The sequence below is a fragment of the Pseudomonas sp. A214 genome, from assembly GCF_900156295.1.
Lineage (GTDB): Bacteria > Pseudomonadota > Gammaproteobacteria > Pseudomonadales > Pseudomonadaceae > Aquipseudomonas > Aquipseudomonas rhizophila.
Genome location: NZ_LT707062.1, coordinates 3642918 through 3700073 on the forward strand (window position 1 = coordinate 3642918; position 57156 = coordinate 3700073).

Here is a 57156-nt window from a genome sequence, read left to right on the forward strand (position 1 = left end):
GCAGGCTGTTTCCACGCCGTGCATCACGGCAATTGAATAAGGGTTGCGGATATCGGCCACCAGCATGCCGATCAGGCGTGTGCGTCCGCGCTTGAGGCCGCGGGCCATCTGATTCGGACGGTAGCCCAGTTCGCTGATCGCTTGCTCGATGCGTTGAGCGATGGCCTCGGAAAGCAGGGCGCGATCCTCGCCAATGAAGCGCGAGACGCTGGCCTTGGAGACCCCCGCGCGTTCGGCGACATCAAGCATGGTCACGCGGCTGCGCTGGGCGGCGGAAAAAGGGTTCATCAATTGAAACCTGCTTATTTTTGTTAGTGGCTTTGAAACCGGTTTCAGAAGACCTCAGAACCCAGCGGGTCGTCAAGAGCGACGCGACATAAGAACGACCGACGGTGGTTTACCTCAGCCCAGGAAAGCGCAGGTATCGTTCCTGACGAGTATCTGGTCCATGACGCGGACGGCAATCTTGTGCCGGCGCAGGAATAAGTTAGGCGGGGTGCCTCCAAGTTCCTTGTGGCGAGCAAGCATGCTCGTCGCAGGGAGTCAGTCGCGCTTCAGGTTCAGAGCTGGCTTATATAGGTGCCCGTCCCCTTGAGGATGTTCTGCAACGTCAGTTCCACCTCCGCCAAATCCGCCGCATCGGTGTCGTGGGTAATCTCCAGCACATCATCCCCGTTCAGCACATCGGCGTCCGATGCGGCAATTTCGATTTTCAGCAGGGTCGGGCTGAGGGTCACTTTGACGCCTTCCAGTGTCGAAGGCTCACCCTCCAGGGCGATTTCCAGTTCGTCTTCGTCGGGGTAGCGGGTCATCAGGAACATTTCGCCCTGGGTGCTGTGGCAGCACAGCATGGCCATGTTGTCTTCTTCCTCGTCGCACGGGTTGGCGATCAGAAGGGCGGTGCTCATTTGCATGGTGGTGGCTCCTGGCTCGATGAGCCTTGCTGGGCGCAAATAAAGTGAATTTTGCCAGCCCGAACGACTTTCTGCTGGATTACTGCAGTCACACGCAGAATATGCGCGCAATTTCACAGCGCCAGGTGCCGTTTTGCTCGCCGGGCTGCTACGGTTGTTCGATGCAAACCGGCTGTTTAGCTTGCCGTTGACCGAATATGTCGCAGCGCTGCAAGCAGGCACATTGTCGCACTCGTTAAGCTGCACGGCGGATGTACACCTGCAAAGGGCACCACGAGGGCTTTTTGCAGGTGTCCATTACATGGAAATTACATGGAAAAGGATGTGACCTGCCGGTCTTGTCCAGCTTCACCCACCTGTCGTCCTGTTTCCTCTGCCCGAGAATCAGGAACAGGATGGCCGACAGCCCTGAAAAAGGGCTGCACGCGACGCTTCCATCAATAACAAGCCCAAGCGGAGTACCACAGATGGCGTTCTTCACCGCAGCCAGCAAAGCCGACTTCCAGCACCAACTGCAAGCGGCACTGGCGCAGCACATCAGTGAACAGGCACTGCCACAAGTGGCGCTGTTCGCTGAACAATTCTTCGGCATCATTTCCCTCGATGAACTTACCCAGCGCCGGTTGTCCGACCTCGCCGGCTGCACCCTGTCTGCCTGGCGCCTGCTTGAGCGCTTCGATCATGCGCAGCCGCAGGTCCGCGTCTACAACCCGGATTACGAACGCCACGGTTGGCAGTCGACCCATACGGCAGTGGAAGTGTTGCACCACGACCTGCCATTTCTGGTGGATTCGGTCCGCACCGAACTGAACCGTCGCGGTTACAGCATCCATACTCTGCAAACCACTGTGTTGAGCGTGCGTCGCGGCAACAAGGGCGAGTTGCTGGAGATCCTGCCCAAAGGCACCCAGGGCGATGGCATTCTCCAAGAATCCCTGATGTATCTTGAAATCGACCGCTGCGCCAACGCCGCCGAACTCAACGTCCTGAGCAAGGAACTTGAGCAGGTGCTGGGCGAAGTGCGCGTGGCGGTGGCTGATTTCGAGCCGATGAAAGCCAAGGTCCAGGATATTCTGTCCAGCCTGGACAACAGCGCCTATGCCATCGATGCCGACGAAAAAGGTGAAATCAAGAGTTTCCTGGAATGGCTGGTGGGTAACCACTTCACCTTCCTTGGCTATGAAGAGTTCGTGGTTCGTGATGACCCTGATGGCGGCCATATCGAATACGACGCCGATTCGTTCCTCGGCCTGACCAAACTGTTGCGTGCCGGCCTCACGGTCGATGACCTGCGCATTGAAGACTACGCCGTCAATTACCTGCGTGAACCGACCCCGCTGTCGTTCGCCAAGGCCGCACACCCGAGCCGTGTACACCGTCCGGCTTACCCGGACTACGTATCGATCCGTGAGATCGACGCCGATGGCAAGGTCATCAAGGAATGCCGCTTCATGGGCCTGTACACCTCGTCGGTGTATGGCGAAAGCGTGCGCGTCATCCCTTACATCCGTCGCAAGGTCGAGGAAATCGAACGTCGCTCGGGCTTCCAGGCCAAGGCGCACCTGGGCAAGGAACTGGCCCAGGTGGTCGAAGTGCTGCCCCGCGACGATCTGTTCCAGACCCCGGTGGACGAGCTGTTCAGCACCGTGATGTCCATCGTGCAGATCCAGGAACGCAACAAGATCCGCGTATTCCTGCGCAAAGACCCGTATGGCCGTTTCTGCTACTGCCTGGCCTACGTGCCGCGCGACATCTATTCCACCGAAGTGCGCCAGAAGATCCAGCAAGTGCTGATGGAGCGTCTGAAAGCCTCGGACTGCGAGTTCTGGACCTTCTTCTCCGAATCCGTGCTGGCCCGTGTACAGCTGATCCTGCGGGTAGACCCGAAGAACCGTCTCGACATCGACCCGGTCTTGCTGGAAAAGGAAGTGGTGCAGGCCTGCCGCAGCTGGAAGGACGACTACGCCAGTCTGGTGATCGAAAGCTTCGGCGAAGCCCATGGCACCAACGTGCTGTCCGATTTCCCGAAAGGCTTCCCGGCCGGCTACCGCGAGCGTTTTGCCGCGCACTCGGCCGTGGTCGACATGCAGCACCTGCTGAGCCTGAACGAAAAAAATCCGCTGGTCATGAGCTTCTACCAGCCGCTGGGCCAGGTGTCCGGCCAGCGCGAGCTGCACTGCAAGCTGTATCACGCCGACACGCCGCTGGCGCTGTCCGACGTCCTGCCGATCCTGGAAAACCTCGGCCTGCGCGTGCTGGGCGAGTTCCCGTACCGCCTGCGCCACACCAATGGCCGCGAGTTCTGGATTCATGATTTCGCGTTCACCGCCGCCGAAGGCCTGGACCTGGACATCCAGCAGCTCAACGACACCTTGCAGGACGCCTTCGTCCACATCGTGCGTGGCGATGCCGAGAACGATGCATTCAACCGCCTGGTGCTGACCGCCGGCCTGCCATGGCGCGACGTGGCGCTGTTGCGTGCCTACGCCCGTTACCTGAAGCAGATCCGCCTGGGCTTCGACCTGGGTTACATCGCCAGTACCCTGAACAACCACACCGACATCGCTCGTGAACTGACCCGGTTGTTCAAGACCCGCTTCTACCTGGCGCGCAAACTCAGCGGCGACGACCTGGAAGACAAGCAGTTGCGTCTGGAACAGGCGATCCTCACGGCACTGGACGACGTTCAGGTGCTCAACGAAGACCGCATCCTGCGTCGCTACCTGGACCTGATCAAGGCCACCCTGCGGACCAACTTCTACCAGACCGACGCCAACGGGCAGAACAAGTCCTACTTCAGCTTCAAGTTCAACCCGCACCTGATCCCGGAACTGCCGAAACCGGTGCCCAAGTTCGAGATCTTCGTGTATTCGCCTCGGGTCGAAGGCGTGCACCTGCGCTTCGGTAACGTTGCTCGCGGTGGCCTGCGCTGGTCCGACCGTGAAGAAGACTACCGCACCGAAGTGCTGGGTCTGGTCAAGGCCCAGCAAGTGAAGAACTCGGTGATCGTGCCAGTCGGCGCCAAAGGTGGTTTCCTGCCGCGACGCCTGCCGCTGGGTGGTGGCCGGGACGAGATCGCCGCCGAAGGCGTGGCGTGCTATCGCATCTTCATTTCCGGCCTGTTGGACATCACCGACAACCTCAAGGAAGGCGCACTGGTTCCGCCGACCAATGTTGTGCGTCATGACGACGATGACCCGTACCTGGTAGTGGCTGCGGACAAAGGCACTGCAACCTTCTCCGACATCGCCAACGGCATCGCCATCGACTACGGCTTCTGGCTCGGCGATGCGTTCGCTTCCGGCGGTTCTGCCGGCTACGACCACAAGAAAATGGGCATTACCGCCAAGGGCGCGTGGGTCGGCGTACAGCGTCACTTCCGTGAGCGCGGTATCAATGTCCAGGAAGACAGCATCACCGTGGTGGGCGTTGGCGACATGGCCGGCGACGTGTTCGGTAACGGTCTGTTGATGTCTGACAAGTTGCAACTGGTGGCAGCCTTCAACCACCTGCACATCTTCATCGACCCGAACCCGGAGCCTGCCAGCAGCTTCGCCGAGCGCAAGCGTCTGTTCGACCTGCCGCGTTCGGCCTGGACCGACTACGACACCAGCATCATGTCCGAAGGCGGCGGTATCTTCTCGCGTAGCGCCAAGAGCATCGCCATCTCGCCACAGATGAAAGAACGCTTCGACATCAAGGCCGACAAACTGACCCCGACCGAGCTGCTCAACGCCTTGCTCAAGGCGCCGGTGGATCTGTTGTGGAACGGCGGTATCGGCACTTACGTCAAGGCCAGCAGCGAAAGCCACGCCGATGTGGGCGACAAGGCCAACGATGCGCTGCGCGTGAACGGCAACGAACTGCGCTGCAAAGTGGTGGGCGAGGGTGGCAACCTGGGCATGACTCAACTGGGTCGTGTCGAGTTCGGCCTGCATGGCGGTGCCACCAACACCGACTTCATCGACAACGCCGGTGGTGTGGACTGCTCCGACCACGAAGTGAACATCAAGATCCTGCTCAACGAAGTGGTGCAGGCCGGCGACATGACCGAGAAGCAACGTAACCAGTTGCTTGGAAGCATGACCGACGAAGTCGGTGGCCTGGTGTTGGGCAACAACTACAAGCAGACCCAGGCCCTGTCCCTGGCGGCACGCCGGGCATTCGTGCGCATTGCCGAATACAAGCGCCTGATGAACGATCTGGAGGCACGAGGCAAGCTGGATCGCGCCATCGAGTTCCTGCCGGCCGAAGAGCAACTGGCTGAACGCGTCGCGGCGGGCCAAGGCCTGACCCGTGCCGAACTGTCGGTGCTGATCTCCTACAGCAAGATCGACCTCAAGGAAGCGCTGCTCAACTCCCAGGTGCCGGATGACGACTACCTGACCCGTGACATGGAGACCGCGTTCCCGCCGACACTGGTGAGCAAGTTCTCCGAAGCCATGCGTCGCCATCGCCTCAAGCGCGAGATCGTCAGCACCCAGATCGCCAACGACCTGGTCAACCACATGGGCATCACCTTCGTTCAACGGCTCAAAGAGTCCACCGGCATGAGCCCGGCGAACGTGGCTGGCGCTTACGTGATCGTGCGGGACATCTTCCATCTCCCGCACTGGTTCCGTCAGATTGAAGCCCTGGATCACCAGGTGTCGGCTGACGTGCAACTGGAGCTGATGGACGAGCTGATGCGCCTGGGTCGTCGTGCGACGCGCTGGTTCCTGCGCAGCCGCCGCAACGAGCAGAACGCTGCCCGTGACGTTGCTCACTTCGGTCCGCACCTGGCGGCGCTGGGCCTCAAGCTCGACGAACTGCTGGAAGGCCCGACCCGCGAAGGCTGGCAGACCCGCTACCAGGCCTACGTAGCAGCCGGCGTGCCGGAACTGCTGGCGCGCATGGTTGCAGGCACTACGCACCTGTACACCTTGCTGCCGATCATCGAAGCGTCCGATGTCACTGGCCAGAACGCCGCCGATGTGGCCAAGGCCTACTTCGCCGTGGGCAGTGCCCTGGACATCACCTGGTACTTGCAACAGATCAGCGCGCTGCCGGTGGAAAACAACTGGCAGGCCCTGGCCCGTGAAGCGTTCCGCGATGACGTCGACTGGCAGCAACGGGCGATCACCATTTCGGTCCTGCAGCAGGGCGACGGCACCCAGGAGGTGGAAACACGCCTGGCGCTGTGGCTGGAGCAGCATCACGACATGGTCGAGCGCTGGCGCGCCATGCTGGTGGACATCCGTGCCGCCAGTGGCACGGACTACGCCATGTACGCGGTCGCCAACCGCGAACTGCTGGACCTGGCGTTGAGTGGTCAACCGGTCCTGCCGGCCAACTGATCCGGCGTTGAATGAAAAAGCCCCGCATTGAGAGATGCGGGGCTTTTTTGCGTTTGTAATACGCGATTGGTTGGAGCGCAGAGCCCCTGTGGGAGCGAGCCTGCTCGCGATGGCGTTTGACCCGCGACATTGATGTTGACTGACACCCAGCTATCGCGAGCAGGCTCGCTCCCACAGGGGGCTCAAAGGTGTTAGTTCTTCAGCGGAATCAACACCGCCTCATCCTTGCCCATCACCATGAACACCAAAAGTTTCGCCGGCTCGGTCGAGCTGGCGTTTTTCGAAACCAGATGCTCGGAACCCGCGGCTTCGTACCAGAACTCCCCGGCCTTGTAGGTGGTCGCCGGCTCGCCTTTGACCTGGGAGGTGATGGCGCCTTCCAGCACATAGGCCATGGCCGTTCCTTCATGTTTGTGGGCTGCGGACGACTGGCCGGGAGCGTAGTCGACGGTCAGCATCATGGCTTTTTTACCGGGCAGGTTCTTCAGCATCTTCTCCTGCAGCACGTTGACCTTTTCCGAGGGGGCGGTTTCGTGGGCATAGACCGGGGCCAGAGGCAGCAGACTGAGGGTGGCGATCAGGCAGAGGGTTTTCATGGCAATGACCTTCGTGGGTTTGAGTGAGTTCGCGCTGTGGCAGCGATGGATTCACCCTAAGCCCCACGGAGGGGCAAACAAACGTCCAATCTTTCGGAAGGCGGGTAGACCAATGCCGCGATCCACCCCAAGACAAAGGTCAGCGGTTGAAGTCCACGCTTCGAGCCAGACGGTTGTCGATCAGGCCGATGAACCCTTGCACTTCAGGGCAGTTGAAATGGGCTTGCATCGCCGCTTCCGATTGCCAGCGGGCGCTGACGGTCCAGCGGTCACCGTCGTCCGGGCAACGGTCGACCATGTAGGCATCGCACCCCGGTTGTGCACGCAGGGTTTCGACGATTTGCTGCAACTGGCGGCCCAGTTCTTCCGAGCGCCCGGCGGCGGCTTGGACCTGTACGGTATTGATCACCTGGCGAGTCATGGTTCTGGCTCCTGAATCAAGTCGGACGGGATTGGCTCGACAATCAACGAGACCCCTGCAGGATAGGCCTGTATTTACGAGGCTAAAACAGCCAATGGGCGGATAAATGTCCAGTCCAATGGCTCAGGCGACCTGCTGCAAAATGTCCCGCAAACGGTCCAGGGCGGTGTCGATGTCGAGGATTTCGATGGCGCCAAAACCGAAGAACAGACCCGGCCGCACCGGGGCGTCGTTGAAAAAGCCATCGAGGCGGTACAGCCCGACTTCGGCTTTTTTCGCCAGTTCGATCACCAGTGCCAGATCGATGGGCACCTTGCACAGCACGGCCAGGTGGAAGCCTGCGGTGGTGGGAACCGCCTCGAACCAGGGCGACAGGTCCCCAGCCATGCGCGCCAGGATTCGCTCGCGGCGGCCGGCATACAGCGTGTGGCAGCGGCGGATGTGCTTGAGCAGGCAGCCCTCGGCGATGAACTTGGCCAGTGCCCACTGGGGCAGGGTGGAGGTGTGTTGATCGGTGAGGCGCTTGGCCAGGATCACCGCTTCGAGGATCGCCGGTGGCAGGATCGCGTAACCGAGGCGCAGCTCCGGCAACAGCGTTTTCGAGAAGGTGCCGACGTAGGCCACGATCCCGCGGTCGTCCATACTTTGCAGTGAGTCGGCCGGCCGGCCTTCGTAACGAAATTCGCTGTCGTAATCATCCTCGATGATGATTGCCCCCAACTCGTAGGCCCGCGCCAGCAAGGCCTCGCGGCGGGCCTGGCTCATGGGCATGCCCAAGGGAAACTGGTGGGACGGCGTCACATAAATCAGGCTTGTGCCGTCGGGAATGAGGTCCACCCGCATGCCCTGGTCATCCACCGGTATACCGACCACCGTGGCGCCGTGGGAGCCAAACAGCAGGCGTGCTGGTGGATAGCCCGGGTCCTCCATGGCCACCAGGCTGCCCGACCGGGTCAAGACCCGCGAGATCAGATCCAGGGCCTGTTGTGCGCCGTTGCACACCACCACGTCATCGTCCTGACAATTGACCCCGCGGGAAAACGCAATATGCCGGGCAATGGCATTGCGCAGCGCCGGCAAACCCTCGGGCTGGCTGTAGAAGCCCTTGGCGCTGGCGATCTGGCGCAAGGCGTGGGCGGTACAACGTCGCCAGTCGTCCAGGGGAAACTGGCCTTTGCCGGTGGCGCCGCCGATGAAGTCATAACGCAGCGCACCTTCAAGGGTGGGATGGCGCATCAGGTCCGGCATGTTGCGCCAGGTCTCGACGACATCGGCGCCGGCCAGCTCGCGGTGGCTTTGTTTGCGCACGATTGGGGCCGGGCGCGCATTGACATAGGTGCCCTTGCCAATGATGCCGGTGAGAAAGTTTTCGTAGGTCAGTTGGGCGTAGGTGTCGGACACGGTCTTGCGTGAGACGCCCAGTTGTTCAGCGAGCAAGCGGCTGGGCGGCAGTTGCGTGCCGGCGGCCAGGCGACCACTTTCGATGGCACTGCGCAGTTGTTGATACAACTGGCCCGCCAGGTCTTTGCGGCCGTTGATGACAACATGAAGTTCCATACCCGCGCGCTCCTGGGCGATTGTGTGGCGCTAGCCCGCAAAGGCGCAAGATTAACCGCATTGTGCGTATGCATAGAAGTTGCGTGGAGAAAATCGCGCTGATTGGTCTGCTATGAACTGGTCCGGTTTTTTTCGACACATTGGATCTGTCGCGCAGCGTGCTCACGGCCTACCGTGGAGATACCGATCAGCACGGAATTGCGCCATGAGCCAGCGTCTGGATTACTACAGTGCGTCCCCAGGGGCGATGAAAGCCATGATTGGCCTTGAGGCGCTAAGCAGTCGCCTGAGTATAGAGCCGGGATTGCTGCATCTGATCAAGATCCGTGCCTCGCAGCTTAACGGCTGTGCGTTTTGCACCGACATGCATTCGGTGGATGCGCGTCGCCTGGGTGAGAGCGAGCGGCGCCTGTTCGCCGTGGCGGTGTGGCGCGACAGTGGCTTTTTCACCCCCCGCGAACGCGCCGCCCTGGCTTGGACCGAGGCGGTAACGCTGTTGGCCGAAAGCCAGGTGCCGGATGAGGTCTTTGCCCAGGCCCGCGCCGTGTTCAGCGAGGAGGAACTGGTCGACCTCACGCTGGCGATCAGCACCATCAACAGCTGGAACCGGCTGGCGGTGAGTTTCCGCCAGAGCCCCGGTTCCTGATGGTTGATCGATCTGCCTGCTCCCGTCAGGCCGTGAAGTCGCTGGCATGCAGCTCCTTGACCCCCACCAGTTCGAATTCGAACTCGGCGCTGGCGTCGGCATTTACACTGCCGTAGAGGATGCCATCGGCAAAGCGCAGTTGACCGGTGGCATCGGCGCTAAAGGCATTGCTGCCAATGAACGTGAAGGTGTCGATCTCGGCGGTCAGCGGATTGGCGTCCAACCCGGTGAAGTCCAGTTGGTCGAACTCGGTGCTCTTGAAGCCGCTGATGACATCGCGTAGCGCCCCGATGCCCATGTCCGACAGTGCTTCGAATGCATATGTGTCTGCACCCGTACCGCCGCTCAGGCTGTCAGTGCCTGCGCCGCCGATCAACCGGTCATCGCCCGAGCCACCCACCAGCGTATCGTTGCCCGCCCCACCGTTGAGCACGTTGGCGCCGCTGTTACCCGTCAGGTTGTCGGCGTAGGCACTGCCGGTCAGGTTCTCGACATACTTGAAGGTGTCAAGGCCCGAACCCACGGTGTTCTGTTGCGCGGAGGTGGACAGGGTGGCCGTGACACCGGCCATGGCCCGTTCGAACGAGACCGTGTCATTGCCATCACGGCCGTCCAGCACGTTGTTGCCGGCCCCGGCAAACAGTATGTTGTCCAACGCATTACCGGTGCCATTAGCGGCGTCGGGGGTATCAATGTACAGGTTTTCGACGTTGTTGTTGAGCGTATAGGCCGTCAAGCTGCTGTGCACGCTGTCGATCCCGCCAGACACCGGGTTGCTGTTGGTCTCGATCACGGTATCGCCGGTGTTGTCGACATAGTAAGTGTCGTTGCCATCGCCCCCGCTCATGCTGTCGGCCCCGGCGGCGCCATCAAGCACGTTGTTGGCGGCGTTCCCGGTGATGAAATTGCGCCGTTCATTGCCGGTGCCGTTGATGTCCGATACGCCGGTGAGCACCAGATTCTCCAGGTTATCGCCCAACGTCCAACTCACCGAGGCCTGCACCGTGTCGATCTGTGCGGTCGAGGTGTTGCTTTCCACCACGCTGTCGAACGCGTTGTCGACCACATAGATGTCGTTGCCGTCGCCGCCGGTCAAGCTGTCGGCGCCCAGGTCTCCGTCCAGGGTGTCGTTGCCCGAGCTGCCCACCAGCGTATCTGCCTGGTCGGTACCGGAAATCATCCCGCCTTCGTTCTGGGCATCGTCGAATATGTCCTGCACAATGTTGTTGTCATCAGGATTGCCCTGGAAACCCAGGTCATCGGCGATGTAATCGGCCAGGCGCTGGCCGACGATTTCCGCCGATTCCTCGTGCAAGTGCCAGACGTCGTCGGGATACACCAGTGGGTCGACTTCGTAGCGCAAGGGCAGATCGGTGTAGTCCACGGCCAGTTTCACGTCCGCGCGCTCGGCGGCGATGGCCTCCTGGGTGGCGCGGACATAACCGACACCTTCGACAATGTCGGCGATCTTTTCTTCTGAATAGCCACGGGCACGCGCCGCGTCCTGTTGGTAGTGCCCGGTCTCCATAAGGTAGACGTTGAAACTGCCGAACTGGGCGTGCAGGTAATCAAACACGGCCAGCGTTGCGGTCTTGTAGGCCGCCGCCGCAGCTTCCTTGTCGGAGGCGCGGGCGATTTCCTGGGCCGCTTCCTCGCCTTGGCCCCAAACAATGCCCATGGTGACGTTGTCGATGGCCCTGAGCTCGGCAAGCTGATCCTGCAACAACGCCACGGCGCGCAACAGCGCAGGCCCCGGTTGGTTGGTGTCGGTCAGCCACCAGCACAACTTGAGCTCCTCGGCGCCCAGGGTCGACAGGCCATTGACCGTACTGCCACCCACCGCGATGTCGATGCCATTGCCGTCGGCATCCTCGAACTGACTGCGTACGTCATAAGAGGTGTACCTGTTCAGGTCATTGACCAGCATCGACGTACCGGACTGATCATCGTCCTCAGTCATGCGCAGCAGGCGCGCATTGGACTGGCCGAGGGTTGGCAGGTAGAGGATGTCCTGCTGGGCGCGCTCGCCGAACACGAAGTCATCGGCGGTCAGGGTGTTGAGGTAGTTACCGCTGAGGGCGATTTCGAAGCGATTGCCGTCGGCATCCGCTTCGCTGGATTTGACATAGGTCTTGTCGCCGGCCGAGTTGAGGGTCATGTACAGCGTGCCGTTGCTGCCATTGCCGAGGCCGAGATAGCCCAGGCCGGAGACGTCGATCTTGTCGACGCCCACGGTGAAGTCATAGATCGTGTCCGTGGCCGTGACCCCGCCGGTGTCGTAGTCGCGGTAGCTGTCGAGCACGTTGGTGTAGCGGAAGGTGTCGGCACCGTCGCCACCGTACAACGCGTCGCGACCGGCGCCACCATCGACAATGTCCGCGCCAGTGCCGGCCCTGATCGTGTCGTTGCCGCCCAGGCCGAGGATCAAGTCCGCGCCCGCGGTGCCAGTGAGGGATTCGGCGTTGTTGGTTCCGGTGATGGTATTGGCCGGCGCATCGGCCACTGCCAGGGCGAAGCTGTCGCTCACCGAGGCACCTGACGGATCGGTGGCCTTGACCAGTACGTTGTAGTTGCCTGCTGCCGTGCTGGTGGGTGTGCCAGCGAAAGTCAGATTGCTGGCATTGAAGCTCAGCCAGGCGGGCAGGGCACTGCCATCGGCCAAGGTGGCGGTGTAGGTCAGCACATCCTGATTGGCGTCGCTGAAGCTGTCGGAGGTCACGGTGTAGGTGAACGGCGTACTTTCGGTAGCGTTCTGGTCGAGCAGGGGGATAACCACCACGGGCGCCACATTGCTGGGGGTGTTCTCGTCGGCGAAGACGAAATGACTGGCGGTCAGGCTGCTGACCAGGTTACCCGCCAGCGACACTTCGAAACGGTTGCCGTTGGCATCGACCGTGAGGTCTTTGAGGTAGGTGCGGTTGGTCGAGCTGCTGTAGGTCACCAGCAGCGTGCCGCCCTGGCCATTGCCCAGACCGGTATAGCCGAGGGCCGATACATCGATCTTGTCGGCGGCCACGTCGAAATCGAGGATCTGGTCACTGGCGCTGGTGGAACTGGTGCGGTAGCTGTCGAGTTTGGAGGTATAGCGAAACACGTCGGCACCCGCGCCGCCGGTGAGTTTGTCCACGCCAGTGCCGCCCACCAGAATGTCGTTGCCAGCCCCGCCATTGAGGGTGTCGTTACCGGCGCCGCCATACAGTTGTTCGTTGGCCGCGGTACCGGTCAACGTGTCGTTGTTCGGCGTGCCATTGATCACGATGGGCGCGGCGGGCACGTCCTGCACCGCCAGGGTGAAGCTGTCGCTAACGGTGGCGTTGCTGCCGTCGGTCGCCGTGACCTGTATGGAATACGTGCCTGATGCTGTATCGGTTGGCGTGCCGCTGAATGTGCGGCTGGCGGCATCGAACACCAGCCAGCCGGGCAGGGCGCTGCCGTTGGCGAGGGTGGCGGTATAGCTGAGGCTGTCGTTGTCCGGGTCGGTAAAACTGGTGGCCGGCACCACGTAGCTGAACGGAGTGTTTTCGGTCGCATTCTGATCCAGCAACGGCGTGGCCAACACCGGTGCCTGATTGGTGGGCGAGGCGGTGGCGAAGATAAAATTGGCGCTGGTCAATGTGTCGAGGTAGTTACCCTCCAGCGCCACTTCGAAGCGGTTGCCATTGGCGTCGGCGGTCAGGGATTTGATGTAGGTCTTGGTCCCGGCGCTGTTGAGTACCACGTACACGGTGTCGTTCTTGCCGTCACCAAGGCCGGTGAAGCCCATGGCCGACAGATCGATCTTGTCGGCGCTGACATCGAAATCGGTGATCACATCGCCCAGGTTGACGCCGCCGGTGTTGTAGTTGCGGTAGCTGTCCAGACGGTTGGAAAACACAAAGGTATCGGCCCCGGTGCCACCGGTGAGGGTGTCCATGCCGGCCCCGCCGTCGAGCTTGTCGTCGCCCGCGCCACCACTGAGGCTGTCGTTGCCCGCCAGACCCAGCAGGGTGTCGGCCGAGTCACTGCCGATCAGCGAGTCACTGCCACTGGTGCCGGTGACCACCCGATTGAAGATGAAGTTGCTGGCGGTCAGGGTACTGGTCAGGTTGCCCGACAGAATCAGCTCGAAGCGATTGCCGCTGGCGTCGGCATCGTAATCCTTGATGTAGGTGCGGTCACTGCTGGCGCTGTAGCTGATCTGCAATGTGCCGCCACGGCCATTGCCCAGGCCGGTGAAGCCCAGGCCCGCGAGGTCGATCTTGTCCTGGGTAACGTCGAAATCAGTGATGGTGTCGTCGAAGCTGGTGGTGGCATTGCGGTAACTGTCGGACTGGCTGGCGAAGCGAAACGTATCGGCGCCGGTGCCGCCAGTCAGTCTGTCGATGCCCGCGCCACCCACCAGGATGTCGTCTCCCGCGCCGCCATTGATGGTGTCATTGCCGGCACCGCCGTAGAAAATCTCGTTGGCGGCGCTGCCCAGCAAGGTGTCGTTGCCGGCGGTACCTTGCACGGTGGTCACCGGTACCGTGGCGCTCACATAGCTGCCGTCGCCATAGACCAGCGTCGCGCCCTTGCTGGTGTGACTGATGGTGTTGGCGATGATCGCATTGCGGTCGGTGCCGTCTTCGTTGCGTTCGGCAACGCCGTAGGTCGACAGGTCGCTGCCACTGATGATGTTGCCCTGGATCAGGTTGTCGCTGCCGTTGAAGTAGCGACCGGACACGCCCAGGGTGTCGTCGTAGGACTGGATGATGATTTCCGGTACCGGATTGCCCAGGGAGTTGTTGTTGAGGGTGTTGTCGATGACTTCAACGTGGTTGCTGCCGTAGATGCGGATCCCGGCGCTGGCGTTGTCGTGGATGTCGACGCCGCTGACGGTGACGTCGCTGGACAGCTTGATCAGTACGCCTTCGCCGCCGTTGCCATACACCTCGCCGCCGGTGATGGTGATGTTGCTGGGGGAGGGGATGTCCTCGCTGCCGCGCTGCACCACGATACCGTTGCCGCCGTTGTTGTAGGCAACGTTATTGGTGAGGGTGAAGTCGTGGGTGCTGGTGACAACGTTGAAACCATGGCGGTCATTGTCGTAGGCGACGTTGTTTTCAAAGGTGCTGTCACTGAGGAAGTCAGCAACAAAACCGTCCAGGCCGTTGCCGTGGGACACGCTGTTCTTGATGACCATGTTGACGGTCTGCTCGTGGGGGTCGAAGCCGTACCCGGAGCAATCCATGATCTCGACGCTGTCGAGGGTGACGTTGGAGTCGTAGCCTTCTTCGCCGGGAATGTAGCCGTTGAACCAGCCGTCGATCTTGCCTGTGGTGTTGTCGCGGTTGCCGTCGATGGTGAGATGGCTGACGCCGAAATCGTGGGTTTCTTCACCGTAGGCCGAGCGGATGATGCCGGTGATCTTGGTGTCGGAGCCGTCGGCCACCTTGACGGTAGTTTCGCCCATGCCGTCGCCGTACAAATAGACGTTGCTCTTGAGCATCAGGCAACCGTCGGAGGGTTCCTCGCCGGCCGAAACGATGTAAGTCCCGGTCGGCATGTACACCTGCCCGCCGCCTGCGGCAGCCGCCGCATCAATGGCACTTTGTATTGCCGCCGTGTCGTCGGTGATGCCATCTCCTTTGGCGCCAAAATTTTGTACGTTGAAAATCATGAGCTTATCTCCGTATCGGGCTGGAACCACGGTAGAAGCCAATATTCCATCGGCGGCCACCGTGTTATGACCCGCAGGAGCGCAAAAGTTGTGACCGCATATCGGCAAAGCGTCAAAAAAACGAACGGGCTGATCAACGGTCGGAACGACTTCAGCAACAGATAACGTTCTGTTGACGCTTTTGGGTTCACACAACCCTTGTGGAAGCGAGCCTGCTCGCGATAGCGGTGTGTCAGTCGATGGGATGCAAGCCGAACGACGCTATCGCGAGCAGGCTCGCTCCCACAGGTGCGGTATCGGATTTCCTTGATTGGCATCAACCCCCAATCCGAAGCCGCGGGATAACCTCGACTAAACCATCGCCCGATGATTCAGGGGCGACCGAGGAGCCCATGAGCTATCCGCTATTCCTGACATTGCACCTGTTTGCCGCGCTGGTTTTCATTGGCACGGTGTTCTTCGAGGTGCTGTTCCTGGAGAGCATCCGCAAACAGCTGCCCGCCAAAGTCATGGTGCTGCTGGAACAGGGCATCAGCCGGCGTGCCCGGCAGTTGATGCCCTGGGTGTTGCTGACGCTGTTCGGTGCCGGCGCTGCCATGGTCTGGCTGCGGTACTGGCCGACGCTTTCCGCGCCATGGGAGTCTTCTTTCGGGTTGCTGCTGGGCCTGAAAATAGCCTTGGCGGGCAGCGTACTCGGGCATTTCCTCTGGGCCATGTGGCTGTTCAGAAGCGCCCGCATGAACGCCCGTTACGTGCAGATCATCCATACCAGCGTGTTCATTCATCTGCTGGCAATCGTGCTGTTGGCCAAGGGGATGTTTTACCTGACCTGGTGAGCGGTTGCGGGACGTATGCAAGGCGCTTGATACAGGTCAAGGCGACCCACCGGGACAAGTCCGACACTGTGCCTGCGCAGCCATTCGGAGATTGTCATGTTCGACCTGTTCCACACCCCCGGCGATCGAGCCCCGCGCCGTACCCCGGCGGTGGCTGATGTCGATTGCCCGGTCGGTACGCGCAAATTCCATACGGGGGTTGGCTCGCTCGATCTGCTTCGGGAGTTGCGCGACAGCCGCCATAAACGGCGGCCGCTGTCCCTGGCGGTGCATCTGCCTTCGCGCTTGCGTTTGTCATCGTGTTCGCCCCTGGCGAGCGTGTGCCGATGTGGCGAGATCGAGGGCTATCTGCAACACCTGAGCTATGAAATCGGATTGGTCGGTTGTCACTTGGGCGCAGGGCGTCGGGTCGAGGCGTTCTGCCTGACTGGCGGTACGCCGGTGATCGCCCATTTGCAGCGGCTGATGGATGACCTGCGCAAACGTTTCGAGTTCTGTGAATACGACAGCGCCGAACACAGCATCGAGGTCGACCTGCATCACACCGACTGGTCCACCATGGGGCTGATTCGCGACCAGGGATTCACCCACGTCAGCATCGGTGTACCGGACATTGGCCTGGACAGCGATTTGTCCGTGGATTGCTATCAGAACCCGGCACCGATTCATTCACTGATCGATGCCGCGCGAACCTTCGGTTTCCGTTCCATCAACATCGATCTCGGTTATGGCCATGCCTGGCAAACACCCCACAGCTTCGCGCGCAAACTGGCCACGCTGATCGAACTGGAGCCAGACCGGCTGCATGTGTTCGACTACGCCCATGCGCCGTATCGCTATCGTTCGAAAAAACACCAAGCGGCGGTTGCCTTCAGCAGCCAGGCCGATACCGACACCATGCGCCAAATCTGTTGCGAGCAACTGACCGGGGCGGGGTATCACTACATCGGGCTGGGGCAGTTCGTCAGGGCAGACGATGATCTGGCCGTCGCCCAAGAGCACGGGCGCCTGCATCGCAATTGCCAGGGTTTCACCCGACGCGGTTGCTGTGACCACCTGGGTTTCGGCCTGTCGGCCATCACCCAGATCGAACACTTGTACGTGCAGAACACCGATGACCTGCTGGAATACTGCCAGCAGCTGGACGCCGGGCAGTTGCCTGTGTGTCGCGGTTGGCGCTGTGAAGCGCAGGACCTGCTCAGGGCCGCGGTGACCGAGCAACTTGCCTGCGACCTGGAGCTGGATATCCCGGCCATGGAAGCGCGTTTCGGCGTGGTGTTGCGCGATTATTTCGCGTCCATCTGGCCGCAGCTGGAGGTATTGCGCAGCCAGGGTTTGATCGAATTGACCAGCCGTTTTATCGGCATCTTGCCCGCCGGGCGCCTGAGTGTGGACGCGATCTGCAATCTGTTCGATCCAGTTCCCGACGACGCAGGCACTTTGACCGGCCCCTTTGACAGGTTGACCCCATCATGAATGCTGTATCCGCTTTCAATCGCGCCCTGGTCGAGAAGTACGACCGTCCGGGGCCGCGCTACACCTCCTATCCGACGGCCCCGCAGTTCCATCAGGCCTTTGCCATGGATGAGTACCGCCAGGCCGCCGAGCTGAGCAACCAGGCCCCGGTGCCCAAACCCTTGTCGGTCTACATCCATATTCCGTTCTGCCAGAGCCTTTGCTACTACTGCGCGTGCAACAAAATCATTACTCGCAAAACTCATCGCGCCGCTGAATACCTGACTTACCTCAAGCGTGAGATCGGCCTGCAGGCGGCGTTGTTCGACCGTTCGCGCAAACTGACGCAACTGCACCTGGGCGGTGGCACGCCGACCTATCTGACCCATGAGCAACTGGCCGATCTGATGGAGTGCCTGCACCAGGCGTTCGACATGGACGACAGTGACGCCCATGAGTTTTCCATCGAGGTCGATCCGCGGACCATCGATGCCCAACAGATCCAGGGGCTGCGCCAGCTGGGGTTCAATCGCCTGAGCTTCGGCGTCCAGGATTTCGATGCCCAGGTGCAAGCCGCGGTCAATCGGGTGCAGAGCGAGGCCCAGGTCGTCGAGTTGGTGGAGGCGGCCCGGCTGGCGCGTTTCAAGTCCGTCAGTGTCGATCTGATCTATGGCTTGCCGCTGCAAACCATCGCCAGTTTCGATGTGACCCTGAGCAAGATCATCGCCCTGCGTCCCGACCGGATCGCCGCCTACAGCTATGCGCATCTGCCGCAACGGGTGCGGGCGCAACGGATGATCCGACCCGAAGACATGCCGCCGCCGGAGCGCAAGCTGGAGTTGCTGGAACTGACCATCAATCGTCTGACCGAAGCCGGTTATGTCTACATCGGCATGGACCATTTCGCTTTGCCGGACGACGAGTTGGTGCGCGCTCGGGTCCAGGGCACGCTGCAACGCAACTTCCAGGGGTATTCCACCCATGCCGATTGCGATTTGATCGGCCTGGGTGTGTCTTCGATCGGTAAGGTCGGTGACAGCTATGGTCAGAACGTCAAGGAGCTTTCCCAGTACTACGCTCGCCTGGATCAAGGCCTGCTGCCGGTGCAGCGCGGCTATCGCCTGAGCGACGATGACCGGTTGCGCCGCGAGGTCATCAGCGAGTTGATGTGCCATGGACGGATCGATTTCACCCGGGTCCAGATCAGTCACGGTGTGGGTTTCAACGAGTACTTTGCCGATGCCCTGGTTCGGCTTCAGGAACTGGTGCGCGACGGACTGCTGGAGATCCACCCCGACTCGCTGGTGCTGCTGCCCCAGGGGCAATTGATGATGCGCAACGTGGCCATGGCTTTCGACGCGTACTTGGGCGTGGACCAGACGGTCCAGTATTCGCGTACGGTTTGACGAACGCTCCCGCTGGCTGCGCAGCCAGCGGGGATACCCCCCCTCGCCACAGGGCGTGCGCCAGGCAGGTTGCCCTTCAACCTCCAGGCTGCAGCACCCTGCCCAGAAAGGCCGCCGTTCGACTTTCCTGGCATTTCGCGACCTTCGCCGGAGCCCCGCATGCCACGACTTTTCCGCCCTGGTTCCCAGCGCCCGGGCCGATGTCGATGACCCAATCACTCTGCGCCACCACGCGCATGTCATGCTCCACCACAACCACGCTGTGGCCTTCATCCACCAGGCGATTCAACTGCACCAGCAAGCGATCCACGTCCTGGGGATGCAAGCCGTTGGTTGGCTCATCCAGCACGTACAAAGTGGTGCCCCGGGCTTTGCGCTGCAGCTCGGTGGCCAGTTTGATGCGCTGGGCCTCGCCGCCGGACAGTTCCGTGGCCGGTTGACCCAGGCGCAGATAACCCAGCCCGATATCCTGCAGCACTTGCAGTGAGCGCTTCGCCGACGCCTGCTCGGCAAACACCTCAAGCGCCTGGTTCACGGTCAGTTGCAACACCTGAGCGATATTCAGCCCCTGCCAATTCACTTCAAGGGTCTGGGGGTTGTAGCGATCCCCGTGGCACGTGGGGCAGGGTGCATACACGCTGGGCATGAACAACAGCTCGACGCTGACGAAACCCTCGCCCTCGCAGGTTTCGCAACGGCCTTTGGCGACATTGAAGGAGAATTGTCCGGCATCGAAACCCAGTTCCTGCGCCTGAGGCGTGGCGGCGAACAATTTACGTACGTGATCGAACAGCCCGGTGTAGGTAGCGAGGTTGGAGCGCGGGGTGCGGCCGATGGGTTTCTGGTCCACCTGGACCAGCCGCTTGACCGACTCGAGTCCGGCGGTGACGTGGCCACCGCTGGTTTGCAGCGGTTCATCTTCCAGGCTTTGTTCGTCGGCTTCGGCGTTGTGGCTGGCCTGGCCCAGATGGCCACCCACCAGGTCCAGCAGGGCCTGGCTGACGAGGCTGGATTTACCCGAGCCGGAAATGCCGGTCACGGCGCTGAAGCAACCCAAGGGAAAGGCGGCGCTGAGGTTATCCAGATTGTTGCGGGTGATGCCTTCCAGGCGTAGCCAATCCTTGGGGGTTCGAGGCGTACGCCCCGCAGCGCTGTCCTGGGCAAACAGGTAGGCGCGGGTGCGTGACTCCGGCACCTGCCGCAGGCCCGCGGGTGGACCGCTGTAGAGGATTTTTCCGCCTTGTTCCCCCGCGTCGGGGCCGACGTCGATGAGCCAGTCGGCGCGGCGCATGGTGTCCAGGTCGTGTTCGACCACAAACACCGAATTACCCGAGGCCTTGAGGCGTTGCAGGGCCTGGAACAGCGCTTCGCTGTCGGCCGGGTGCAGGCCGGCGGAGGGTTCGTCCAGCACATAGATCACGCCGAACAACTGAGAGTTGAGCTGGGTTGCCAGGCGCAGGCGTTGCAGCTCGCCGGAGGACAGCGTCGGCGTGCTGCGTTCCAGGGCCAGGTAGCCGAGGCCCAGGTCGATCAGGGTGACGATGCGTTCCAGCAATTCAGTGGCGATGCGTTGGGCGGCCAGGCGTTTTTCCAGGGACAGATTGTGGGTATGGCGTGCATCAGGCCCACCGGCATGGGGATTCTCACCCCGAGCGGCGCGTTGCTCGCGGGCCTCGCGGGTTTGCTGGTGGGTGAGGGTTGTTCCCGGTTCCTCGGCTTGTGCCAGATAATCGGGGGCGGCAACGCCCTTGAGCACCTCGGCCAGTTCCAGCAACGGCAGGTGGGACAGTTCGGCGATGTCCAGGCCGGCAAAGGTCACCGTCAGTGCCTGGCGCTTGAGGCGTTTACCTTCGCACACCGGGCAAGGGCTGGCGCGCATGTATTGCGCCACGCGTTTGCGCATCTGGGCGCTTTGGGAGTGCATGAACGTGTGCAGCAGGTAGCGTCGGGCGCCGCTGAACGTGCCTTGATAGCTGGGCTCGAGTTTGCGCTTGAGGGCTGCGCGGGTCTGGGCCGGGGTGAGCCCGGCGTACACCGGGACAGTGGGGGTTTCTTCGGTGAAGAGAATCCAGTCACGCTGTTTTTTGGGCAGGTCGCGCCAAGGAACGTCGACGTCATAACCCAGGGTTACCAGGATGTCTCGCAGGTTCTGGCCCTGCCAGGCCATGGGCCAGGCCGCCACGGCGCGTTCGCGGATGGTCAACGAAGGGTCCGGCACCATGGACGCTTCGGTCACTTCATAGACCCGGCCCAGGCCGTGGCACTGCTGGCAGGCGCCCTGAGGCGTGTTGGGCGAGAAATCCTCGGCGTACAGCATCGGTTGGTCGGCCGGGTAGCTACCCGCTCGGGAGTAGAGCATGCGGATCAGGCTCGACAAGGTGGTGACGCTGCCCACCGAGGATCGCGCGCTGGGCGTGCCGCGCTGCTGTTGCAAGGCCACCGCTGGCGGCAGACCTTCGATACTGTCCACGTCCGGCACGCCCACCTGGTCGATCAGGCGCCGGGCATAAGGCGCGACTGACTCGAAATAACGGCGCTGGGCTTCGGCATACAGCGTGGAAAAGGCCAGCGACGACTTGCCCGACCCCGACACGCCAGTGAATACCACCAGGGCATCGCGAGGGATGTCGACGTCGACATTCTTGAGGTTGTGCTCGCGGGCGCCACGCACCCGGACGAAACCGGTGTCTTCAGGCAATGGCGAAGCGGAGGCGGGATCGGAGCGTGGGGGCATGGAGCGTTCCTTGTTTGCGTCTGTTCAACGCGTGGAGGCTTTCTGGCGAAACGGCGTCACTCGGAGAGTGGAACCTGAGTCACAGCACTGATATTTATGCGACCGGGTTCGTCGATTCTCGTGCAATAAAAATTTTCTCCGAAGCGAAGAGATGAGAAAAGCTTCGCAATTGTCATGGAAACGGACCCCGGATGCCTCGCTCAAAGCTGTTCACTACTCTGTTTGTTGCGCTGCTGTGGATGATAACCAGCGTGGCCCGCAGTGATAACCAGCGGCGTGTTCGCCATTTTCGCGTTCAGGATGGCGCCCCAGGCGTACCGTGTTTCCAATCTGCCGCGCCGATCAATCTTCCCCGGCCGCACCCGGCATCCCACCAGATGACCCGCAGCAAAGGCGCTTGCTGCGCGATCAGGATCGCTTGTGTCGGGTCGCTTTCAACGAAGTGCGTGCACCCCAACTGTACGCATGCCCGAGCTTTGTAGAGGGCAACCTGTTCTGGGCTGTCGTTGCACGAGCGGATATCTCTCATGATCAGCGGTGTCCCGCCATGGCCGTGCTGGCTTAGCCAGGCTTGAGTACGAACGCGATCCATCTCCGGGCGCCCGGTGATAATCGCCTTTACCCGCCCCAGAGGTGGCAGCTGCTTGAAGGGCTCGAGGCGGTCGCGTTCGCCAAGCGCCGCACTCAAGTCCGCCGCATAACGTTGGAGCGGGATATCTGGAAGCAGTATTCCGTCGAGGTCGATGGCGTACACGTCGTAATCATGGTCATGGGCCATCCTGCCGGTACGCCCGCCACCGGTGTCGATCCAGCGATCGCGATAGGCGCAGGTAAGGGCTTGGCGCTCCCAAGGGAACTGCAAGAAATACCCTCGCCCGTCCAGCCCGTAATCGGGGCGTATACCGCTTAGGTCGTCAAAGCCGACAGTGAAAACCCTCACGATCAATCCCCTGCGCTGCAAGAATGCCAGGCAGTCCTTCAGGGTGTGCCCGGTGCCAGCGATGTCTTCACAGAGCAACACCTTGCTGCCTGGTGGAGGAAGGGGGATCGACGAGTCCCAAATCACGCTCCGATCGACCCGGTAATAGCGCAAAAAGGCCGGTTCAACGCCCGTGGCATGCGAGACCATCAGCGCTAAGGGGCCTCCACCTCGCAATATACCGATGATGCTACTGAACGCTTCTTCGAGAAGCGTAGGCTGTATCGACGCGACCAAGCGATCCATCTGCTCATACGAGATAGGCAGCACGGGTTTGAGCACGTGCGATTTCTGGACAGACACTGTTTTATCCGGTGATGAAAGCGAGTGTTCGGTGGGTGCTTGATGGCCCTACGGAGCCGTGACAGGGCTATGGGGTTGGCACAGGGTTCGATGTCCAGTCGTTTGACTCACCACCGTCGGCGTCTATTAAGGAAAGTCTGAAGGACAGATCGCGATACTCGCCCTTTGCTTTCAACCAACGGCAGCAGAGAACGGACGGCATCGCTGCGCAGGTAAAGCGAAGCCCAGGCCGCAATGCCCAACATCCCACTGATGATCTGCGAGGCGGAGCCCAATTCACCCAGGCGCAAATGGGTGCAAATGGCACCACCCAGGAATCCTGTCACCAGTATTGCGCCCAACACGGCGGTTCTCGGAATCACATAGAGCACGGTGCAAACCAGGATGATGCTGCCAATGACAGAGGAGAGGTGATCGGGGAATCCGGTCACCTCCATGTTTTTTGCGAGGACTTGGGGCGCGAAAATATTCACACCGGCGTCGGCAAGTAATGCCAACACCACCAGAGCGCCCAGGACTCTGCCCGTCCAGTGCGCGACGCTGGTTTTTTTCTGCATATCTGAAATCATGATTAGGACCGTGGTAAAACTCATTGGGTGGGTTGACGCACAGGCGTTAATTCAAGCAAGGCCCGGTTCTCCCGCAGGGTTCGGCGCAGCCCTCGGCGAGTGGCCGGCTCGAACACAGTCACCGGCGCCTGCTGACGCTCAAAGCTCGTAAGCGGACCGTATAGCCTCAACGGCCCGCTCGCCGATCACGACGCACGGGGCCATCGTATTGCCGCTCGTGATATGCGGCATGATCGAGGCATCGGCAATGCGCAGGCCCTGGACGCCGTAGACGCGCAGTTGACTATCGACCACGGACATCGCGTCCTGGCCCATTTTTGCCGTACCGCATTGGTGCCAGTAAGTAACGGCAGCGTTGCGAGCGTAATGTTCGAGCGATTGGATGTTGAGTTTTCCAGGCAGGCTTTCACGTTTGACCAAGCCCTTGAATGGCGCCTGCGCGCCCAGTTCCTGGACAAATCGGATGTTTTCCAGCGCGTTGCGCCGGTCGGTGGGATGCGACAGGGTGTTGGGCTGGATGATCGGCGCATCGGTCACATTCGGGCCGCTGAGCTTGACCCGGCCGCGACTTTCCGGATGGGCAAGGCCTGCGAACATTGTCCAGCCATGTGCGGGAACGCCGAGTGAGGCGTTCTCTGCGCTGGGCACTGGAAATTCAACTTGGCAGTGGAACATATCGGGGAGATGCAAAGCGCTTTCGCTGCTCCAGTAGAGCGTCGCCTCCGAGCCGCCGTAACCCACCGGCTGTGGAGCCGCGTATTCGAAAATAACGGCAAAGGACACGTGGTCCTGATGATTGGCGCCAACGCCGGGGAGATGCTGGACGAGCGGAATACCATGGCGCTGCAGTTCCTCCTCCGGCCCCACGCCTGATTGCATCAGGACCTTGGGGGTGTTGACCGCCCCCAACGAAAGAATGACTTCGTGATCGGCGTAAAAGCACTCGATCTGCCCATCTTTTATGGTTTGTACGCCGATGGCGCGTTGGTCCCTGAAGAGCACGCGACTGACAAGCGTATCAGTCAGGACCGTGAGGTTGGGCTGACCACAGCGTGGAGCGACGTAGGCGCGGTAAATGGAATTACGCCGGCCGTCCTTGACGATGAGGTCGTTCAAGGCTGCACCTCCGCGGCCTTCCATCATGGCGCCGTTCGGGTTCTCGAAAGCCGGTATACCCATGCCGGCAGCCGCACTGATCATGGCGTTGGCAATCGGTTGGGCGTCTCGCACAGGCGCGACATGAACCGGTCCGCCCTTGCCGCGACGCACCGGATCGCAGGTGCCCTGATAGTCTTCCACGCGTTGATAAATTTTCAGGACCGACGCGTAGTTCCACGCCGGGTCGCCACTGAGTGCGGCGAAGTCTTCCCAGTCGTTTTTATGGCCGCGGGCCCACAGCATGACATTGACGCTGGACCCGCCCCCCAAGCCGCGGCCCATATTCAATGGGATTTTCCGGTCGTTGAGATGAGGGTTCGCGGCGCCCACGAAGTTCCAGTCGCGCTCGGTGCCCAGGTTCAGCGGCCAATTCCCCGGTTCCAGCACGTGGGGGTGGTCATCGCTGCCTCCCGCCTCGATGAGCAACACTTCCACCTCGGGATTCTCGGCCAGTCGTCCGGCCACGACGGAGCCGGCGGTTCCCGCGCCACAGACGATGAAATCGAAATGGTGTTTATTCCGTGCGCAATTCATAGGCATGAGCGAGGTTCCTTGGTCGGGGTGGTATCGCTCGCCAGGTTCAAGCGTAGATCGAGGTGCAAAATCATTGCTGGGGAGAACATGCGGTGAATCTCGCTAGGGTATTGATAGGGGAAGCCGGGCACGATGACGGGTCAATCGACTGCCGTTTTGTTTGCTGGGCAATGAGTGACGGCAGGGGGGCAAAAGGTTCCAACGGATGTTTGCCGGCGGCTGGGTAGCAGGAGGCGAAGCTCAATCTCGCCAGATGTGATGACTGCTGCGAGGGAAGTGCGTTGCGTCCGAGCTTCCGCCAACCTGTCCTGAGACCGGTTGCAATCCATCCTGACGCAGCACTTCCCTCGATCCCGGCGCAGAAGAGGCCTGAAATTATTGGCTCTTCTGAACAGCCTGGATGATGACTTTTGCAACATCTGCCGGGCGTGACTGTTGCGGCACGTGGCTGGCGTCGATTTCGGTGACCTTGGCACCGATCTTCTTGGCGAAAGCTCGCTGCAGATCAGGCTGGATCATCCGGTCTTCCTTGGCCACGACGTACCAGGATGGCTTGCCTTTCCAGGCGGCGGCGCTGGTTTTGTCATCGAATGCCGAGGCGCGGATCGGCCCTTGCGTCGCGGCCATTACCGCGGTTTGCTCTGCGGAAAGATCCTGGGCAAAACCGGTGGCCATGCCCTCGGCAGTCATGTACAAGAAACCGTTTTTGTCGGCGGCGATGTCTTTCACGCCGGACGGAGCAGGGTAGTCCTTGCCCAGGTCTTTACTGGCTTGACCGGCATCCGGAGCGAACGCGGCGACGTACACCAGGCTGCGTACTTTCTTGTCGGTGCCAGCCTCGCTGATGACGGTACCGCCCCAGGAGTGGCCGACCAATACGACATCGTTCTCCTGGTTGTTCAGCACACGTTGCGTGGCGGCGACATCGTCAGCCAGCGAGGTCAGCGGGTTTTGTACCACGGTGACCTTGATGCCTTCCGCCTGCAGCAGCGGGACGACCTTGCCCCAATCGGATCCGTCGGCGAAAGCGCCATGGACGATGACGACAGAAGGTTGCTGCGCCGCGGCATGGACCGCGCCGCCGAACAATGAACAGGTCATGGCGAGTGTGAGGGCAAGGGCCTTGGGTTTGAACATGATGCGATCTCCTGTATGGGGTGAGCGCAGTTTCAGCAATACTCGGCGGCTGAGGTATCGGTCATTTATCCGAGGCCGTGAATAATGTTCAATCGAATGCCCGGAGGAAACGACATGTCGGCAGGTGGCGCGGCTGCGCGGGGACCGGTGGCTCACTTGGACCAGCCGCCTGATTGCGTCGAGCCCGGCACTCGGAGGAGTTCATTTCCTCAACTTGATTTCAATCAAGGGCCGCGCAGGGGAGTGGGTCCTACCATGATCGCCAAGATCCTGTCCTTAAGCCCTGGCGTCCATGACCCCTCCCTTTGTGATGCTGCACCCATCCCGCTTCTGGCTCCATGGGCTGCTCGTTCTCCTGCTGTTGATCGCAAGCCTCGCCCAGGCCAAGGACTACGGTGATATCCAGCAACAGCGCATCCACCAGGTCCTGAGCCCGGTCGATTCGATCTCCGAGCCCGACGGCCCCTTCAAGGTTCGCAAACTGTCCGCTGCCGGCAAGGTCGTCGGCTATGTGTTCCAGAGCTTGGATGTGGTGGACATTCCCGCTTATTCAGGCAAGCCCATCAACGTCCAGGTGATCCTCGATCCGGCCGGTGTGATCCTCGATGCTTTTGTGCTTGAGCACCACGAACCGATCCTGCTGATCGGCATTGCCGAAGAAAAACTCCACGCGTTCAGTGCCCGCTACAGCGGCATCAAGGTCAATCAACGGGTGGTGGTGGGGCATTCCAGCGACCCCAACGCGGTGACAGTGGATGCAATTGCCGGCGCCACCGTGACGGCGATGGTGGTCAATGAAGTCATCATGCGCGCCGCTCACGATGTCGCGGTTTCCCTGGAGCTGGTCAAGGGGGACGCGGGGTTGGCGGTGGCGCCGGCACGCGTGCGCGATGACCTCTACGAACCCGCCGACTGGAAAACCTTGACCGGCAACGGCGCGGTGCGTCGCCTGCACCTGACGCGCGGCCAGGCCGATGCTTCCTTCAAGGGGACCGAGGCCGAGGGTGTTGAAGCCGCCAGCGCCGAGCAAGCAGACGACACCTTCATCGACCTGTATGTCACCCACCTGAACCCGCCCACCATCGGTCGCAACCTGCTGGGCGAGGCGCAATACCGCACGTTGATGGCCGAACTCAAACCCGGCGAGCAGGCCATCGCCGTGATGGGCAGCGGTCGCTATTCCTTCAAGGGCTCGGGGTATGTGCGCGGCGGCATTTTCGATCGGGTACAGGTGCGTCAGTTCGGCGACGCCATCAGCTTTCGCGACCTGGACTTCCAGCGTCTGGACGACGTGGCGCCGACGGACATGCCGGAGTTCGACGAAATGGCGATTTTCATCGTCCGCGCCTCCCACCGTTTCGACCCGGGTTCGCCCTGGAGCCTGGAGCTGCTGGTGCGTCGTCAGACCGGACCTGTCAGTGGCATCTTCAGCAGCTTTGAACTGGCTTATCAATTGCCCGAGCCCTATCTGGAAAGGCCATTGCCAACGGCTGAACAACTGGCAGCTGCCGAAGAAGCCAGCCGACCGATGTGGTTGACCCTCTGGTACCAGAAAAGCCTCGAGATCAGCGTACTGGGCGTGGCCCTGCTGGTGCTCACGGCGATCCTGTTCCTGCAGGATGCGCTGGCCCGGCGCCCGAAGCTGTTGCACTGGGTCCGCCGTGGCTACCTGATGTTCACCGTGGTGTTTCTCGGTGGTTATGCATTGGCCCAGCTGTCGGTGGTCAATGTGCTGACCTTCGTTCATGCCCTGTTCGAAGGCTTTCGCTGGGAACTGTTCCTCACCGATCCGCTGATTTTCATCCTTTGGGTGTTCACCGCCGCCAGCATTCTGTTGTGGGGGCGCGGGGTGTTCTGCGGGTGGCTGTGTCCGTTCGGTGCGTTGCAAGAGTTGCTCAACGAGCTGGCGCGCAAGTTGAAAGTGCCGCAGTACGAGCTGCCGTTCGCCGTCCACGAGCGACTCTGGGCAATCAAATACATCATTTTGCTGGTGCTGTTCGGCGTCTCGCTGGAGTCGATGTCCAGCGCCGAACGGTTGGCCGAAGTGGAGCCCTTCAAGACCGCCATCACCCTCAGGTTCGACCGTCAGTGGTGGTTCGTGGCGTATGCGCTGGGTCTGCTGGTGGTCAACCTGTTCACCCGCAAAGTCTATTGCCGCTACATCTGCCCGTTGGGGGCCGCCCTGGCGATGCCGACCCGGCTGCGATTGTTCGACTGGCTCAAGCGCCGCAAGGAATGTGGCAACCCCTGCCAGCTGTGCGCCAAGGAATGCGAGATCCAGGCGATTCACCCCGATGGCCGGATCAACGCCAACGAATGTCACTACTGCCTCGATTGCCAGATGACCTGGCACAACGAAAACAAATGCCCGCCACTGATCAACAAGCGCAAAAAGCGCAGCAAGGCGAGCGCGACCGAGACGCAACTGATTCCCGTGGTGCAGGTGACCCCGGCGCCTTAAGACACCCGAATGTCCTGTCCCTTGACCCTTTCATTCTTCATGGAGCACACAGCATGAGCGATAAAAAAACCGAAACCAGCGGCGCGGTCGAAGAACCCAGGGGCGTCAGCCGTCGAGGATTTCTAGGGACCAGTGCGGTGACCGGCGCCGTACTGGCCGGCGCCACGGCGCTGGGCGGCGCGGTGTTCACCCGTGAGTCCTGGGCTGCGGCGGCCAAGGAAGCCAAGTCCAAAGTCCACGTCGGCCCCGGAGAGCTGGACGACTATTACGGTTTCTGGAGCGGTGGCCATCAGGGCGAGGTGAGGGTGTTGGGCGTACCGTCCATGCGCGAGCTGATGCGTATTCCGGTGTTCAACGTCGACTCGGCCACCGGTTGGGGGCTGACCAACGAAAGCAAGCGCATCCTGGGTGACAGCGCCAAGTACCAGAACGGCGACTGCCATCACCCACACATCTCCATGACCGATGGCAAATACGACGGCAAATACCTGTTCATCAACGATAAGGCCAATTCCCGGGTCGCGCGCATTCGCCTGGATATCATGAAGTGCGACAAGATTCTCACCGTGCCCAACGTCCAGGCGATCCATGGCCTGCGCCTGCAAAAGGTGCCGTACACCAAGTACGTGTTCGCCAACGCCGAATTCGTCATCCCGCACCCCAATGACGGTCGCACGTTCGACCTGCAAGACAAGAACAGCTACACGATGTTCAACGCCATCGACGCCGAAAAAATGGAAATGGCCTTCCAGGTGATCGTCGACGGCAACCTGGACAACTCCGACGCCGACTACACCGGCAAGTACGCCGCCAGCACCTGCTACAACTCCGAGAAGGCCTACGACCTGGGCGGCATGATGCGCAACGAGCGCGACTGGGTGGTGGTGTTCAACATCCCGCGCATCGAAGCGGCGATCAAGGCCGGCAAGTTCATCACCCTGGACGGCTCCAAGGTGCCGGTGGTCGATGGTCGTAAAACCGATGGCAAGGACAGCGCGTTCACCCGCTACATCCCGGTGCCGAAGAATCCCCACGGGCTCAATACCTCGTCCGACGGCAAATACTTCATCGCCAACGGCAAGCTGTCGCCCACCGTCTCGATGATCGCCATCGACCGGCTGGATGATCTATTCGACGACCGCTACAAAGACCCGCGCGAGGTGATCGTCGCTGAGCCGGAACTGGGCCTGGGGCCGTTGCATACCACCTTCGACGGGCGCGGCAATGCCTACACCACCTTGTTCATCGACAGTCAGGTGGTGAAGTGGAACATGGACGAGGCCATCCGTGCCTACAAGGGCGAGAAGGTCAACTACATCAAGCAAAAGCTCGATGTGCAGTACCAACCCGGCCACAACCACGCGTCCCTGACCGAAACCAGCGAGGCGGACGGCAAATGGCTGGTGGTCTTGTGCAAGTTCTCCAAGGATCGCTTCCTGCCCACCGGTCCGCTGCACCCGGAAAACGACCAGTTGATCGACATTTCCGGCGAAGAGATGAAGCTGGTACACGATGGCCCGGCCTTTGCCGAACCCCATGACTGCATCCTTGCCCGGCGTGATCAGATCAAGACCCAGAAGATCTGGAGCCGCACCGATCCGTTCTTCGCCGAAACCGTGGCCTTGGCCAAGAAGGATGGCATCAACCTGGAGACCGACAACAAGGTCATCCGTGACGGTAACAAGGTGCGGGTCTACATGACTTCGATGGCGCCGGCCTATGGCCTGACGGAGTTCACCGTCAAGCAAGGCAACGAGGTGACGGTGACGATCACCAACATCGACCAGATCGAAGACGTCTCCCACGGCTTTGTCATGACCAACCACGGCGTGAGCATGGAGATCAGTCCGCAACAGACCTCGTCCATCACCTTCATCGCCGACAAGGCCGGGTTGCATTGGTACTACTGCAGCTGGTTCTGCCACGCCCTGCACATGGAAATGGTCGGGCGCATGCTGGTTGAAAAGGCCTGAGCAGGTTCAACGAGGAGACGGGTTCAATGACCGGTAACCAGCAACAGCCTGCGGGCTACGCTCGCGCACCGGTCATTGCCCTGGTGCTCCTGCTACTGTCGGGCGGCGCGCTTGCCGCGCCGCAGCCGATCACCGACTTGCCATTGCAGGCCGACGGTGAACGGCAATGGCGCCTGCCTGCAGGGCAATACCGCGGCTCGTTCAGCATCGACCAACCCATGACCCTCACGTGCGCGCCTGATGCGGTATTCCAGGGGCAGGGTGAGGGCAATGGGTTGATCATTCGCGCCCCGAACGTCCAGCTCCAGGGCTGTACCTTCCTGGACTGGGGCCACGACCTCACGGCCATGAATGCCGCGGTGTTCATCCAGCCTGTCGCCCAGGGTGCGGTGGTCCGTGCCAACCGCATGCAGGGCCAGGGTTTCGGTATCTGGGTCGATGGCGCGCGGGACGTCAGCCTGATCAACAACCGCATCCAGGGCGATCCCGGGCTGCGCTCCCAGGACCGGGGGAACGGCATTCACTTGTACGCGGTACACGGTGCCCGGGTCATCGGCAATCACGTACGCGAGACCCGCGACGGCATCTATATCGACACCTCCAACGGCAACCTGCTCGAGGGCAACATCCTTGAGGATTTGCGCTACGGCGTGCACTACATGTTCGCTAACGATAACCGTCTGTTGGGCAACGTCACCCGGCGCACCCGCACCGGTTATGCCTTGATGCAAAGCCGTCAACTGACGGTCATCGGCAACCGCTCCGAACAGGACCAGAACTACGGGATCCTGATGAACTACATCACCTATTCCACCCTGCGCGACAACGTGGTCACCGATGTTCGCGACGGGTCCACCGGCGACACCATGATCACCGGTGCCGAGGGCAAGGCCCTGTTCATTTACAACTCATTGTTCAACCGCATCGAAGGCAATCATTTCGAGCGCAGCGCGGTGGGCATCCACCTGACCGCCGGTTCGGAGGACAACCGCATCGCCGGCAACGTGTTCGCCGGCAACCAGCGCCAGGTCAAATACGTGGCCACGCGGTTGCAGGAGTGGTCGGTGGACGGGCGCGGCAATTACTGGAGTGATTACCTGGGTTGGGATCGCAATGGCGACGGACTGGGAGACGTGGCCTATGAACCCAACGACAACGTCGATCGCCTGCTGTGGCTGTACCCCCAGGTACGGCTGTTGATGAACAGTCCGGGTATCGAGCTGCTGCGCTGGGTACAGCGGGCGTTCCCGGTCATGAAATCCCCCGGGGTGATGGACAGCCATCCATTGATGCACGCGCCGCTCCAGCCCCCGCCACGCAACAGTGCTCAGGAGGACGCGTCTTGAACGTCGTCGAGATCGAAGGCGTCAGTCAGCGCTACGGCAATGCCGCTGTGCTGCGCGGGCTGAACCTGAACCTGGCCCAGGGCGAAGTGCTCGGCCTATTTGGGCACAACGGTGCGGGCAAGACCACGACCATGAAACTGATACTCGGTCTGCTGCGCGCCAGTGAGGGTCAGGTGCGGGTATTTGGCCGGGAGCCGAGTGATCCGGGCGTGCGCAGAATGCTCGGTTACCTGCCGGAGAACGTGATGTTCTATCCGCAGTTGAGCGGGCTGGAAACCTTGCGCCATTTCGCCCGCCTCAAGGGCGCGGCGCCAGACCAGGTCGAGCGCTTGCTGGAGGAGGTCGGGTTGGCGCAAGCGGCCCGGCGGCGTGTGCGCACGTACTCCAAGGGCATGCGCCAACGCCTGGGGCTGGCCCAGGCCTTGCTCGGCCAGCCGCGGCTGCTGTTGCTGGACGAACCCACCGTCGGCCTGGACCCCATCGCCACCCAGGACCTCTATCAACTGCTCGATCGGCTGCGCTGGCAGGGCACCAGCATCATTCTTTGTTCGCACGTCTTGCCTGGCGTGGAAGCTCACATCAACCGCGCCGCGATTCTCACCCAAGGTCGTCTGTTGGCCCTGGGCAGCCTGGACCGGTTGCGCGAGGACGCGGGGCTGCCGACGCTGATCCGCGCCTCGGGCCTGTCGCGGGCCGATTGGCTTCGCCAGCATTGGCGCAGCGAAGGACACCTCACCCAAGGGTGGGGCGCGCAAGGGCTGCAGGTGTCCGCGCCGGATGGCAGCAAACTCAAGTTGCTGCGCCAGTTACTGGCCCAGGATGACCCGACGGATGTCGAGATCAAACCGCCGTCCCTGGAAGATTTGTACCGTCATTACATGGTTCGCGCGGCGACCGAGGAGGCCGGCTCATGAACCCGATCTGGAACATGGCCCGCAAGGAATTCAGTGACGGCTTGCGCAACCGCTGGTTGTTGGCGATCAGTCTGTTGTTCGCCGTGCTGGCCATCGGCATCGCCTGGCTTGGCGCGGCGGCGTCCGGCCAGTTGGGGTTTACCTCGGTGCCGGCAACGGTGGCGAGCCTGGCCAGCCTGGCAACGTTCCTGATGCCGTTGATCGCCTTGTTGCTGGCCTATGACGCGATCGTCGGCGAGGACGAGAGCGGCACCTTGCTGCTGTTGCTGACGTATCCGTTGGGGCGCGGGCAGTTGCTGCTGGGCAAGTTTGTCGGTCACGGCCTGATCCTGGCGCTGGCGACCCTGATCGGCTTTGGTTGCGCGATGTTCGCCATAGCCCTGCTGGTGGACGATATCGAGCTGAGCCTGCTGCTCTGGGCCTTTGGCCGCTTCATCGTCTCCAGCACGCTGTTGGGTTGGGTTTTTTTGGGGCTGGCCTATGTGCTGAGCAGCCTGTCGGCGGAGAAATCCACCGCCGCCGGGCTGGCGCTGGGGGTGTGGTTTTTCTTCGTGCTGGTGTTTGACCTGGCGTTGCTGGCACTGCTGGTGCTGAGCGAGGGCAGGTTCAGTCCGGACCTGCTGCCGTGGCTGTTGCTGTTCAACCCCACCGATGTGTATCGGCTGATCAACCTGTCGGGGTTCGACGCCGGTTCCAGCGGCGCGGCAGTGCTGACCTTGGGCAGCGACCTGCCGGTGCCCGGGCCTTGGCTCTGGCTGTGCCTGTGGTTGTGGATGGCTGTGCCGTTGTGGCTGGCCTATCGATTGTTCAACCGTCGGTGTCCGTGATTTCTGATCTTGATAGAGGGAGCATGTAACGATGAACAGGGTGTATTCGAGGACGGGCCGAGTCCTGGCCGGAGTGTTGGTGTGCCTGGTGCTGGTGGCATGCGGCAAGCCTGAGTCGACACCGGCCTCAAAGGCGGCGCTGGCGTTCCATCCCAGTGACGAGTGCCATGTCTGCGGCATGGTCATCACGGATTTTCCCGGACCCAAGGGCGCCGCAGCGACCGCCAGCGGCGTGAAGAAGTTCTGCTCGCCGGCCGAGATGCTCAGCTGGTGGCTGCAGCCGGAGAACCATCGGGCCGACGTCCAGTTGTACGTCCACGACATGGGGCGCAGCCACTGGAACACCCCGGATGATGAGCACCTGATCGATGCCCGGACCGCCTATTTCGTCGTCGGCTCCAAGCTCAAGGGCGCCATGGGCGTCGTCCTGGCCACGTTCGCCGACGCCCAGGCGGCGGAAAAACTCGCCCGCGAGACCGGCGGCCAGGTGCTGCGTCTGCAAGACATCGACCAGAAGCTGCTGGGACAGGCCACCGCTATGTCGCCGATGAATCATTGAACGAGCAACCTGCTCCCGCTGAGGTGAGCAGGTTTGCCCTGATCGCCCGTTCAGTGAGACGTACCTTCGGCAAATTCGATCTTGTTGCCCACGTTGTATTTGCCTGAAGGTTTGTTCATGGGCAGGCGCTTGATTTCCTTGAGGGTGTGGCTGTCGTAGACGATCAGCGCGCCGTCGGTGTCCCAGATGCTCAACAGCAGGTAGCGGCCGTCGTGGGTAAATTCGACGTGGGCGGCGGTTTTGCCGGGCATGGGGCGCAAGGTGTGGGCGATTTCCAGGGTCTGTTTGTCGATCAGGTGGATGGCATCGTTGCCGGCGGCGAAGAACACGTCGGTCCAGGCATAGCGGGAGTTGGCATGGCTGCGCAGGAAGAAACCCGGCCCGAGGGTAGGGATCTGCCTGATGACTTTCCAGGTGTTGATGTCGATCACCGACACCAGTCCTTTGCTGATGTTGGGGGTCGCGAACACCCAGCGGCCATCGCGCTTCCAATAGGTGCCCGAGCCCAGGTGCGGCATGCCCGGCAAGCTGATGTCGCTGACCACCTGGCCACTGTCAAGGTCGATCACCTGTCCACCCTGGGCCTTGCGCGAGGTGGCGAGCAACTGGCGATAGTCGGGTGAGAAGGAAAAGTCATCCAGATGATCCTGGACCTCGATGCGCCTGGGCACGAAGTCCGGGTTCGGACCGGTGGGCAGTTCCCAAACCTCGTTCACATCCTTCAGTGCGACGATGAAGCTGTTGCGCGGCGCAGCGGTATAGACCGCGCTGACCCGCGAAGCTTGGCCATCCCTGCCCAGCGTCGCGATCGTCTTGACCAGGGACAAGTCCCGGGCATCCAGCACCGCCAGATTGCCGGGCAGCGAGTTGCCCACCAGCACCCAGCGACCGTCCTTGCTCACCGCCAGGTTGCGAGTATTGAGCCCGGCCCGCACTTCGGCGATCAGCTTGAGGTTGTGCAGGTCATACAGGCTGATCCAGCCATCGCGCGACGCCAGGTAGACAAAACGCCCGTCCGGGGAAAACTTCGGTCCGCCATGCACTGCAAAGTGCGAGGCGAAGCGCGCGAGCACCTCGAACCGATCCCCGTCGACCACCGCGACGTGATGATTGCCGGCTTCCACCACCACGAACAGGTTCAGCGGGTCGGCCCGGTGTTGCGGCTGGTCGGGCAATGTGGCGACGTCCACCAGCACCCGATGACTTTGGCGAATATCCTCTTCATTCCAATTGGGCGCGACGCTGGGCGGACGCTGGAGATAAAGCGCCAGGGCGTCGATTTGTGCAGGCTCCAGCAGCGTACCGAAGGCCGCCATCTGACTGGCGGGGCGGCCATTTTCGATCACCTGGCGAATTTCGCCGGGCTTGATCCGGCCCAGGCTCTGGGGCAGTAACGCCGGCCCGGCGCCGCCGATGCGGTTCACGCCGTGGCATTGTTGGCAGAGCTGCTGGTAATTGCGCTCGGCCTGTTCCAGGTCGGCACCGGTGGTAACGGCGCCATGGCTCGTACCGATCCACAGCATCGCAAGCCCGATGCGTTTCATAGCGCCACCTTCAAAGGCTGGGGTTTGGGATGAACGCGCGCCGGATGCTGCATCGGCTGCTGGGCAAACAAGCCGACCACCTTACCGATCACCGTCAATGTCGGCAGCCCTTCAACGCAATCTCGTGCCATGGCCGGCAGTTGTTGCAGGGTGCCACGTAGCACCTGCTGGTCGGGACGAGTGCCGTTGCTGATCAATGCCGCCGGAGTCTCGGCGGCCAGGCCTGCGGCCATCAACCGTGCGGCAATGCTGCCCAGGTTCGACAAGCCCATGTAGAACACCAGGGTCTGGCTGTCATCCGCCAGGCTTTGCCACGGCAGGTTCAAATCGCCTTCGCGCTGCAAGTGGCCGGTGATGAAACGGCAGGAATTGACCAGGTCGCGATGGGTCAGCGGAATGCCGGCGTAGGCGCTGCAACCGGATGCGGCAGTGATACCGGGCACCACCTGACAATCGATACCACGGGCCAGCAAGTATTCCAGCTCTTCGGCACCGCGACCGAAGATGAACGGGTCGCCGCCCTTGAGCCGGACCACCCGCTGGCCCTGGTCCGCGAGGTCGGCCAGCAATTGGTTGATCTGGGCCTGGGGCAGGCTGTGGCAGCCGGCGGCCTTGCCGACGTAATGCCGGGCGCACGTCAGCGGGATCAAACCCAGCAGTTGCGCACTGATCAGGCGGTCATAGATCACCGCGTCGGCCTGCATCAACAGGCTCCAGGCGCGTAACGTCAGCAAACCAGGGTCACCGGGACCGGCGCCGACCAGCGCGACTTCCCCCGGTCTGAAGGACGATTGCAGGGCAGCGGGCAGAACGATAGAGGCAGACATGGGACTTCCTTGGTTCATCATCAGGTTCGCCGTCGGGTTATCGGGCGCAGGGCAGTGCAACGCTGGGAATCAAAGCGCTGGGAAGCGTGTGCAAGCCGATTTCGTCATCGCTGAGGTGGCAGCCGGGGTCCTGGCCCCACAGGTCGCCGTCGGCCCAGGCGCGCGTGCGGGTGTTGCCGTTGCAGATGGCCAGCCAACGACACTGTCCGCAGCGGCCACCCACGGTGCGCGGATGCTCGCGCAGTTTTTGCAGCAGAGCGTCGGGACGTTCCAGCCAGAGTGTGCGAAAGGGCGTCCGGCGCACGTTACCCACCGAGTGCTGCCACCAGTAAGTGTCGGGGTGTACCTCACCGGTGTTGTCGATATTGGCAATGCCGCTGCCCGAGGCGTTACCGCCCCAAGCCTTGAGCATGCGTTCCAGTTCGGCGTAGTGATGGGGCAGGCGTGAGGCTACCCATTGCAGCAACAGCACCGCATCGGCGTCGTTGTTGCCGCTGACGAAGTCCGTGTCGCGTCCGTGCAGGATGTCGCTCCAGGCCCGCTCGAAGATCAGGAGCATGGCCTCGCGGCTCATCTGTTGCCGGGCGTCGAGCTGACGACTGCGCTTGCCGCGACCGCTGTAGTTGAGGTGCGACAGATAGAATTTCTGCACGTCGTATTCGCTCATCAGATCCAGCAGTCGCGGTAACTGGGTGTGGTTCTGCTGGGTCAGGGTGGTGCGCAATCCGACCCGAATCCCGCGTTCGCGACACAACCTGATGGCCGCCATGGAACTGGCGAAACTGCCTTTGAGCTGGCGGAAGGCGTCGTGCGTCGCTTCCAGGCCATCGATGCTGATGCCCACATAATCGAAGTTCGCCGCCTCGATCTGCTCGATGTTGCTCGGGTCGATCAGCGTACCGTTGGTGGAAAGCGCCAGGAAGAATCCCTTGCGCCGGGCATAGGCACTGAGCTGGAACAGATCCTCGCGCAGCAGCGGCTCGCCGCCGGACAGGATCAATACCCGTACGCCCGCGTCATGCAGGTCGTCGATGACCTTGAGCGCCGCGGCCGTGTCCAGCTCATCACGAAACACGCTGTCGGCCGAGGTGGCGTAGCAGTGTTTGCAAGTCAGGTTGCAGCGCCTGAGCAGATTCCAGATCACCACCGGCGCTCGTGTACTGCCCGGTGGTGCAACACGCGGCGCGGGACATTGACCGGCCAGGGCACGCAGGTAATGGCTGATCCTCAACATAAGTCACTCCTTCCTTGTGGGGGCTAGGTTTGCCCGCCCTGAAGCCGATGCGGTCCCTCAGAAACCGAGGCGGCTGTTTCGCGAGCAAGCTTTGCTCCCACCGGCGACAGGCGTAGGCCGGTTTTTTTCAGGATGCGGCTGCTCACCAGCATGTCGTCGGCGCTACAGGCCTCACCCAGCAGATAGCGCAGGTGCTCGCGGTAGCTGTCGATTTCCTCGCGGCTGCGGCCATGGACCATGGCAAACAGGTTGTAGCGCCAACCGGCCCGGCGCGGGCGGCGGTAGCAGTGGCTGACAAAAGGCTGTGCACCCAGCAGCGCGCCCAGGCGCGGCACATCTGCGTCGGCGACATCCCAGACAGTCATGCCGTTGTGGCGATAACCCAGGCGATAGTGATTGGGCACCGCGGCGATGCGGCGGATCGCGCCTTCGGCCTGCAAACGCTTGAGCAGGTCGAGGGTCGATTCCACGCTCAGCCCCAGTTGCTCGGCCAGCCAGGCCCAGGGATCTTCGAGCAAGGGCAGGCCGTCCTGGGTCAGTTCCACCAGCCGCATGGCCAGTGGCGTTTCATCCAGGCGAGGCAGCGTCTGCGGCAACGGCTCAGACCGGGAAATACAGGCCGACATGGTAGGTCTCCTCCTTGGGCAGGTTCAGCGGCTCCAGGCCGGTCAGGCGTTCGATACGCAACAAGGTGTCGCTGATCGCCTGTTCACTGGGGCAGGCAAGCACGAACCACATGTTCCAGGCGTGCTCGCGACGGTAGTTGTGGGCCACTTCGGGCATGGCCGCGAGCAGCTCGGCGATGGTGTCGAAACGCGGTTCGGGCACCGCCAGCGCCGCCAGGGTGAACGCGCCGCCCAGGCGGTCGATGTCGAACATCGGGCCGAAGCGGGTAAGCACGCCGTCGTTGAGCAACTCGTGCAGCCGGTCGAGCAGTTCGGTACTGCTGCTGTCCAGTTCATCGGCCAAGGCTTGCCAGGGCTGGCGTACCAGCGGCAAACCCAGTTGCAGGCGATTGATCAGGCGTCGGTCCAGGTCATCCATCGATCGCCACTCCGGCCGGTGTTGCGTAGCGTCCGCCACACTGCTTGAACAGGTGGGTGCTGAACAGCAACTGGTGCGGCAGATCACTCAACCAGTGCTCCTCCAACAGTGCCTGGACCTGGGCCTCGACACGGTCGCGCTGGCGACCGTGGATCATGCAGAACAGGTTGTATTGCCACTGGGGCAAGCGTCGTGGTCGTTGATAGCAAAGGCTGATGCCCGGCGCCTGGCCAAGGCGGCGACCGACTTCATCGACCAATGCATCCGGCACGTCCAGCACCAGCATGGCGTTGGCGGCAAAGCCCAATGCGCGGTGATTGACCACCAGGCCGACGCGGCGGAACAAGCCCTGTTCCTGCCAGTGCCGCACCTGGTCGAGAACCTGTTGTTCGCTGGCGTCGATCTGCTCGGCCAGGGCCTGGAAGGGCCGAGATGTCAGGGGCAGACCGGTCTCCAGCAGACGGCGCAGTTGCAGTGACTGGTGGTCACTCAGGGTCGTGTTCATGGGGTAACCTCCAGGGCAAAGCCCAGGTCGATGCGGTAAGCGGTCAGCATGGGTAGGTCCAGCGGCGTGAGGCCGGTGTCGTTTTCCAGTTCCTGGAGAATGTTGTCCAGGTGGGCACGATCAGGCCCGGTCAGCACAAACCACAGGTTGTAGCGATGTTCGCGGGCGTAGTTGTGATTGACTTCCGGGTACTGACTGACGCGCGCTGCGACCTGGTGCAATCGGTCCACGGGCACCGCCAGGGCGGCAAGGGTGCTGGCCCCGGCTCGGCTGTGTTCGAACACCGGGCCGACCCTTGACAGGGTGCCCGCCAGTTGCAGGTGCTGCAGACAATCGAGCACCTGGGCTTCGCTGCAACCCAGGGCATCGGCCATTGCCCGATAGGGTTCGGCGCACAACGGCAGGCCATGCTGGAACTGATCGATCAGGCGGCGGGCGAGTGGGCTTGGTGTCATGGTCAGTACCCCGGTTTGTGCGCACGGCTGCTGAAGAAGATGCCGCTGGGGCTCAGGGCAGGCAGGCTGCTCAGGCGTTCGAGCCGATACGGATCCCAGACCTGCACCTCACCGCCATCGCGAGCGGACAGCCACAGCTGGTCGCCCCGAGCGGTGAATTCCATGTGCAGCACCCCAGGCCCTGGTCGCAGGTCGGCGATGATGGCGTGAGTCTGGGTGTCGATGACCTGCACCCGGTCATTGTCCGGGTAGGCGAAGTTGACCCACAGCTGTCGGCCATCGGGACGGGCGGTGACAAACACCGGTTGGCCGGCCACGGCGACGGCGTCGACCGGTTGCCAGGTGCGGGCGTCCAGCACCAGCACCTGATGATGGCCAACGGCGGGCACAAAGGCCTGTTGATCGGCCAGGGCCCAGCCTTCCAGGTGGGGCATCTTGTATACCGGGAGCCGCGCCTCGCCGCGCCCGTACTGGTCCAGCACCCGTTTCACGCCGCGCTCCGGGTGCCAGAGGTCAAGTTGCGCCATGCCGTCCTCACCAAACAGTCCGGCCATGTAATAACGCCCGTCCGGCGTAATCAGTGCGTCATAGGGTTGCCGACCGATGGCGGTGAAGCGTTCGATGCGTGGTGTCTGGCCCTGGCTGAAGTCGGCGGTCCAGATTTCGCCGGTGTCGAACAGGCTGAATACGAAGCGCTGCCCCGGCGCGTCCACCAGGCCGACCACCCGCGAACGTTTTTGGCCGTCGGGCAATGGTGTGGCTGGAATGTCCGCGACCGGTTCCAGTGTCTGCGCGTCGAATACCTTGACGCCGCCGGGCTCGTAGTTGGAGACGGCGATCAGCTTGCCGTCCTGGCTGATCGCGCCGCCGATGCTGTTGCCGCCCTGAATGATGCGACGGTCGATGCGTGCGCTCAGCAAGTCGACCTTGCTTAAGCCGCCATCGCGGCCAAATACATAGGCATAACGCTGGTCGCGGGAAAACACCACCGAGGCGTGCGACAGATCCCCCAGCCCTTCGACGCGGGCGAGGGCGGTGCGGGTGGCGCTTTCGATGATTTGCAGGCTGCCGGTGGCGCGCTCCACCACCACGCCCAAGTCGCCGGTGCCGCGCAGCGGTGGCTGGGCACAAGCCGAGAGCAACAGCACGCAGGCGGTGAGAGACAGCAGAGATCGGATCATGGGGCGGGAGTTCCTTGAAGGAGCCGGTCCACCAACCAGCGAATATCGTCGGGACCGAGCAATGGCTCCCAACCGGGCATGGCGCTGCCGGGCCGTCCCTGGGTGACGGTGGCGATGAGGCTGTCGCGGTTTTTTCCGGCCAGGGCATCACGGGTCAGAGGTGGGCCGAGGCCTCCGGTCAGGTGCAGGCCGTGGCAGGCGCCGCAGTCCTGGACCAGCAGGTGTTGCAGTTGGGCCTGGCGCTGGTGGTCGGGAGCGGCCAGCACCGGGGTACAGAAGACGAAGAGGAGGGTGGTCATCCGGGTTGCATAGCGGTGTCGGTCCATGACGTACTCCTGTTTGAGAAATAAAGCCGAGAGCGGCCCCTGTGGTGGGGGATTTATGTGGGAGCAAGCCTTGCTCCCCCATAAATCCCCTCGCCACAGGGAGATGCTCTTAATCAACGTTACTTAAGGGTCAAGACCCACGCCGCGAGGATCTTGGCTTCTTCATCGGTCACCGGATTGGCTGGCATCGGCATTGGTCCCCAGTTTCCTTGCGTGCCTTCCTTGATGTGCTTGGCCAACAGCTCTTGTGCTCCGGCGACGCCGGCATTTTTTGCCGCCACCTCCTTGAGCGCCGGCCCTACCAACTTGGTGTCAATGGAGTGGCAGGCGCCACAGGGTTTGCTCTTGAACAGTGTCGGGCCGTCCTGGGCCAGCGCCGGTTGCAGGCTGAATGCGGCACTCAAGGTCAGGGCAAGCAGAATAGGCTTCATGGTTTTTCCTCTTATTGATGGGGCTCAATAGATGTCGTGTTGGGTGTTGTAAACGTTGAATTTTCCGGTAGGGGTGATCAGGCGTTTGTCCTTGATCACGCTCTTGAGCTTGAGGGTCTTGTCATCGATCACCACCAGCGCCGACTCGTCTTCCTGACCGCTCCAGACCGAGAACCAGACTTCATCGCCGGCCTTGTTGTATTCCGGTTGCACCACGCGCATCGCACCTTTCTTGATACCGGCGTACTCGGCAATCGGCAGCACTGTGTAGCCGGCGTCGAGCTTGTCGATGTCGAACACCGCCACCGATTGGCTGAGCTTGGTGTCGGGGCTGAGGGTGGTGTCGACGTACAGGTGACGGGACTTGGGGTGGGTCTTGATGAACAGCGAACCGCCACCCTGGCCCTGGAGCGAGTCCACCTGTTTCCAGGCATATTGCGGATGCTTGACCGGGTCGGTGCCGATCAGTGAGACGCCGGCATCACCCAGGTGACTGGTAGCCCAGACCGGGCCGTAGAGCGGATGGTTGAAGTTGGCGCCGCGTCCCGGGTGCGGGGTTTTACCGACATCCACCAGGGCGGTGAGCTTGCGCTCCTTGGAGTCGATGACTGCCACCTGGTTGGAGTTGTTCGCCGCCGTCATGAAATAGCGATGGCTGCTGTCCCAGCCACCGTCATGCAGGAACGGTGCGGCGTCGATGCTGGTGATGGTGAGGTTCTTGATGTCCTGGTAGTTGACCAGCATCACCTTGCCGGTTTCCTTGACGTTGACGATGAACTCCGGCCACTCATGTGACGCGATGATCGCCGCGACCCGCGGTTCGGGGTGATATTGCTGGGTATCGACGGTCATGCCGCGCGTCGAGACGATCTGCCTGGGCTCCAGGGTCTCGCCGTCCATGATGGTGAACTGCGGCGGCCAATACGAGCCGGCAATGGTGTACTTGTCTTCGTAGCCCTTGAACTTGGAGGTTTCCACCGAGCGGGCCTCGATCCCGACTTTGATCTCGGCCACCTTGGTCGGCTCTTGCGGCCACAGGTCGATCATGTCGATCTTGGCGTCCCGGCCGATCACCAGCAGGTAACGCCCGGACGCCGAGATACGCGAAATGTGCACCGCGTAACCGGTGTCGATCAGCTTGACGATCTTTTTGCTGTCGCCGTCGACCAGGGCAATCTTGCCGTCATCGCGCAGGGTGACTGAAAACAGGTTTTGCAGGTTGAGTGAATTGAGTTGCCGGGTGGGCCGGTCTTCAGGTTTGACCAGCACCTTCCAGGTCTTGAGGGTTTCGGCCATGCCCCATTCCGGTGGGGTAGGCGGGGTGTGTTGGATGAACTTGGCCATTACCGTGATCTGGTCTTTGGTCAGGGCGTTGGAGGTGCCCCAGTTGGGCATGCCGGCGGCTGAACCGTAGGTAATCAGCGCCTCCAGGTAGGCCTGGCCGCGGCCCTGGGTGATGTCGGGTGTCAGCGGTTTACCGGTGGCGCCCTTGCGCAGCACACCATGGCAGCCGGCGCAGCGCTGGAAGTAGATTTGCTTGGCCGCGTCGAAGTCGGCCTGGCTCAGATCCGGCGCGCCTTCGGTCTTGACCATGCGGGCGTCTTGCGGCGCAGCGGGTGGGTTGGCGAAGGCATTGAGTGCAGCCAGCGCCGTACACAGCGCCCCGACCCCCATGACCCACGATTTTTTGTGGCTGATCAGCATTCCATTTCTCCTCAGGCATGACCCGCGCGGCCCTGCAATTGACGTTCGGCGCGCAGATTCTTGGTGCGCTGCAAGGCTATGCCCAGGCCGGTGGTTACCCGCTTGACGGCGATCAAGTTTGCCGGCCACAGCCCTTGCCAGGTTGTCGCAGGGGCCCGTAGCGTGGCTGGCAATCGTGTTATCTGATCAGGTCATGCCATGAACGCTATCCACACCCTTGAACACCCGGCCGAACCTTTCTACCAACCCCAGGACAACGAGCTGGCGTTGTTCGAACAGGCCTGGCGGCACGGCATGCCGGTGCTGGTCAAAGGCCCCACCGGTTGCGGCAAGACCCGTTTTGTCCAGCACATGGCTCACCGTCTGAAATTGCCGCTGTACACCGTGGCCTGCCACGATGACCTGAGCGCAGCCGACTTGGTGGGTCGTCACCTGATCGGCGCCCAGGGCACTTGGTGGCAGGATGGGCCTCTGACCCGAGCGGTGCGCGAGGGGGGCATCTGTTATCTGGACGAGGTGGTGGAGGCACGCCAGGACACCGCAGTGGTGTTGCATCCCTTGGCCGATGATCGCCGGCAGCTGTACCTGGAACGCACCGGCGAGGTTCTCCAGGCACCGCCGTCGTTCATGCTGGTGGTGTCGTACAACCCCGGTTACCAGAACTTGCTCAAGGGCATGAAGCCCAGCACCCGCCAGCGTTTCGTGGCGATGCGCTTTGGCTATCCCACGGTTGCCGATGAAGAGCGCATCGTTGCCCGCGAGGCCGGAGTGGATATGGCTCTGGCGGCCCAGGTGGTGCGGTTGGGGCAGGCGCTGCGTCGGCTAGATCAGCATGATCTGGAGGAGGTGGCCTCCACGCGTCTGCTGATTTTCGCCGCGCGCATGATCGGAGCCGGCATGGACCCGCGCCAAGCCTGTCTGGCCTGTCTGGCCGAGCCGTTGAGCGACGATCCGCAAACCGTTGCCGCATTGATGGATGTGGTCGATGTCCACTTCGGCTGAAGCCGCTGCGCTGTCCACCCGGCGATTGCCAGGGGATCTGGCAATGTGGTTTTTCATCCTCGCCGAACTGACGGTGTTTGCCTTGCTGATCCTGGCATTCGCCGTCGCCCAGGCATTGAACCCGCCGTTGTTCAGCGAAGGCCGGCAGTTGCTGGATCGCTCCACCGGCCTGGCGATGACCCTCAGCCTGCTGAGCGCCGGGTTGTTCGCAGCCTTGGCCCAGGAGCAAGTCCGACAGGACCGGCCACGCCAGGCGGCGCTGCTGTTGTGGCTGGCCTTGTTGGTTGCCGGCGGCTACGTGGCGCTCAAGCTCATCGAGTACGCCCACTTGTTGGCCAACGGTCTCGGCCTGGAGCACAACACCTTCTTCACCTTGTACTGGATCCTCACGGCGTTTCACTTTCTCCATGTGTTGCTGGGCATGGTGATCCTTGCCTGGCTGGCCGAGGGTTGCCGGCGGCGGCGTTACGGGGCGCAGCAGTGCAGCGGGCTGGAATCCGGCGTGCTGTATTGGCACATGGTGGACCTGGTCTGGGTGTTGCTGTTTCCGGTTGTCTACATTCTCGGTTGAGCGGAGGTGCTCATGTCGGTTTCCCGTGTCTTGATCGTCTGCTGGATGACACTGGCCGTGCTGAGCATCGGCACCGTTGCCCTAGGCCAGGTCGCTGCCACCGGGCTGGTGTCCATCGCCATCCTCGCGGTGGCGGTGACCAAGGCCTGGTTGATCGCCGACGGCTTCATGGAGCTGCGCCATGCGCCGCGATTGTGGCGCTGGCTGGTGTTGAGCTGGGCGGCGCTGCTCGCGATTGTGATCTCGTTCGCGCTCTGAATCCCGACGTACTCCCTGTGGCGAGGGAGCTTGCTCCCGCTGGGCTGCGCAGCAGCCCCTACAGCAACAACTCAATCCATCTGACACTCCGCGTCAGCAGGTTTTAGGGTCGCTTCGCAACCCAGCGGGAGCAAGCTCCCTCGCCACAACAGCTCACCTGGCTTCCTGGCTGTGCTGGAACAACCCACTAAAACCATCGGAGATTCTTGATCGCCATCAAGCGGGTTCTGGACCCTCGCTTCCTAGAATGGACACGCCAAGCAATGAGGAAGTGACCATGTCAGATACCTTTACCAAAGGCATGGCCAGGAATATTTATTTCGGGGGAAGCGTGTTCTTTTTCCTGATATTCCTGGCCCTGACCTACCACTCGGAACAGACCTTTCCAGAGCGCAGCAACCAGGCGCAATTGAGCGAATCGGTGATACGCGGCAAGGGCGTCTGGGAGCGCAACAACTGCATCGGCTGCCATACGCTGCTGGGCGAGGGCGCGTATTTCGCGCCGGAGCTGGGCAATGTGGTCAACCGGCGCGGTGGCGAGGAAGCCTTCACGCCGTTCCTGCAGGCCTGGATGAAAATGCAGCCGCTGAACGTTCCCGGCCGTCGCGCCATGCCGCAGTTCAACCTCAGCGAACAGGAAGTCGACGACATCGCCGAGTTCCTCAAGTGGAGTTCGAAAATCAATACCAATGGCTGGCCGCCAAACAAGGAGGGCTGAGAGATGAGCATGGCTAATCCGCATCTGAAATTCGCCTCGCAGGCCGTCGCCAAACCTTACTTCGTGTTTGCCCTGATGTTGTTCCTGGGGCAGGTACTGTTCGGTTTGATCATGGGGCTGCAATACGTGGTCGGCGACTTCCTGTTCCCGCTGATTCCCTTCAACGTGGCCCGCATGGTCCACACCAACCTGCTGATCGTCTGGCTGCTGTTTGGCTTCATGGGCGCGGCGTACTACCTGATACCCGAGGAAGCCGATCGGGAGCTGCACAGTCCGAAGCTGGCGATCGTGCTGTTCTGGGTGTTCGCCGCCGCCGGGGTACTGACGATCCTGGGCTACCTCTCGGTGCCCTATGCCACGCTGGCGAAAGTTACCGGCAACGATTTGCTGCCGACCATGGGCCGTGAGTTCCTGGAGCAACCGACAATCACCAAGATGGGCATCGTGGTGGTCTGCCTGGGTTTCCTCTACAACATCGGCATGACCATGCTTAAGGGCCGCAAGACCACGGTCAGCATGGTGATGATGACCGGCCTGATCGGCCTGGCGGTGTTCTTCCTGTTCTCCTTCTACAACCCGGAAAACCTCGTCCGCGACAAGTATTACTGGTGGTGGGTGGTGCATCTTTGGGTTGAAGGCGTCTGGGAACTGATCATGGGTTCGATGCTCGCCTTTGTGCTGATCAAGGTCACTGGCGTGGACCGCGAAGTGGTCGAGAAGTGGCTCTACGTGATCATCGCCATGGCCCTGATTACCGGGATCATCGGCACCGGTCACCACTTCTTCTGGATCGGCGCACCCGAGGTCTGGTTGTGGGTCGGATCGATCTTCTCCGCGCTGGAACCGCTGCCGTTCCTGGCGATGGTGATCTTCGCCTTCAGCATGGTGAAGAACCGTCGCCGGCAACACCCCAACCGCGCCGCCACCTTGTGGGCCAAAGGCACCACGGTCACCGCGTTCTTCGGCGCCGGCGTCTGGGGGTTCCTGCACACCTTGGCACCGGTGAACTTCTACACCCACGGTTCGCAACTGACTGCGGCCCACGGTCACCTGGCTTTCTACGGTGCCTACGCGATGATCGTCATGACGCTGATCAGCTACGCCATGCCGCGTCTGCGCGGGTTGGGTGAAGCGGCGGATGAACGTTCGCAGCGCCTGGAGATCTGGGGCTTCTGGCTGATGACGCTGTCGATGGTGATGATCACCTTGTTCCTCACCGCAGCCGGTGTCGTCCAGGTGTGGCTGCAACGCTGGATGGCGGATGGCAGTGCCTTGCCGTTCATGGCGACGATGGACCATTTGAAGCCGCTGTTCTGGGCGCGTCTGGTCAGCGGCGTCGGGTTCCTGGCTGGTTTGCTCTGCTACCTGTTCAGCTTCCGCCAACGTGGCCGCGCCGCTTTGCGCGCTCCGGCGGCGGTGGTGCCGTCTTGAAAGGCCACCACTGAGGCCGTGGCGAGGGAGCTTGCTCCCGCTGGGCTGCGCAGCAGACCCTTTTTGATGGGCGCTTCGCACCCAAGCGGGAGCAAGCTCCCTCGCCACAAAAGCGATGCGAGCCAGTCCCTCCACCGCAACGCGTCGATAGGAGAATAACCATGGCATTCACCCTTGAACTGGAAGAGTGGGTCGGCAGCGTCTGGCACCGTTTCATCACCCGCCGCGCCAGTGTGGATTTTCCCGAAGCGCGGGTGGAGTTGATCCCCCGGCAACGGGCTTTGCATGTGTTGTTACGCGCCACCGGTGGTGCTTCTCACCTGGGTGTGGAGGCGGTCAGCGACCGCGACCTGCTGCTGCGCCGCAACCTGTTGCAGCAGATCGCCGGCACCTGCAAGCAAGTGCCATTGGCCTGGTGCGATGGCGACAACCTGCGTTTGCCGGCGAGCCTGGCGGCGTTTCCCGATACCGGGTTGAACGAAGAACTGTACCGCTGGCTGGCGTTGCTGGCCGCGCAAGCGGGGCCGATGAAACATTGGGGACGTGACAACCAACGCTGGACCCAAGCACTGCTGGGGCGTTACCCGGCGCTGCGTGGCCGATATCGGCGGCTGGTGGATGCGCATCTGTCGTTGCGTCCCGACCCACAATCATTGCCCCCGGCCGAGGCGGCCCTGGAGCGCGCGCTGTGTCAGGCCTTGCGCGAACCGGGCAGCGTCGAGCATTTTCCGCGCAGTGAGCGGGCCGCCTGGCCGCTGCCGCTGTGGCTGTATCCGCCCCAGCATCTAGGCAATCCCCAGGCGGCCAACCTCGAGGAGTCCGAGCAATACCTGGCGACGCCGCCGGGTGAGCAGCAGGGCGGTCGCAAGCGCGCCGAGCGCATCGACGACACCACCCGGGACGGTGGGTTGCTGATCGTGCGCCTGGAGAACCTGTTCAGTTGGACCGAGCACGTGGACCTGGATCGCTGGGCGGACGACAGCGAAGACCCGGACGCGGCGCGCGTCGCCGAGGACCTGGACCAATTGACCCTGTCGCGCACCCGCTTGCGCAAGGGCGGCGGTTTGAAGTTGCACCTGGACTTGCCGCCGGCCGATGTGGATGACATTCCCCTGGGCGCGGGCATCCTGTTGCCGGAATGGGACTACCGCAAGCAACGCCTCCAGGATGATTTCGTCAGTGTGCAGACTTTCACTCCCCGGGACTGCGAACCTCAGCCGCTGCCGAACCGCCTGCGCGCCTCGGCCCAGCGTTTGCGACGCCAGTTCGAGCACCTGCGCAACGATCGACAATGGCTGCGCCAGCAAACCCAGGGTTCGGAGCTGGACCTGCAAGCCTGGCTGGACTTCCACGTCGAGCGTCAGCACGGCCAATGCAGCGAACGCGGCTTGTTCATGGAACAACGCCAGACCCGCCGCGACCTGGCTTGCCTGCTGTTGGCCGATCTGTCGATGTCCACCGATGCCCACCTCAACGACGAACACCGGGTGATCGACGTGATCCGCGACAGCTTGCTGCTGTTCGGTGAAACCCTGTCGGTGCTGGGGGATGATTTTGCCTTGTACGGGTTCTCTTCACTGCGCCGACAACAGGTGCGGATGCACGAGATCAAGGCGTTCAACCAAGGCTATGACGACCACACCCGCGGTCGGATCCAGGGCCTCAGGCCCGGTTACTACACGCGCATGGGCGCCGCCATTCGCCAGGCCACCCAACGGCTGGAAGGGTGCAAGCGGCGACGCAAGTTGTTGTTGCTGGTGAGCGATGGCAAACCCAACGATCTGGATCTCTATGAAGGGCGCTATGGCGTGGAGGACACCCGCCAGGCGGTGCTGGAGGCTCGGCGCCAGGGGCTGACGCCGTTTTGCATCACCATCGATCGTGAAGCCGGGGATTACCTGCCGTACATGTTCGGCGCCAACGGCTACACCTTGATCCGTCAGCCGGAGCAACTGCCGCTGCGTTTGCCGCAGTTGTACCGGCAGTTGACTCAGGATTGAGGGTTCAGGCGATGTCGCGGGGTAACCAGAAAAACATGACGACGCAGAATATCGTCAGACCGATACAGAACCAGGTGAAGCGTCGCAGGCGACGCTCGCCAGCCAGCGCCGCCTCGGCCGGCAGCGGCATGCCGCACTGGCGACATTCGCTTTGATTGGCGGGGTTGGTGTGTTGGCAATACAGGCAGGTGGGTTGTGCGCTCATTCGAAATGTTCCAGGCGCAGGCGATCGAGAATGGCGATCTGGCGACCGTCCTGGGTGATGATTTTTTCATCGATCAGCCGGCGGATGATCCGCGAGAAGGTTTCTGGCTGGATCGACAGGTGTCCGGCGATCAGTTGCTTGGCCATGGGCAGCTCGAACTGGCTGTCCACGGTTTGCAAGCGCACCAGTTGTGTCAGCAGGTAGCGCACCACGCGGTGGGTGGCGTTTTTCAGCGACAGGGTTTCAATCTCGTTGACCCGTTGGTGCAGGCGCACACAGAGCTTGCCGAGCAGGGCGAAGGTCAACCGGCTGTTACTTTGCAAAAGACGCATGTACGTGGCATTGGACAGGCGATACAGCTGGGTTGGCCCAACGGCCTCTGCGCAAGCGACGTAGTTCGGCGTGTCCATCAGCATCATGGCTTCAGCGAAGGTCTGGCGCTCGCCGATCACCTCGAAGACTTTTTCCTGGCCGTCCGGCGTCAACCGGTAGATTTTCACCGCGCCGGAGATCACGAAGTAAAACGCCTGCGCCGGTTCGCCTTGGCGGAACAGCGGTTCGCCCCTGTCGACATTCAGCAATTGGCTGGTACTCATCAGTTCGTCGAGCTGTTCTTCGTTCAACGGTTCGAACAGGTGATGACTGCGCAGAATCTGGTGATGAACACGGTGAAGCACCATGGCATGAGTCCTTGTATGGCAGGGAAATGAATCGGATTCAGACGAGGCTCAGGGACAGGCCGCTGGCCAGACCCACGACGCAAGAGAGCAGGACGAACCAGGCGAGTGGCAGCGCGACGTATTTCATGGATAACCCCGGCAAAAAAAAGTCTGTGCCCTGCCAGAGCAAGAGACGGGCCATGCCCGCAACCGTTGATTTGCGGGGCCGTACGGTGAGATGGGTATAAATGACCCTGTACTGTTAGGGTGATAATCACCATGACAGGGTTATATTTACCCGGTTGATGGCCATTTGTGGGAGCGAGCCTGCTCACGATGGCGGCTTATCAGTCAGCGGAGATATCGAGCTGACCGGCCTCATCGCCAGCAGGCTCGCCCCTTCAGGGGATAAACAGACGGTTTATTGAGTGGGGCGGTGCACCCTCGAACAGTTTCGGCAAGCCCCTTGCAAGTACCTGGGTGAGGCAGGCTGGCTTGATCTGAGACAAGGCCCGCCGGTGCCGATAGCTGATCATTCGAACCCTGATTGTTGACCCCTCACCGCTGGCCCGTCCCGCGCTGAGGTAAAGGAGTGGTGTATGCAAGTGCTTGACCGTCGCAAGGCCATGGCCATCCTGCCGTTGTGGCGGCTGGCGTTTCGGCCGTTTTTCCTGGCCGGGTGTGTGCTTGCATTGTTGGCCATACCGTTGTGGCTGGCGGCGTTTACTGGAAGGCTGTCGGCCTGGCAACCGGCCGGCGGCTGGTTGGCCTGGCACCGTCATGAACTGCTGTTCGGCTTCGGCCTGGCAATCATCGCCGGGTTCTTGTTGACGGCCGTGCAGACCTGGACAGGTACTCCGGGGCTTAGTGGCAAACGTCTGGCGGCGCTGGCGCTGTTATGGCTGGGCGCGCGACTGGCCTGGCTGGCAGATGCGCCCTGGCCATTGCTGACGGTGCTGGAGCTGGGTTTCGCCCTGGCGGTTGCGGCGTTGATGGGCATTACGTTGTGGCGCGTACGGCAGAAGCGCAATTACCCGATTGTGTTGGTCTTGCTGCTGTTGGCCGCCGCTGATGGGTTATCCGTGTACGGTCTGGTGCAACATGACGAAGGTTTGCAGCGCCAAAGTGTGCTCACGGGCCTGTGGCTGGTGGCGGCGATGATGGGGCTGATCGGCGGGCGGGTGATTCCTTTCTTCACCCAGCGCGGTCTGGGCCGGGTAGAAGGCGTTGCCCCCTGGCCGTGGCTCGATCGTCTGTTACTGGCGGGGTCGGCACTGGTGGCGCTGCTGTATGCCTTCGGCCCGGCGCTGTCGACCAGCCTCTGGGTCGGCCTGTTGTTCGCCGCGCTGGCGGTGGGGCACGGGGTGCGGCTGGTGCGTTGGCATGATCGGGATTTGTGGCGGGTGCCGCTGCTGTGGTCGCTGCACCTGGCCTACGCCTGGCTGGCGCTGGCTTGCCTGGGCATGGCGCTGTGGCATTTCGGCGTCGCGCTGAACCCGAGCCTGGCGGTGCACAGCTTGTCCATCGGCGCCATGGCCGGGTTGATCCTGGCGATGATCGCCCGCGTCAGCCTGGGCCATACCGGGCGAGCCCTGGAACCGCCGGCCGGCATGACCCTGGCGTTCGTCCTGCTGAACCTGGCATGCCTGAGCCGAGTGCTGCTGGTGCTGCTGTTCCCGTTGGCCGCGCTGTGGCTGGCGGGGCTGTGCTGGACCCTGGCATTCGGACTCTACGCCTGGCGTTATGGGCCGATGCTGTTGCAGGCCCGCGTGGATGGGCATCCAGGATGAGCCGAGGGGGTCGATGATGTATGGGGTTTTGCTGGTCACTCATCTATTGGCGGCTATCGCTTTTATCGGCACGTTGTTTTTCGAGGTTTTTATCTGGCATGCCGCCCGCAGGCCTTTGGCCCAAGGCGTCAAGGACGCCGCCGACCCGGCTATCGCCAAGCGTTCGCGGCAGGTGTTGCACGGGGTGGTGCTGGTGCTTTACAGCGCCGGCATCGCGCTGGCCTGGCAGCATCGCGGTGCATTGAGCCAACCGTTGAGCAACAGCTTCGGCCTGTTGCTGAGCCTGAAGATCCTCCTGGCCTTGAGCATCATCGGCCATTATTTGTGGCTGGCGTACTGGCTCAAGAGCGGGCGGCTGACCCCGGACCGCGCCTGCTGGCTGCGTCGCAGTATCCTGGGACACATGGTGCTGATTGTGGTGTTGGCCAAGGCGATGTTCTATTGGCAGTTTTGAGCAGGAATGAGAGCCACAAACGGCTGTGGGAGCAAAGCTTGCTCGTGATGGCGCAATGTCAGTCGGTATCAATGTTGACTGATCCAGCGCTATCGCGAGCAAGCTTTGCTCCCACAGGGGTAAGGGCAATGTTTGAGAGTCAGCGAACGGGTTTCATCGCATTGACGAACAACACATTGTTTTCCAGATGGATGTGCTGCATCAGGTCGTCACGAAACTCCACCAGCCCGCGATACAGGGCGCGCCAGGTGTTGCAGGCATCGGACGGCGGGGTGATCTGGTCGGTCAGGGCAAGCATAGTTTCCAGCGCTTCACCGTGCTGGTCGTGTTCGTAGCGCAGTACCTGGATGGGGGCCGAGGCCCGATCACCCAGGCCCTGTTGCAGCATCGGGAACAGCACCTGCTCCTCCTTGAGCATGTGGCCTTCGAGTTCCTGATACATGTCCTGCAAGTGATCGGCCAGGCCGACGGGGCAACTGGCCCGGGCGCCATGGACCATCTCGACGCGGCGGGCCAGACGGATCAATTCCGGCAGCTGTTCGCGGTGACGGGCGTGGTAGCGTTCCAGGATGTGGGCGATCAACAGCGCCTGGGGTTCGTCGCGCCAGTCATGACCCAGTTCCCCAGCGGCTTGCAGGGTGCGCAGGGCATCGGCGATCAGCAGTGGGTTCAGGCCCTTGCCCAGCGCTGCTTCGCGCAAGGATTTTTGCCCGCCACAACAGAAGTCGAGGTTGTAGTGATGAAAGGTACGGGTGGCACCGGGAATGTCGCAGGCCAATTGGCCGAGGCTTTGTTCCAGCAGATCGAGGCTCATCATGTTTCCTTGGGTTGAATCCCGGGAGGGACAGATGAGCGAACTTTGCAGCCGACGTGCCAGAATTAACTGCCTGAAAATTAACGGATAAATATTTACCAGGGTGATTCTCACCCTGGCTGCAAGGGGTCAAACGAACCCTGGAGGGTAATCACTACCATGCTGCGTGAAAGCCTGGCCGCCGACCTGATCGTCGAGTTGCCCAATGCCGTTCGATTGCAACGCCTGGTACAGACCCTGCGCGAATACTTCAACAGTGGCGCCGTAGGCTTGTTGCGCCTGGACGATGACAGCCTCAGGCCCGTCGCCACCGTAGGCCTGGTGCATGAAGCGCTCGGCCGTCGGTTCGTGATCGCCCAGCATCCGCGTCTGGCGGCGATCATGGCGTCGCGCGAACCTACCTGGTTTGAGCCCGACAGCCGCTTGCCCGACCCTTATGACGGCTTGCTCGATAACCACGTCGGCGAACCGCTGCCGGTGCACGACTGCATGGGCGTGAGCCTGTACGTGGAAGGGCGGCTCTGGGGCGCGATCACCCTGGATGCGCTGCATGCTGGCACCTTCGACAGCCGCGCAAGGGAAGAACTCAAACGGTGCACCTTGCAGATCGAAGCGGCGGTGCGGGTGACCCGGCTCGAGCAGGAAAACCGCAGCCTGCGCGCCTCGCGCAGTGATCTGCCGGATGTCCGTCGGCCGGCCGAGGAGGGCGAGATCCTTGGGCGCAGCGAGGTGCTGGATCAACTGCTCAACGAGCTGGACGTATTGGCCGACTCCGAACTGCCGGTGCTGCTGCTGGGAGAAACCGGTGTCGGCAAGGAGTTGTTTGCGCGTCGTTTGCATCGCTTGTCCCGGCGCAGTCACAAGCCGCTGGTGCAGGTCAATTGCGCAGCCTTGCCCGAGTCCCTGGCCGAAAGCGAACTGTTCGGCCACGTCAAAGGGGCATTCTCCGGCGCTACGACTGACCGCGCTGGGCGTTTCGACGCGGCCAATGGCGGCACGTTGTTTCTCGACGAGGTGGGTGAATTGCCGTTGAGCGTGCAGGCCAAGTTGCTGCGCACCCTGCAAAACGGCGAGATCCAGCGCCTGGGTGCTGACAAGCCGCTGCACGTCGATGTGCGGATCATCGCCGCCACCAACCGCCACCTGCCGGACAGCATTCGCGATGGGCTATTTCGCGCCGACCTGTATCACCGGCTCTCAGTCTACCCGGTGCCGATCCCGCCGTTGCGCGAACGCGGTAGCGATGTGCTGATGCTCGCCGGGCATTTCCTCGAGTTGAACCGCACGCGCCTGGGCTTGCGCGGCTTGCGCCTGTCACCGGCCGCTGAACAGGCGCTGCTGGCGTACTCCTGGCCGGGCAATGTGCGGGAGCTGGAGCACGTGATCAGTCGCGCGGCGTTGAAGCAACTCAGCCGCGGGGCCAGTCGCAGCCTGATCATGACCCTGGAGCCGCAGGTGCTGGACCTGGACGTCAGTGCCAGCGGATCCACGACCCACGCGACACTTGAACAGTCTCCAGAGGTCGCCGATGTACCGTTCCAGCCGCTGAATGAAGCTGTCGACACTTGCCAGCGCCAGGCGATCCTCAAGGCCCTGGAGCATTGCGGGCAGAACTGGGCCGGTGCGGCGCGGCTGCTGGAGGTCGACCCGAGCAACCTGCATAAACTGGCGCGGCGGTTGGGGCTCAAGTAGCCGGCGACCTATTAGACCGAGTCGTCTTCATCGCGAGCAGGCTCGCTCCCACAGGGAACTCCATAGGCCCAATGTGGGAGCGAGCCTGCTCGCGATGGCATCGGCACGTTCAACACAAGATCCGCCATTGACAACGATCAAGGCCTGCCCTCGCGACAGAACCCACACTGGAGCAAATCCATCGTGGAGATCATCGTCATGCCCCTTTCCCTGGCCAAAATGCGTCGTCAGTACACCCTGGACGGGTTGGATGAAGCCCAGGCACCGGACGATCCGATGGTTCTGTTCGGATTATGGATGCAACAAGCCCGCGACACCGAAAGCCCGCCGGTGGAAGCCAACAGCATGACCCTGGCGACCGTGGACGAGCAGGGCCGGCCGCACTGTCGGGTGCTGCTGCTCAAGGGGTTCAGCGATGAAGGTTTCACATTTTTCGGCAACTACGACAGTGGCAAGGGACGGGACCTGGCGATCAATCCGTGGGCGGCCATGACGTTTTTCTGGCCGGGGCTGGAACGGCAAGTGCGGGTTGAAGGGCAGGTCCACAAGCTCGATTCCGGGCTATCGGATGCCTATTTCATTTCCCGCCCCCTGGCCAGTCGTCTTGGTGCCTGGGCCTCGCCGCAAAGCCGTGAGCTGGAGGATCGGGCCGCCCTTGAGGCGTTGCTGACGCAGACCGAACGGCGGTTTATCAATCAGCCAGTGCCGCGTCCCGAACACTGGGGCGGCTACTGCCTGAGGCCTGAACGGCTGGAGTTCTGGCAAGGCCGCGCCGACCGTCTGCACGATCGCCTCGACTACCGCCTGCAAGAAGGCGCCTGGCAGCGTAGCCGACTGGCACCGTAAACGCCGAGGGAGGTACCTCTATCGGGGAATAGGCCCGGCCCCGATTGCGGTTCAGGCTGGGCCATCTTTTTTTTAAAGGACGGCTGACCATGGCCCATCTGACGCAACGCCACTTTCAACCGCTGAATATTGCGGTGCTGACCATCAGCGATACCCGTAGCTTCGAAACCGATACCTCCGGGCAAACCCTCGCCGATCTGCTGCAAACCGCCGGGCATGTGCTGATCGACCGTGGGCTGGTGAAGGACGATATCTACCAGATCCGCGCCCAGGTCTCGCAGTGGATCGCCGCCCCTGAAGTGCAAGTGGTGCTGATGACCGGCGGCACCGGTTTTACCCCCCGCGATAACACCCCCCAGGCGGTGCTGCCGCTGCTGGACAAGCAGGTGGACGGGTTCGGCGAACTGTTCCGGCAGGTGTCACTGGCAGAGATCGGCATGTCCAGCCTGCAATCACGGGCATTGGCGGGTATGAGCAACGGCGTATTGGTGTGCTGCCTGCCGGGTTCGCCGGGCGCGTGTCGCACCGGTTGGGAACAGATCCTGGTCGGTCAACTGGACAGCCGCACCGGCCCGTGCAACTTCACTCCCCATCTCAAGCCGCAGCCCGGCGTTGTCGTTGAGCCTTGCGGGACGCGCTCATGAGCAGCGGCGCGTGTGGCAGCGTCTGTGAGAGCGGCGCGCTGATGCCGGTGGATGAAGCCATCCGCTACCTGCTGGATCAGGCACCGCTGCCGCCTCCGGTGCAACGGGTGGCGCTGGACCAGGCCCTGGGCCGGGTGCTGGCGACAGACATCCGCAGCCCCATGAACTTGCCTGCGTGGGACAACAGCGCCATGGACGGTTATGCCCTGCGGGCCGCTGACCTGCCAGCCGCCGGAGGTTATCTGACCCTGGCCGGGCGCATTGCCGCCGGACAGGCATCCAATAATCCGCTGCAGCCCGGGCAGGCCGTACGGATTTTCACGGGCGCGCCGCTGCCGCCGGGGGCAGACACCGTGGTGCCCCAGGAAAGCTGTCGGGTAGCAGGTGAGCGGGTCTGGTTGCCACCGGTCAATGACGGCGACCATGTGCGCAAGGAAGGCGAGGAAGTGCGCCGAGGAGACCTGTTGCTTCGTGCCGGCAAGCGCTTGCGGGCCCAGGAGCTGGGGTTGCTGGCCGGTGCCG

At 62.0% G+C, this 57156-nt stretch carries 49 protein-coding genes (2 of these 49 running past the window's edge); 23 read left to right on the top strand and 26 right to left on the bottom strand.

Going from position 1 to position 57156, the window contains the following annotated elements; translation table 11 throughout:
* Both BW979_RS16315 and BW979_RS16320 read right to left on the bottom strand, forming a co-directional pair.
* On the bottom strand, positions 1-288 hold the beginning of the coding sequence (locus BW979_RS16315) for a LacI family DNA-binding transcriptional regulator (RefSeq protein WP_076384465.1). Its footprint begins 738 nt before the window's first position; only the first 288 of its 1026 coding nucleotides appear in the window; its start codon is at positions 286-288; the stop codon falls past the left edge of the window.
* A gap of 272 nt (positions 289-560) precedes the next feature.
* Positions 561-914, bottom strand: coding sequence for a hypothetical protein (locus BW979_RS16320; RefSeq protein ID WP_047225806.1), 354 nt, complete (start codon positions 912-914; stop codon positions 561-563).
* Positions 915-1381: 467 nt separating this feature from the next.
* Here BW979_RS16320 and BW979_RS16325 point away from each other — a divergent pair, with 467 nt between their 5' ends.
* Positions 1382-6250, top strand: a complete 4869-nt coding sequence (locus BW979_RS16325) for an NAD-glutamate dehydrogenase (RefSeq protein ID WP_047225807.1) — start codon at positions 1382-1384, stop codon at positions 6248-6250.
* Between the two features lie 191 nt (positions 6251-6441).
* Here BW979_RS16325 and BW979_RS16330 read toward each other — a convergent pair whose 3' ends face one another.
* The 3 genes from BW979_RS16330 to pdxR all read right to left on the bottom strand — a co-directional run bounded on the left by BW979_RS16330 (position 6442) and on the right by pdxR (position 8824).
* Positions 6442-6846, bottom strand: a complete 405-nt coding sequence (locus BW979_RS16330; protein ID WP_076384467.1) for a cupin domain-containing protein — start codon at positions 6844-6846, stop codon at positions 6442-6444.
* Positions 6847-6985: 139 nt separating this feature from the next.
* Complete coding sequence (locus BW979_RS16335) at positions 6986-7267, bottom strand: antibiotic biosynthesis monooxygenase family protein (RefSeq protein WP_047225809.1); 282 nt, start codon at positions 7265-7267, stop codon at positions 6986-6988.
* A 123-nt stretch (positions 7268-7390) separates the two neighbouring features.
* Complete coding sequence (gene pdxR, locus BW979_RS16340) at positions 7391-8824, bottom strand: MocR-like pyridoxine biosynthesis transcription factor PdxR (protein WP_076384469.1); 1434 nt, start codon at positions 8822-8824, stop codon at positions 7391-7393.
* Positions 8825-9029: 205 nt separating this feature from the next.
* Between pdxR and BW979_RS16345 the strand changes: the two genes are divergently transcribed.
* On the top strand, positions 9030-9470 hold the full coding sequence (locus BW979_RS16345; RefSeq protein ID WP_076384471.1) for a carboxymuconolactone decarboxylase family protein: 441 nt from the start codon (positions 9030-9032) through the stop codon (positions 9468-9470).
* A gap of 25 nt (positions 9471-9495) precedes the next feature.
* On the opposite strand, the gene BW979_RS16350 is transcribed toward BW979_RS16345, so the two are convergent.
* Positions 9496-15108: a putative Ig domain-containing protein gene (locus tag BW979_RS16350; RefSeq protein WP_076384473.1), complete on the bottom strand. Its 5613-nt coding sequence runs from the start codon at positions 15106-15108 to the stop codon at positions 9496-9498.
* A 392-nt stretch (positions 15109-15500) separates the two neighbouring features.
* On the opposite strand from BW979_RS16350, the gene BW979_RS16355 reads away from it, so the two are divergent.
* From BW979_RS16355 to hemN, 3 genes are all read left to right on the top strand, one after another.
* Positions 15501-15944: a CopD family copper resistance protein gene (locus tag BW979_RS16355; RefSeq protein WP_047225813.1), complete on the top strand. Its 444-nt coding sequence runs from the start codon at positions 15501-15503 to the stop codon at positions 15942-15944.
* Between the two features lie 96 nt (positions 15945-16040).
* Positions 16041-17420 carry a coproporphyrinogen III oxidase gene (locus tag BW979_RS16360; RefSeq protein WP_076384475.1) on the top strand — a complete coding sequence of 460 codons (1380 nt, stop codon included), beginning with the start codon at positions 16041-16043 and terminating at the stop codon, positions 17418-17420.
* The gene (gene hemN, locus BW979_RS16365) at positions 17417-18805 is read left to right on the top strand and encodes an oxygen-independent coproporphyrinogen III oxidase (protein ID WP_076384477.1); all 1389 of its coding nucleotides are present in this window, start codon (positions 17417-17419) and stop codon (positions 18803-18805) included. The genes BW979_RS16360 and hemN overlap by 4 nt, the downstream gene beginning before the upstream one ends.
* 76 nt (positions 18806-18881) lie before the next feature.
* Here the strand turns inward: hemN and BW979_RS16370 are convergent, their stop codons facing one another.
* From BW979_RS16370 to BW979_RS16390, 5 genes are all read right to left on the bottom strand, one after another.
* Positions 18882-21539 (bottom strand): excinuclease ABC subunit UvrA, encoded by a 2658-nt coding sequence (locus tag BW979_RS16370; protein WP_076384479.1) that lies wholly within the window; start codon positions 21537-21539, stop codon positions 18882-18884.
* Positions 21540-21834: 295 nt separating this feature from the next.
* Complete coding sequence (locus BW979_RS16375; RefSeq protein ID WP_076386634.1) at positions 21835-22800, bottom strand: phosphoribosyltransferase; 966 nt, start codon at positions 22798-22800, stop codon at positions 21835-21837.
* Between the two features lie 128 nt (positions 22801-22928).
* Complete coding sequence (locus tag BW979_RS16380; protein WP_076384481.1) at positions 22929-23378, bottom strand: DoxX family protein; 450 nt, start codon at positions 23376-23378, stop codon at positions 22929-22931.
* A gap of 150 nt (positions 23379-23528) precedes the next feature.
* On the bottom strand, positions 23529-25088 hold the full coding sequence (locus tag BW979_RS16385) for a GMC family oxidoreductase (RefSeq protein ID WP_231990574.1): 1560 nt from the start codon (positions 25086-25088) through the stop codon (positions 23529-23531).
* A 369-nt stretch (positions 25089-25457) separates the two neighbouring features.
* Positions 25458-26219, bottom strand: coding sequence for an alpha/beta hydrolase (locus BW979_RS16390; RefSeq protein WP_047225817.1), 762 nt, complete (start codon positions 26217-26219; stop codon positions 25458-25460).
* Positions 26220-26511: 292 nt separating this feature from the next.
* On the opposite strand from BW979_RS16390, the gene nosR reads away from it, so the two are divergent.
* From nosR to BW979_RS16420, 6 genes are read left to right on the top strand one after another with little or no spacing between them, the layout of a single operon-like run.
* Positions 26512-28680, top strand: a complete 2169-nt coding sequence (gene nosR, locus BW979_RS16395; protein WP_047225818.1) for a transcriptional regulator NosR — start codon at positions 26512-26514, stop codon at positions 28678-28680.
* A 53-nt stretch (positions 28681-28733) separates the two neighbouring features.
* Entirely contained in the window at positions 28734-30653 is a 1920-nt protein-coding gene (nosZ, locus tag BW979_RS16400; protein ID WP_047225819.1) for a TAT-dependent nitrous-oxide reductase, read from the top strand.
* A 26-nt stretch (positions 30654-30679) separates the two neighbouring features.
* Entirely contained in the window at positions 30680-31999 is a 1320-nt protein-coding gene (locus BW979_RS16405) for a nitrous oxide reductase family maturation protein NosD (protein WP_076384483.1), read from the top strand.
* Positions 31996-32913 carry an ABC transporter ATP-binding protein gene (locus BW979_RS16410; RefSeq protein ID WP_076384485.1) on the top strand — a complete coding sequence of 306 codons (918 nt, stop codon included), beginning with the start codon at positions 31996-31998 and terminating at the stop codon, positions 32911-32913. The genes BW979_RS16405 and BW979_RS16410 overlap by 4 nt, the downstream gene beginning before the upstream one ends.
* On the top strand, positions 32910-33740 hold the full coding sequence (locus BW979_RS16415) for an ABC transporter permease (protein WP_076384487.1): 831 nt from the start codon (positions 32910-32912) through the stop codon (positions 33738-33740). The genes BW979_RS16410 and BW979_RS16415 overlap by 4 nt, the downstream gene beginning before the upstream one ends.
* A gap of 31 nt (positions 33741-33771) precedes the next feature.
* Complete coding sequence (locus BW979_RS16420) at positions 33772-34299, top strand: nitrous oxide reductase accessory protein NosL (protein WP_047225823.1); 528 nt, start codon at positions 33772-33774, stop codon at positions 34297-34299.
* 50 nt (positions 34300-34349) lie between these two features.
* Here BW979_RS16420 and BW979_RS16425 read toward each other — a convergent pair whose 3' ends face one another.
* The 11 genes from BW979_RS16425 to nirS all read right to left on the bottom strand — a co-directional run bounded on the left by BW979_RS16425 (position 34350) and on the right by nirS (position 43439).
* Entirely contained in the window at positions 34350-35843 is a 1494-nt protein-coding gene (locus BW979_RS16425; RefSeq protein ID WP_083714405.1) for a nitrite reductase, read from the bottom strand.
* Positions 35840-36670: a uroporphyrinogen-III C-methyltransferase gene (cobA, locus tag BW979_RS16430; protein ID WP_076384489.1), complete on the bottom strand. Its 831-nt coding sequence runs from the start codon at positions 36668-36670 to the stop codon at positions 35840-35842. Before cobA ends, BW979_RS16425 begins: the two co-directional genes overlap by 4 nt.
* A 37-nt stretch (positions 36671-36707) precedes the next feature.
* Positions 36708-37904: a heme d1 biosynthesis radical SAM protein NirJ gene (gene nirJ, locus BW979_RS16435; RefSeq protein WP_076384491.1), complete on the bottom strand. Its 1197-nt coding sequence runs from the start codon at positions 37902-37904 to the stop codon at positions 36708-36710.
* A 23-nt stretch (positions 37905-37927) separates the two neighbouring features.
* A complete protein-coding gene (gene ahbB, locus BW979_RS16440; protein WP_076384493.1) occupies positions 37928-38530 on the bottom strand; it encodes a siroheme decarboxylase subunit beta in 603 nt (200 codons plus the stop codon).
* Complete coding sequence (locus BW979_RS16445; RefSeq protein WP_047225827.1) at positions 38505-38948, bottom strand: Lrp/AsnC family transcriptional regulator; 444 nt, start codon at positions 38946-38948, stop codon at positions 38505-38507. The genes ahbB (BW979_RS16440) and BW979_RS16445 overlap by 26 nt, the downstream gene beginning before the upstream one ends.
* Entirely contained in the window at positions 38941-39453 is a 513-nt protein-coding gene (ahbB, locus tag BW979_RS16450) for a siroheme decarboxylase subunit beta (protein WP_076384496.1), read from the bottom strand. Before ahbB (BW979_RS16450) ends, BW979_RS16445 begins: the two co-directional genes overlap by 8 nt.
* Positions 39450-39908 carry an Lrp/AsnC family transcriptional regulator gene (locus BW979_RS16455; protein WP_076384498.1) on the bottom strand — a complete coding sequence of 153 codons (459 nt, stop codon included), beginning with the start codon at positions 39906-39908 and terminating at the stop codon, positions 39450-39452. Before BW979_RS16455 ends, ahbB (BW979_RS16450) begins: the two co-directional genes overlap by 4 nt.
* A 2-nt stretch (positions 39909-39910) precedes the next feature.
* Positions 39911-41089: a cytochrome D1 domain-containing protein gene (locus tag BW979_RS16460; protein WP_076384500.1), complete on the bottom strand. Its 1179-nt coding sequence runs from the start codon at positions 41087-41089 to the stop codon at positions 39911-39913.
* A complete protein-coding gene (locus BW979_RS16465) occupies positions 41086-41415 on the bottom strand; it encodes a c-type cytochrome (protein WP_047225831.1) in 330 nt (109 codons plus the stop codon). Before BW979_RS16465 ends, BW979_RS16460 begins: the two co-directional genes overlap by 4 nt.
* A gap of 119 nt (positions 41416-41534) precedes the next feature.
* Positions 41535-41846 (bottom strand): c-type cytochrome, encoded by a 312-nt coding sequence (locus BW979_RS16470; RefSeq protein WP_047225832.1) that lies wholly within the window; start codon positions 41844-41846, stop codon positions 41535-41537.
* Between the two features lie 24 nt (positions 41847-41870).
* On the bottom strand, positions 41871-43439 hold the full coding sequence (gene nirS / locus BW979_RS16475; RefSeq protein WP_231990623.1) for a nitrite reductase: 1569 nt from the start codon (positions 43437-43439) through the stop codon (positions 41871-41873).
* A gap of 309 nt (positions 43440-43748) precedes the next feature.
* Here nirS and BW979_RS16480 point away from each other — a divergent pair, with 309 nt between their 5' ends.
* The 6 genes from BW979_RS16480 to BW979_RS16505 all read left to right on the top strand — a co-directional run bounded on the left by BW979_RS16480 (position 43749) and on the right by BW979_RS16505 (position 49530).
* Positions 43749-44552: a CbbQ/NirQ/NorQ/GpvN family protein gene (locus BW979_RS16480; protein WP_076384504.1), complete on the top strand. Its 804-nt coding sequence runs from the start codon at positions 43749-43751 to the stop codon at positions 44550-44552.
* Positions 44536-45123, top strand: a complete 588-nt coding sequence (locus tag BW979_RS16485; RefSeq protein WP_076384506.1) for a cytochrome c oxidase subunit 3 family protein — start codon at positions 44536-44538, stop codon at positions 45121-45123. The genes BW979_RS16480 and BW979_RS16485 overlap by 17 nt, the downstream gene beginning before the upstream one ends.
* A 12-nt stretch (positions 45124-45135) precedes the next feature.
* Positions 45136-45381 carry a cytochrome C oxidase subunit IV family protein gene (locus tag BW979_RS16490; protein WP_047225836.1) on the top strand — a complete coding sequence of 82 codons (246 nt, stop codon included), beginning with the start codon at positions 45136-45138 and terminating at the stop codon, positions 45379-45381.
* A gap of 277 nt (positions 45382-45658) precedes the next feature.
* A complete protein-coding gene (locus BW979_RS16495) occupies positions 45659-46099 on the top strand; it encodes a c-type cytochrome (RefSeq protein ID WP_047225837.1) in 441 nt (146 codons plus the stop codon).
* Between the two features lie 3 nt (positions 46100-46102).
* Entirely contained in the window at positions 46103-47530 is a 1428-nt protein-coding gene (locus BW979_RS16500) for a cbb3-type cytochrome c oxidase subunit I (RefSeq protein ID WP_047225838.1), read from the top strand.
* Positions 47531-47691: 161 nt separating this feature from the next.
* On the top strand, positions 47692-49530 hold the full coding sequence (locus tag BW979_RS16505; protein ID WP_047225839.1) for a nitric oxide reductase activation protein NorD: 1839 nt from the start codon (positions 47692-47694) through the stop codon (positions 49528-49530).
* 4 nt (positions 49531-49534) lie between these two features.
* On the opposite strand, the gene BW979_RS16510 is transcribed toward BW979_RS16505, so the two are convergent.
* The 3 genes from BW979_RS16510 to BW979_RS27630 are packed head-to-tail and all read right to left on the bottom strand — an operon-like array spanning position 49535 to position 50596.
* Positions 49535-49735 carry a hypothetical protein gene (locus BW979_RS16510; RefSeq protein ID WP_047225840.1) on the bottom strand — a complete coding sequence of 67 codons (201 nt, stop codon included), beginning with the start codon at positions 49733-49735 and terminating at the stop codon, positions 49535-49537.
* Positions 49732-50415 (bottom strand): Crp/Fnr family transcriptional regulator, encoded by a 684-nt coding sequence (locus BW979_RS16515; RefSeq protein ID WP_047225841.1) that lies wholly within the window; start codon positions 50413-50415, stop codon positions 49732-49734. Before BW979_RS16515 ends, BW979_RS16510 begins: the two co-directional genes overlap by 4 nt.
* 37 nt (positions 50416-50452) lie before the next feature.
* Positions 50453-50596 (bottom strand): hypothetical protein, encoded by a 144-nt coding sequence (locus BW979_RS27630; RefSeq protein ID WP_172833795.1) that lies wholly within the window; start codon positions 50594-50596, stop codon positions 50453-50455.
* A 397-nt stretch (positions 50597-50993) separates the two neighbouring features.
* Here BW979_RS27630 and BW979_RS16520 point away from each other — a divergent pair, with 397 nt between their 5' ends.
* Positions 50994-52184 (top strand): NnrS family protein, encoded by a 1191-nt coding sequence (locus BW979_RS16520; RefSeq protein WP_047225842.1) that lies wholly within the window; start codon positions 50994-50996, stop codon positions 52182-52184.
* 13 nt (positions 52185-52197) lie between these two features.
* Entirely contained in the window at positions 52198-52638 is a 441-nt protein-coding gene (locus BW979_RS16525; protein ID WP_047225843.1) for a membrane protein, read from the top strand.
* A gap of 139 nt (positions 52639-52777) precedes the next feature.
* Here BW979_RS16525 and ytfE read toward each other — a convergent pair whose 3' ends face one another.
* Complete coding sequence (gene ytfE, locus BW979_RS16530; RefSeq protein WP_047225844.1) at positions 52778-53452, bottom strand: iron-sulfur cluster repair protein YtfE; 675 nt, start codon at positions 53450-53452, stop codon at positions 52778-52780.
* A 159-nt stretch (positions 53453-53611) separates the two neighbouring features.
* Here ytfE and norR point away from each other — a divergent pair, with 159 nt between their 5' ends.
* The 4 genes from norR to BW979_RS16550 form a co-directional block, all read left to right on the top strand.
* A complete protein-coding gene (gene norR / locus BW979_RS16535; protein WP_047225845.1) occupies positions 53612-55144 on the top strand; it encodes a nitric oxide reductase transcriptional regulator NorR in 1533 nt (510 codons plus the stop codon).
* Between the two features lie 198 nt (positions 55145-55342).
* The gene (gene pdxH, locus BW979_RS16540) at positions 55343-55990 is read left to right on the top strand and encodes a pyridoxamine 5'-phosphate oxidase (RefSeq protein WP_047225881.1); all 648 of its coding nucleotides are present in this window, start codon (positions 55343-55345) and stop codon (positions 55988-55990) included.
* Positions 55991-56079: 89 nt separating this feature from the next.
* Positions 56080-56634: a molybdenum cofactor biosynthesis protein B gene (gene moaB / locus BW979_RS16545; RefSeq protein ID WP_047225846.1), complete on the top strand. Its 555-nt coding sequence runs from the start codon at positions 56080-56082 to the stop codon at positions 56632-56634.
* On the top strand, positions 56631-57156 hold the start of the coding sequence (locus tag BW979_RS16550) for a molybdopterin molybdotransferase MoeA (RefSeq protein WP_047225847.1). It continues 722 nt past the right edge of the window; the window shows 526 of its 1248 coding nt (coding positions 1-526); the start codon lies at positions 56631-56633; the stop codon falls past the right edge of the window. Before moaB ends, BW979_RS16550 begins: the two co-directional genes overlap by 4 nt.

What these genes read in the sequence shown, in the direction of transcription:
- hemN (WP_076384477.1), top strand. Translation starts at nt 17,417, where the DNA reads ATGAATGCTGTATCCGCTTTCAATCGCGCCCTGGTCGAGAAGTACGAC.
- BW979_RS16505 (WP_047225839.1), top strand. Translation starts at nt 47,692, where the DNA reads ATGGCATTCACCCTTGAACTGGAAGAGTGGGTCGGCAGCGTCTGGCAC.
- BW979_RS16385 (WP_231990574.1), bottom strand. Translation starts at nt 25,088, where the DNA reads ATGCCTATGAATTGCGCACGGAATAAACACCATTTCGATTTCATCGTC.
- BW979_RS27630 (WP_172833795.1), bottom strand. Translation starts at nt 50,596, where the DNA reads ATGGCCCGTCTCTTGCTCTGGCAGGGCACAGACTTTTTTTTGCCGGGG.
- BW979_RS16520 (WP_047225842.1), top strand. Translation starts at nt 50,994, where the DNA reads ATGCAAGTGCTTGACCGTCGCAAGGCCATGGCCATCCTGCCGTTGTGG.
- BW979_RS16345 (WP_076384471.1), top strand. Translation starts at nt 9,030, where the DNA reads ATGAGCCAGCGTCTGGATTACTACAGTGCGTCCCCAGGGGCGATGAAA.
- BW979_RS16360 (WP_076384475.1), top strand. Translation starts at nt 16,041, where the DNA reads ATGTTCGACCTGTTCCACACCCCCGGCGATCGAGCCCCGCGCCGTACC.
- nosZ (WP_047225819.1), top strand. Translation starts at nt 28,734, where the DNA reads ATGAGCGATAAAAAAACCGAAACCAGCGGCGCGGTCGAAGAACCCAGG.
- BW979_RS16355 (WP_047225813.1), top strand. Translation starts at nt 15,501, where the DNA reads ATGAGCTATCCGCTATTCCTGACATTGCACCTGTTTGCCGCGCTGGTT.
- BW979_RS16425 (WP_083714405.1), bottom strand. Translation starts at nt 35,843, where the DNA reads ATGAAACGCATCGGGCTTGCGATGCTGTGGATCGGTACGAGCCATGGC.
- BW979_RS16445 (WP_047225827.1), bottom strand. Translation starts at nt 38,948, where the DNA reads ATGGATGACCTGGACCGACGCCTGATCAATCGCCTGCAACTGGGTTTG.
- BW979_RS16370 (WP_076384479.1), bottom strand. Translation starts at nt 21,539, where the DNA reads ATGCCCCCACGCTCCGATCCCGCCTCCGCTTCGCCATTGCCTGAAGAC.
- BW979_RS16485 (WP_076384506.1), top strand. Translation starts at nt 44,536, where the DNA reads ATGTCCACTTCGGCTGAAGCCGCTGCGCTGTCCACCCGGCGATTGCCA.
- BW979_RS16510 (WP_047225840.1), bottom strand. Translation starts at nt 49,735, where the DNA reads ATGAGCGCACAACCCACCTGCCTGTATTGCCAACACACCAACCCCGCC.
- ytfE (WP_047225844.1), bottom strand. Translation starts at nt 53,452, where the DNA reads ATGAGCCTCGATCTGCTGGAACAAAGCCTCGGCCAATTGGCCTGCGAC.
- BW979_RS16405 (WP_076384483.1), top strand. Translation starts at nt 30,680, where the DNA reads ATGACCGGTAACCAGCAACAGCCTGCGGGCTACGCTCGCGCACCGGTC.
- BW979_RS16380 (WP_076384481.1), bottom strand. Translation starts at nt 23,378, where the DNA reads ATGCAGAAAAAAACCAGCGTCGCGCACTGGACGGGCAGAGTCCTGGGC.
- cobA (WP_076384489.1), bottom strand. Translation starts at nt 36,670, where the DNA reads ATGTCTGCCTCTATCGTTCTGCCCGCTGCCCTGCAATCGTCCTTCAGA.
- nirJ (WP_076384491.1), bottom strand. Translation starts at nt 37,904, where the DNA reads ATGTTGAGGATCAGCCATTACCTGCGTGCCCTGGCCGGTCAATGTCCC.
- BW979_RS16490 (WP_047225836.1), top strand. Translation starts at nt 45,136, where the DNA reads ATGTCGGTTTCCCGTGTCTTGATCGTCTGCTGGATGACACTGGCCGTG.
- moaB (WP_047225846.1), top strand. Translation starts at nt 56,080, where the DNA reads ATGGCCCATCTGACGCAACGCCACTTTCAACCGCTGAATATTGCGGTG.
- pdxH (WP_047225881.1), top strand. Translation starts at nt 55,343, where the DNA reads ATGCCCCTTTCCCTGGCCAAAATGCGTCGTCAGTACACCCTGGACGGG.
- BW979_RS16470 (WP_047225832.1), bottom strand. Translation starts at nt 41,846, where the DNA reads ATGAAGCCTATTCTGCTTGCCCTGACCTTGAGTGCCGCATTCAGCCTG.
- BW979_RS16515 (WP_047225841.1), bottom strand. Translation starts at nt 50,415, where the DNA reads ATGGTGCTTCACCGTGTTCATCACCAGATTCTGCGCAGTCATCACCTG.
- BW979_RS16500 (WP_047225838.1), top strand. Translation starts at nt 46,103, where the DNA reads ATGAGCATGGCTAATCCGCATCTGAAATTCGCCTCGCAGGCCGTCGCC.
- BW979_RS16415 (WP_076384487.1), top strand. Translation starts at nt 32,910, where the DNA reads ATGAACCCGATCTGGAACATGGCCCGCAAGGAATTCAGTGACGGCTTG.
- norR (WP_047225845.1), top strand. Translation starts at nt 53,612, where the DNA reads ATGCTGCGTGAAAGCCTGGCCGCCGACCTGATCGTCGAGTTGCCCAAT.
- BW979_RS16455 (WP_076384498.1), bottom strand. Translation starts at nt 39,908, where the DNA reads ATGACACCAAGCCCACTCGCCCGCCGCCTGATCGATCAGTTCCAGCAT.
- pdxR (WP_076384469.1), bottom strand. Translation starts at nt 8,824, where the DNA reads ATGGAACTTCATGTTGTCATCAACGGCCGCAAAGACCTGGCGGGCCAG.
- BW979_RS16525 (WP_047225843.1), top strand. Translation starts at nt 52,198, where the DNA reads ATGATGTATGGGGTTTTGCTGGTCACTCATCTATTGGCGGCTATCGCT.
- BW979_RS16320 (WP_047225806.1), bottom strand. Translation starts at nt 914, where the DNA reads ATGCAAATGAGCACCGCCCTTCTGATCGCCAACCCGTGCGACGAGGAA.
- nirS (WP_231990623.1), bottom strand. Translation starts at nt 43,439, where the DNA reads ATGGTCAAGACCGAAGGCGCGCCGGATCTGAGCCAGGCCGACTTCGAC.
- BW979_RS16390 (WP_047225817.1), bottom strand. Translation starts at nt 26,219, where the DNA reads ATGTTCAAACCCAAGGCCCTTGCCCTCACACTCGCCATGACCTGTTCA.
- BW979_RS16420 (WP_047225823.1), top strand. Translation starts at nt 33,772, where the DNA reads ATGAACAGGGTGTATTCGAGGACGGGCCGAGTCCTGGCCGGAGTGTTG.
- BW979_RS16495 (WP_047225837.1), top strand. Translation starts at nt 45,659, where the DNA reads ATGTCAGATACCTTTACCAAAGGCATGGCCAGGAATATTTATTTCGGG.
- BW979_RS16330 (WP_076384467.1), bottom strand. Translation starts at nt 6,846, where the DNA reads ATGAAAACCCTCTGCCTGATCGCCACCCTCAGTCTGCTGCCTCTGGCC.
- nosR (WP_047225818.1), top strand. Translation starts at nt 26,512, where the DNA reads ATGACCCCTCCCTTTGTGATGCTGCACCCATCCCGCTTCTGGCTCCAT.
- BW979_RS16465 (WP_047225831.1), bottom strand. Translation starts at nt 41,415, where the DNA reads ATGGACCGACACCGCTATGCAACCCGGATGACCACCCTCCTCTTCGTC.
- BW979_RS16480 (WP_076384504.1), top strand. Translation starts at nt 43,749, where the DNA reads ATGAACGCTATCCACACCCTTGAACACCCGGCCGAACCTTTCTACCAA.
- BW979_RS16460 (WP_076384500.1), bottom strand. Translation starts at nt 41,089, where the DNA reads ATGATCCGATCTCTGCTGTCTCTCACCGCCTGCGTGCTGTTGCTCTCG.
- ahbB (WP_076384496.1), bottom strand. Translation starts at nt 39,453, where the DNA reads ATGAACACGACCCTGAGTGACCACCAGTCACTGCAACTGCGCCGTCTG.
- BW979_RS16325 (WP_047225807.1), top strand. Translation starts at nt 1,382, where the DNA reads ATGGCGTTCTTCACCGCAGCCAGCAAAGCCGACTTCCAGCACCAACTG.
- ahbB (WP_076384493.1), bottom strand. Translation starts at nt 38,530, where the DNA reads ATGTCGGCCTGTATTTCCCGGTCTGAGCCGTTGCCGCAGACGCTGCCT.
- BW979_RS16335 (WP_047225809.1), bottom strand. Translation starts at nt 7,267, where the DNA reads ATGACTCGCCAGGTGATCAATACCGTACAGGTCCAAGCCGCCGCCGGG.
- BW979_RS16350 (WP_076384473.1), bottom strand. Translation starts at nt 15,108, where the DNA reads ATGATTTTCAACGTACAAAATTTTGGCGCCAAAGGAGATGGCATCACC.